This is a genomic window from Trinickia dinghuensis (assembly GCF_003367175.1).
Classification (GTDB): Bacteria; Pseudomonadota; Gammaproteobacteria; order Burkholderiales; family Burkholderiaceae; genus Trinickia; species Trinickia dinghuensis.
The window spans coordinates 228,731-285,020 of the sequence record NZ_QRGA01000007.1; the positions used below are offsets into that span (position 1 = coordinate 228,731).

General features: G+C 65.6%; 58 protein-coding genes (1 of these 58 only partly in view). 17 read left to right on the plus strand and 41 right to left on the minus strand.

Annotated elements, in window-relative coordinates; genetic code table 11:
• On the plus strand, positions 1 to 460 hold the final stretch of the coding sequence (locus tag DWV00_RS13485; protein WP_115534083.1) for an XdhC family protein. 584 nt of this gene lie to the left of the window's left edge; only the last 460 of its 1,044 coding nucleotides appear in the window; its start codon lies beyond the left edge, outside the window; the stop codon is at positions 458 to 460.
• Here DWV00_RS13485 and DWV00_RS13490 read toward each other — a convergent pair.
• From DWV00_RS13490 to fliE, 5 genes are all read right to left on the minus strand, one after another.
• The gene (locus DWV00_RS13490; protein ID WP_115534317.1) at positions 457 to 840 is read right to left on the minus strand and encodes an EscU/YscU/HrcU family type III secretion system export apparatus switch protein; all 384 of its coding nucleotides are present in this window, start codon (positions 838 to 840) and stop codon (positions 457 to 459) included. The genes DWV00_RS13485 and DWV00_RS13490 overlap by 4 nt on opposite strands.
• A complete protein-coding gene (fliK, locus tag DWV00_RS13495) occupies positions 837 to 2,441 on the minus strand; it encodes a flagellar hook-length control protein FliK (RefSeq protein ID WP_115534084.1) in 1,605 nt (534 codons plus the stop codon). The genes DWV00_RS13490 and fliK overlap by 4 nt, the downstream gene beginning before the upstream one ends.
• A gap of 85 nt (positions 2,442 to 2,526) precedes the next feature.
• Positions 2,527 to 2,856, minus strand: coding sequence for a flagellar protein FliT (locus tag DWV00_RS13500; protein ID WP_115534085.1), 330 nt, complete (start codon positions 2,854 to 2,856; stop codon positions 2,527 to 2,529).
• Positions 2,853 to 3,290 (minus strand): flagellar export chaperone FliS, encoded by a 438-nt coding sequence (gene fliS / locus DWV00_RS13505; RefSeq protein WP_115534086.1) that lies wholly within the window; start codon positions 3,288 to 3,290, stop codon positions 2,853 to 2,855. Before fliS ends, DWV00_RS13500 begins: the two co-directional genes overlap by 4 nt.
• A gap of 215 nt (positions 3,291 to 3,505) precedes the next feature.
• Entirely contained in the window at positions 3,506 to 3,847 is a 342-nt protein-coding gene (gene fliE / locus DWV00_RS13510) for a flagellar hook-basal body complex protein FliE (protein ID WP_115534087.1), read from the minus strand.
• Between the two features lie 265 nt (positions 3,848 to 4,112).
• On the opposite strand from fliE, the gene fliF reads away from it, so the two are divergent.
• From fliF to fliR, 13 genes are all read left to right on the plus strand, one after another.
• Positions 4,113 to 5,930 (plus strand): flagellar basal-body MS-ring/collar protein FliF, encoded by a 1,818-nt coding sequence (gene fliF / locus DWV00_RS13515; protein WP_115534088.1) that lies wholly within the window; start codon positions 4,113 to 4,115, stop codon positions 5,928 to 5,930.
• The gene (gene fliG / locus DWV00_RS13520) at positions 5,920 to 6,915 is read left to right on the plus strand and encodes a flagellar motor switch protein FliG (RefSeq protein ID WP_115534089.1); all 996 of its coding nucleotides are present in this window, start codon (positions 5,920 to 5,922) and stop codon (positions 6,913 to 6,915) included. Before fliF ends, fliG begins: the two co-directional genes overlap by 11 nt.
• Positions 6,908 to 7,576, plus strand: a complete 669-nt coding sequence (gene fliH / locus DWV00_RS13525; protein WP_115534090.1) for a flagellar assembly protein FliH — start codon at positions 6,908 to 6,910, stop codon at positions 7,574 to 7,576. The genes fliG and fliH overlap by 8 nt, the downstream gene beginning before the upstream one ends.
• A complete protein-coding gene (fliI, locus tag DWV00_RS13530; protein WP_115534318.1) occupies positions 7,573 to 9,306 on the plus strand; it encodes a flagellar protein export ATPase FliI in 1,734 nt (577 codons plus the stop codon). The genes fliH and fliI overlap by 4 nt, the downstream gene beginning before the upstream one ends.
• Positions 9,307 to 9,319: 13 nt before the next feature.
• Positions 9,320 to 9,772, plus strand: a complete 453-nt coding sequence (fliJ, locus tag DWV00_RS13535; RefSeq protein WP_115534091.1) for a flagellar export protein FliJ — start codon at positions 9,320 to 9,322, stop codon at positions 9,770 to 9,772.
• A 59-nt stretch (positions 9,773 to 9,831) separates the two neighbouring features.
• Complete coding sequence (locus DWV00_RS13540; protein ID WP_115534092.1) at positions 9,832 to 11,379, plus strand: flagellar hook-length control protein FliK; 1,548 nt, start codon at positions 9,832 to 9,834, stop codon at positions 11,377 to 11,379.
• A 316-nt stretch (positions 11,380 to 11,695) separates the two neighbouring features.
• Entirely contained in the window at positions 11,696 to 12,196 is a 501-nt protein-coding gene (gene fliL, locus DWV00_RS13545) for a flagellar basal body-associated protein FliL (protein WP_115534093.1), read from the plus strand.
• An 86-nt stretch (positions 12,197 to 12,282) separates the two neighbouring features.
• Positions 12,283 to 13,284 carry a flagellar motor switch protein FliM gene (fliM, locus tag DWV00_RS13550; RefSeq protein WP_115534094.1) on the plus strand — a complete coding sequence of 334 codons (1,002 nt, stop codon included), beginning with the start codon at positions 12,283 to 12,285 and terminating at the stop codon, positions 13,282 to 13,284.
• Complete coding sequence (gene fliN / locus DWV00_RS13555) at positions 13,277 to 13,768, plus strand: flagellar motor switch protein FliN (RefSeq protein WP_115534095.1); 492 nt, start codon at positions 13,277 to 13,279, stop codon at positions 13,766 to 13,768. The genes fliM and fliN overlap by 8 nt, the downstream gene beginning before the upstream one ends.
• On the plus strand, positions 13,765 to 14,349 hold the full coding sequence (gene fliO, locus DWV00_RS13560) for a flagellar biosynthetic protein FliO (RefSeq protein WP_115534096.1): 585 nt from the start codon (positions 13,765 to 13,767) through the stop codon (positions 14,347 to 14,349). The genes fliN and fliO overlap by 4 nt, the downstream gene beginning before the upstream one ends.
• Positions 14,350 to 15,129, plus strand: a complete 780-nt coding sequence (gene fliP / locus DWV00_RS13565; protein WP_115534097.1) for a flagellar type III secretion system pore protein FliP — start codon at positions 14,350 to 14,352, stop codon at positions 15,127 to 15,129.
• A 28-nt stretch (positions 15,130 to 15,157) separates the two neighbouring features.
• Positions 15,158 to 15,427: a flagellar biosynthesis protein FliQ gene (gene fliQ, locus DWV00_RS13570; protein WP_115534098.1), complete on the plus strand. Its 270-nt coding sequence runs from the start codon at positions 15,158 to 15,160 to the stop codon at positions 15,425 to 15,427.
• Positions 15,428 to 15,464: 37 nt separating this feature from the next.
• A complete protein-coding gene (gene fliR, locus DWV00_RS13575) occupies positions 15,465 to 16,247 on the plus strand; it encodes a flagellar biosynthetic protein FliR (protein ID WP_115534099.1) in 783 nt (260 codons plus the stop codon).
• Between the two features lie 211 nt (positions 16,248 to 16,458).
• Here fliR and flgL read toward each other — a convergent pair whose 3' ends face one another.
• The 12 genes from flgL to flgB all read right to left on the minus strand — a co-directional run bounded on the left by flgL (position 16,459) and on the right by flgB (position 28,750).
• Entirely contained in the window at positions 16,459 to 17,697 is a 1,239-nt protein-coding gene (gene flgL, locus DWV00_RS13580) for a flagellar hook-associated protein FlgL (RefSeq protein WP_115534319.1), read from the minus strand.
• 17 nt (positions 17,698 to 17,714) lie between these two features.
• Positions 17,715 to 19,715, minus strand: coding sequence for a flagellar hook-associated protein FlgK (flgK, locus tag DWV00_RS13585; RefSeq protein WP_115534100.1), 2,001 nt, complete (start codon positions 19,713 to 19,715; stop codon positions 17,715 to 17,717).
• A 115-nt stretch (positions 19,716 to 19,830) separates the two neighbouring features.
• A complete protein-coding gene (locus DWV00_RS13590; RefSeq protein ID WP_115534101.1) occupies positions 19,831 to 20,586 on the minus strand; it encodes a flagellar brake protein in 756 nt (251 codons plus the stop codon).
• 445 nt (positions 20,587 to 21,031) lie between these two features.
• Positions 21,032 to 22,075 (minus strand): flagellar assembly peptidoglycan hydrolase FlgJ, encoded by a 1,044-nt coding sequence (flgJ, locus tag DWV00_RS13595; RefSeq protein ID WP_115534102.1) that lies wholly within the window; start codon positions 22,073 to 22,075, stop codon positions 21,032 to 21,034.
• A 15-nt stretch (positions 22,076 to 22,090) separates the two neighbouring features.
• The gene (locus DWV00_RS13600) at positions 22,091 to 23,275 is read right to left on the minus strand and encodes a flagellar basal body P-ring protein FlgI (protein ID WP_115534320.1); all 1,185 of its coding nucleotides are present in this window, start codon (positions 23,273 to 23,275) and stop codon (positions 22,091 to 22,093) included.
• A 5-nt stretch (positions 23,276 to 23,280) separates the two neighbouring features.
• Entirely contained in the window at positions 23,281 to 24,006 is a 726-nt protein-coding gene (gene flgH, locus DWV00_RS13605) for a flagellar basal body L-ring protein FlgH (RefSeq protein WP_115534103.1), read from the minus strand.
• Positions 24,007 to 24,123: 117 nt separating this feature from the next.
• The gene (gene flgG / locus DWV00_RS13610) at positions 24,124 to 24,912 is read right to left on the minus strand and encodes a flagellar basal-body rod protein FlgG (RefSeq protein WP_115534104.1); all 789 of its coding nucleotides are present in this window, start codon (positions 24,910 to 24,912) and stop codon (positions 24,124 to 24,126) included.
• A 52-nt stretch (positions 24,913 to 24,964) separates the two neighbouring features.
• Positions 24,965 to 25,723, minus strand: coding sequence for a flagellar basal-body rod protein FlgF (gene flgF / locus DWV00_RS13615; protein ID WP_115534105.1), 759 nt, complete (start codon positions 25,721 to 25,723; stop codon positions 24,965 to 24,967).
• 29 nt (positions 25,724 to 25,752) lie between these two features.
• Positions 25,753 to 26,991, minus strand: coding sequence for a flagellar hook protein FlgE (gene flgE, locus DWV00_RS13620; protein ID WP_115534106.1), 1,239 nt, complete (start codon positions 26,989 to 26,991; stop codon positions 25,753 to 25,755).
• A gap of 34 nt (positions 26,992 to 27,025) precedes the next feature.
• The gene (locus tag DWV00_RS13625) at positions 27,026 to 27,745 is read right to left on the minus strand and encodes a flagellar hook assembly protein FlgD (protein ID WP_115534107.1); all 720 of its coding nucleotides are present in this window, start codon (positions 27,743 to 27,745) and stop codon (positions 27,026 to 27,028) included.
• Positions 27,746 to 27,756: 11 nt separating this feature from the next.
• A complete protein-coding gene (gene flgC / locus DWV00_RS13630) occupies positions 27,757 to 28,179 on the minus strand; it encodes a flagellar basal body rod protein FlgC (protein WP_115534108.1) in 423 nt (140 codons plus the stop codon).
• 67 nt (positions 28,180 to 28,246) lie between these two features.
• Positions 28,247 to 28,750, minus strand: a complete 504-nt coding sequence (flgB, locus tag DWV00_RS13635) for a flagellar basal body rod protein FlgB (protein ID WP_115534109.1) — start codon at positions 28,748 to 28,750, stop codon at positions 28,247 to 28,249.
• A 244-nt stretch (positions 28,751 to 28,994) separates the two neighbouring features.
• On the opposite strand from flgB, the gene flgA reads away from it, so the two are divergent.
• From flgA to DWV00_RS13650, 3 genes are all read left to right on the plus strand, one after another.
• Positions 28,995 to 30,224 carry a flagellar basal body P-ring formation chaperone FlgA gene (flgA, locus tag DWV00_RS13640; RefSeq protein ID WP_245964869.1) on the plus strand — a complete coding sequence of 410 codons (1,230 nt, stop codon included), beginning with the start codon at positions 28,995 to 28,997 and terminating at the stop codon, positions 30,222 to 30,224.
• Positions 30,225 to 30,422: 198 nt separating this feature from the next.
• On the plus strand, positions 30,423 to 30,755 hold the full coding sequence (flgM, locus tag DWV00_RS13645) for a flagellar biosynthesis anti-sigma factor FlgM (protein WP_115534111.1): 333 nt from the start codon (positions 30,423 to 30,425) through the stop codon (positions 30,753 to 30,755).
• An 83-nt stretch (positions 30,756 to 30,838) separates the two neighbouring features.
• Positions 30,839 to 31,279 (plus strand): flagella synthesis protein FlgN, encoded by a 441-nt coding sequence (locus DWV00_RS13650; RefSeq protein ID WP_115534321.1) that lies wholly within the window; start codon positions 30,839 to 30,841, stop codon positions 31,277 to 31,279.
• Between the two features lie 145 nt (positions 31,280 to 31,424).
• On the opposite strand, the gene DWV00_RS13655 is transcribed toward DWV00_RS13650, so the two are convergent.
• From DWV00_RS13655 to DWV00_RS33670, 24 genes are all read right to left on the minus strand, one after another.
• Positions 31,425 to 31,817: a VOC family protein gene (locus DWV00_RS13655; protein WP_115534322.1), complete on the minus strand. Its 393-nt coding sequence runs from the start codon at positions 31,815 to 31,817 to the stop codon at positions 31,425 to 31,427.
• Positions 31,818 to 32,013: 196 nt separating this feature from the next.
• Positions 32,014 to 32,742: an RNA polymerase sigma factor FliA gene (locus tag DWV00_RS13660; protein ID WP_115534112.1), complete on the minus strand. Its 729-nt coding sequence runs from the start codon at positions 32,740 to 32,742 to the stop codon at positions 32,014 to 32,016.
• A gap of 31 nt (positions 32,743 to 32,773) precedes the next feature.
• Entirely contained in the window at positions 32,774 to 33,652 is an 879-nt protein-coding gene (locus tag DWV00_RS13665; protein WP_115534113.1) for a MinD/ParA family ATP-binding protein, read from the minus strand.
• A complete protein-coding gene (gene flhF, locus DWV00_RS13670) occupies positions 33,645 to 35,486 on the minus strand; it encodes a flagellar biosynthesis GTPase FlhF (RefSeq protein WP_115534114.1) in 1,842 nt (613 codons plus the stop codon). The genes DWV00_RS13665 and flhF overlap by 8 nt, the downstream gene beginning before the upstream one ends.
• Positions 35,483 to 37,585 carry a flagellar biosynthesis protein FlhA gene (gene flhA / locus DWV00_RS13675; protein ID WP_115534115.1) on the minus strand — a complete coding sequence of 701 codons (2,103 nt, stop codon included), beginning with the start codon at positions 37,583 to 37,585 and terminating at the stop codon, positions 35,483 to 35,485. Before flhA ends, flhF begins: the two co-directional genes overlap by 4 nt.
• Positions 37,582 to 38,787 (minus strand): flagellar biosynthesis protein FlhB, encoded by a 1,206-nt coding sequence (flhB, locus tag DWV00_RS13680; protein ID WP_115534116.1) that lies wholly within the window; start codon positions 38,785 to 38,787, stop codon positions 37,582 to 37,584. Before flhB ends, flhA begins: the two co-directional genes overlap by 4 nt.
• A gap of 231 nt (positions 38,788 to 39,018) precedes the next feature.
• Positions 39,019 to 40,287, minus strand: a complete 1,269-nt coding sequence (locus DWV00_RS13685) for a DUF3443 domain-containing protein (protein ID WP_115534117.1) — start codon at positions 40,285 to 40,287, stop codon at positions 39,019 to 39,021.
• A gap of 17 nt (positions 40,288 to 40,304) precedes the next feature.
• Entirely contained in the window at positions 40,305 to 40,823 is a 519-nt protein-coding gene (locus DWV00_RS13690) for a DUF2844 domain-containing protein (protein WP_115534118.1), read from the minus strand.
• 387 nt (positions 40,824 to 41,210) lie between these two features.
• Positions 41,211 to 42,548, minus strand: a complete 1,338-nt coding sequence (locus tag DWV00_RS13695; RefSeq protein WP_115534119.1) for a DUF3443 family protein — start codon at positions 42,546 to 42,548, stop codon at positions 41,211 to 41,213.
• A 21-nt stretch (positions 42,549 to 42,569) separates the two neighbouring features.
• On the minus strand, positions 42,570 to 43,046 hold the full coding sequence (locus DWV00_RS13700) for a DUF2844 domain-containing protein (RefSeq protein ID WP_245964870.1): 477 nt from the start codon (positions 43,044 to 43,046) through the stop codon (positions 42,570 to 42,572).
• A 156-nt stretch (positions 43,047 to 43,202) separates the two neighbouring features.
• Positions 43,203 to 43,907 carry a protein phosphatase CheZ gene (gene cheZ, locus DWV00_RS13705; RefSeq protein ID WP_115534121.1) on the minus strand — a complete coding sequence of 235 codons (705 nt, stop codon included), beginning with the start codon at positions 43,905 to 43,907 and terminating at the stop codon, positions 43,203 to 43,205.
• Between the two features lies 1 nt (position 43,908).
• Entirely contained in the window at positions 43,909 to 44,304 is a 396-nt protein-coding gene (gene cheY / locus DWV00_RS13710) for a chemotaxis response regulator CheY (RefSeq protein WP_115534122.1), read from the minus strand.
• Positions 44,305 to 44,359: 55 nt separating this feature from the next.
• Positions 44,360 to 45,454 (minus strand): protein-glutamate methylesterase/protein-glutamine glutaminase, encoded by a 1,095-nt coding sequence (locus DWV00_RS13715; RefSeq protein ID WP_115534123.1) that lies wholly within the window; start codon positions 45,452 to 45,454, stop codon positions 44,360 to 44,362.
• Between the two features lie 5 nt (positions 45,455 to 45,459).
• On the minus strand, positions 45,460 to 46,233 hold the full coding sequence (gene cheD / locus DWV00_RS13720) for a chemoreceptor glutamine deamidase CheD (RefSeq protein WP_115534124.1): 774 nt from the start codon (positions 46,231 to 46,233) through the stop codon (positions 45,460 to 45,462).
• Positions 46,234 to 46,360: 127 nt separating this feature from the next.
• The gene (locus DWV00_RS13725; protein ID WP_115534125.1) at positions 46,361 to 47,359 is read right to left on the minus strand and encodes a CheR family methyltransferase; all 999 of its coding nucleotides are present in this window, start codon (positions 47,357 to 47,359) and stop codon (positions 46,361 to 46,363) included.
• A 56-nt stretch (positions 47,360 to 47,415) separates the two neighbouring features.
• On the minus strand, positions 47,416 to 49,410 hold the full coding sequence (locus DWV00_RS13730) for a methyl-accepting chemotaxis protein (protein WP_115534126.1): 1,995 nt from the start codon (positions 49,408 to 49,410) through the stop codon (positions 47,416 to 47,418).
• 49 nt (positions 49,411 to 49,459) lie between these two features.
• Positions 49,460 to 49,987 carry a chemotaxis protein CheW gene (gene cheW, locus DWV00_RS13735; protein ID WP_115534127.1) on the minus strand — a complete coding sequence of 176 codons (528 nt, stop codon included), beginning with the start codon at positions 49,985 to 49,987 and terminating at the stop codon, positions 49,460 to 49,462.
• 22 nt (positions 49,988 to 50,009) lie between these two features.
• Positions 50,010 to 52,214 (minus strand): chemotaxis protein CheA, encoded by a 2,205-nt coding sequence (gene cheA, locus DWV00_RS13740; RefSeq protein ID WP_115534128.1) that lies wholly within the window; start codon positions 52,212 to 52,214, stop codon positions 50,010 to 50,012.
• Between the two features lie 156 nt (positions 52,215 to 52,370).
• Entirely contained in the window at positions 52,371 to 52,736 is a 366-nt protein-coding gene (locus tag DWV00_RS13745; protein ID WP_115534129.1) for a response regulator, read from the minus strand.
• Positions 52,737 to 52,743: 7 nt separating this feature from the next.
• A complete protein-coding gene (gene motB / locus DWV00_RS13750; RefSeq protein ID WP_115534130.1) occupies positions 52,744 to 53,793 on the minus strand; it encodes a flagellar motor protein MotB in 1,050 nt (349 codons plus the stop codon).
• 28 nt (positions 53,794 to 53,821) lie between these two features.
• Positions 53,822 to 54,682, minus strand: a complete 861-nt coding sequence (gene motA / locus DWV00_RS13755) for a flagellar motor stator protein MotA (protein ID WP_115534131.1) — start codon at positions 54,680 to 54,682, stop codon at positions 53,822 to 53,824.
• A gap of 198 nt (positions 54,683 to 54,880) precedes the next feature.
• Positions 54,881 to 55,462 carry a flagellar transcriptional regulator FlhC gene (gene flhC, locus DWV00_RS13760; protein WP_115534132.1) on the minus strand — a complete coding sequence of 194 codons (582 nt, stop codon included), beginning with the start codon at positions 55,460 to 55,462 and terminating at the stop codon, positions 54,881 to 54,883.
• Positions 55,463 to 55,558: 96 nt separating this feature from the next.
• Positions 55,559 to 55,879: a flagellar transcriptional regulator FlhD gene (flhD, locus tag DWV00_RS13765; RefSeq protein ID WP_245964871.1), complete on the minus strand. Its 321-nt coding sequence runs from the start codon at positions 55,877 to 55,879 to the stop codon at positions 55,559 to 55,561.
• Positions 55,880 to 55,890: 11 nt separating this feature from the next.
• Positions 55,891 to 56,175, minus strand: a complete 285-nt coding sequence (locus DWV00_RS33670) for a hypothetical protein (protein WP_147297894.1) — start codon at positions 56,173 to 56,175, stop codon at positions 55,891 to 55,893.
• Between the last annotated feature and the right edge of the window lie 115 nt (positions 56,176 to 56,290).

The following is a 56,290-nucleotide window of genomic DNA, read 5'->3' on the forward strand; positions in this document are numbered from 1 at the left end:
GGAGTACACCAACGAGTGGCGTGTCCCGGGCACCGAGATCGTTCGCACGATGCCCGACGACGCCGTGCTGGAGATGAAGCTCGACCGGCGCTCGGCCGTGATCGCGCTCACACATGATCCGAAGCTCGACGATCTCGCGCTGATGGAGGCGCTCAAGACGAGCGCGTTCTATGTCGGCGCGCTCGGTTCGCGGCGCAACAACGCCGCGCGGCGCGACCGGCTGCGCGAGTTCGATCTGAGCGAAGCAGAGCTTGCGCGGCTGCATGGGCCCGTCGGCATTTACATCGGCAGCCGCACCCCGCCTGAAATCGCGATTTCGATCCTCGCCGAGGTGACGGCCGCGAAAAACGGCGTGTCGCTACCGACCATGCTGCGAGTCGAAGGGGCCAAGGCTGCGCGCGAGCAAGCCGCGTGCGGGTGTGAGGTTTTGGGGGCAGCGGCCGGGCTCGAGGCCCGCTAACGCGGCAGCAGCGGGACGTCCAAGACGGCCGGCATCACGACGTCGGCCACGGCGGTGTCCGGCGAGGCTGCGTTGGAACCCGCCGCTGCAGCATCCACCTCTTCATCCGCCACCCCGCTTTCTAGGCGATAGAGCCAAGCGAGCAACTCCGCCACCGCCTGATAAAGCTCGGGGGGAATCCGCGAATCGAGGTCGACCTGCATCAGCAGCGACACCATTTCGGGCGCCCGATGGACGTAGAGTCCGGCTTCCTGCGCACGCTGGATGATCATCTCGGCCACGAGCCCGTAGCCCTTCGCCACGACGCGCGGGGATTTGTCGCCGCTCTTCTCGTCGTAAGCCAGCGCCGCCGCACTCTTGCGCCGTTCGCGCCGGCTCATGATCCGCTCCATTCGAAGGGATCGTCGAACAAGCGGTCGATCGGCGAAGGCACGGGGCCGCGCTTGGATTGTGCCTCCGCATCGAAGGCTTGCGCGCCGAATCCGCGGGCCGGATCCAGCGGGCCGTCCCGGACTTCGACATCCGACACGTCTTGCGACTGCGCATCGCGCGCCTCGCTCTCTGCTTGCGCCTGCGCCTGGGCGGCAGCCGCCGCGCGCGCATAGGCCGAGGTCGCGGCCGAAGCGGCCGCGCCCGCCGCGGCAGGCGCCGTGCCGCCGATCTCGCGGATCTGCAGCCCGGCCAGCTCGATCCCCGCGGCCTCCAGCCGGCGTCCGAATGCCGCGCCGCCCGCGTTCAGCCGCGCGGCGCCGCCGGGGCTCGCCTGCATGCGCACCACGAGCTGCGTGCCGTTGAGCACGAGTTCGGCGTCGACGGTGCCGAGCGTCGGCAACGCCAGCGTCACCCGCGTGCGCCAGCCCTGCTGCCCATCGTCCTCGGCGTCTCCCGAACGGCCGCGCCGCTCGCGCTCCGGCTCGATCGTCCAATCGAGCTTGGCGCCCGGCCATACCTCGCCCGTCCAGCGGAACTGCTGCGTGGCCAGCACGTCGAGTTGCTGGCGCACGAGCGGGATCGTCGCGGGATGAATCGAGGCGGCGATCGACGCGCGCACGTCGGGTGAAAGGCCCGCCGTATGGCCCGCATTCGATCCGCCGAAGGCCGCATCTTCGAGCAGCGTGGTCTGTGCGCCGCGCCAGGCCGCGCCGTCGGTGGCCGCACCCGGGTAGGAAGCCGTGCCGGCGTGCATTCCCGCGCCGAACGTCGGCATCGACAGTTGCGGCGGCAGTTCATGCGGCAGCCAGCCGCCGCCCGCGGGAACCGACGCGCTGGACGCCTGCCAGCCGGGCATTCCGGCCATATCGGCACCCGCGCCCGGATTGCTCCAATCGAGGGGCAGCTGCAGCGACTCGGCCGCCAGCCGCGTTTGCGGCTCGCTCGCGATCGCTTCGGCGGGATAAGTGCCGCCGAGCCACTGCGCGAGATGCGATTCGTAAAACAATCCCGATTCGTTGACGGTCTGCTCGAGCGCCTCGGCCAGCGCTGCGACCGGCATTGCCGTGGCCGCCGCGCCGACGGCAGCGGCACTCGTCGTCGAGCCGGCTTGCGCCGAGTCCGCTTGCGCAGCCGAATCGGCCGAAGCCGAAGCCGAAGCCGAAGCCGCAGCGGCGGCCGAACCCGCGGCGGAAGCGGCGGCGCCGCCCGCACCGGCCGCGAACAGCCCACCCGCGGCTGCCGGCGTATCGATCGCGGGCGGCGCGGGCCAGATCGGCGCCTCGCCGATGACGGCGGGCGTCGCCTCGCCGCCGAAGCGCGAAATCGCGTCGAGCGTCAGGGCAACTTCGGAAAGAATGGCTTGGGCGGACGCCGGAGGCGGCGTATCGAGCAGCGCGGCCGCGGCATCGGCCGGCGCCGGCGTGTCGACGGTCAGCCCCGTCGCGCCCGATTGCGCCGGGCTCGTGCGCGAGCCCGCGCCGACGCTCTCGAGCACACTGTCGATGCGGCTGACCAGCATCGAGGCGAGGGCAGAGTCGATTCCTGTCATGCCGCGTCCTTGCGCCGTCGTTGGGACCTACACTTACTTGCGCCGCAGGCCGGGAAAATGGGTTGGGCTGAATGCGCCGCGCGCGTCAGCGCGCGCCGAACAGTTCCTTGAGCACGTGCGCGGGGCGCCGTGCCGAAAAAAACGCGGACAAGCGCGCCACGCTCGGATTGACCAGGTCGCGAATCGCGGCATCGTCGGCCAGGATCTGGCGAATCAGGTCATACTTGCGCAGCCGGTCCTGCTCGTTCAGCGACACGCTCGAATCGACTTCGCGTAAGGTGTCGACGAGCGAGCGGTACTCTTCCTGCAGCTCCATCAATTCGTTCCAGAGCGCATCTCGAGCCGCCGACAGCATCCGCGACGAAACGACGGCAATCGCTTCGTAGCGTTCAAAATAGTCTGTTTTCGAATTCATCGCTGCGCGTCCACCTGCCCCTGCTGCGCCATGATGCGCGCCGCTTCCACGCCAATACCGATCCATGCTTCCTCGAGCGTCGCGAGCAGACGGTCCACTTCGACCAGCATCTCGTCGCTTTGCGAAACGTTCGCCTCGATCAGACGGCGTGTCATGTAACTGTAAAGTGCATCGAGCCGAGCAGCGATATCGCCGCCGACTTCCTTGTTCAGCGATGCCTGCAAGCCGCTGCCGATGATCCCGAGGGCCTTGGTGATCGCCTCGCCGCGCGGGCCGATGTTGCCTTGCTGCAAATGCATGCGCGCCTGCGCGATGGCCTTGCGCGCGCCCTGATACAGCATGAGGATCAGTCGATGCGGATTTGCGCCCATCACCCCTGTCTCGACGCCGACGCGTGCATACGCACTCGCTCCAGCGTGTCCTTGGGAAAACATCGGCGCTTCTCCTTGTGATCGTGAATCTGGGTGAGTCCAACCGGCGCGGCGGCTTCTGATCAAGGCGCGGTCTACACGCCCCACCCGCCGCTGCCGAGCGCGCTTCCAATCTTCCAATCAAAGCGCGCAAGCTATAACGCGGTTATCGGATCGCCCCGGGGAAAGCTTTAGCCGTCCGAGCGACCCGGCCGCACAGGCCGGCCGGCCTGCCTGCCTCAAATCGACATCTGCATGATGTCGTTGTAGGCGGCCACCAGCTTGTTACGAACTTGTAAGCCGAACTGCAGGCCGAGATTGGCCTTCTGCATGTCCACCATCACGTCGCTGAGCGACACGTTCGGCGAACCCATCTCGAACGCCTGCGATTCGCCGACCGCCTTGTTCTGATCGTCGCTGATCTTGTCGATCGAGCTTTTCAGGGCGGTGGCGAAGCTGCCGGCCGTCGCCGCGCCCGACTGCTCGCCGAGCGAGGCGGCCTTCGACTCGCCGGCCGCTTCGGCCGCCATGGACTGCATCTGCTGCAGGGCCGAGGTGAGCGGATTGACTGGGACGGTCATCGGTTTCTCCAAAAAAAGGGGCGAGAGGCTGAGCGCCAATCCGGACACGCGGCGCACTGACCCATCACGGAGAGTGAGCATAGCAGCGGCCCTCTTCGCAAACCCGTGAAACTAGGGGGAAAACCCGGTTCTATTCGACTGATTCAGTTGCGTACCGGTATGGATAATCCCCATCGTGAAAGTGTCCCCCGCCGGTCTCGATATGTGGGCTTAGCCCCTCGGACCCGCCGCCCGGACACCCCCGCATTCCGGAGAACCCCGACGCATGGATTCGCAGGCTAACTCTTTGATCAACCCCGACGCCCGCATGGGCCTCGCCAGCGCGCAGCCCGGTGCCGCCGCGGCCGGCTCGTTGCAAGGCGGGGGCGTAGGCGCGGCGGGCGGTGCAGCCGATTTCGGCGGCTTCGCCGGCCGGCTGTCCTCCCTCTCGCAAATGCGAGGCAATCCGCGCGCGCCGCTCATCGTCGCCATGGCCGTGCTGATCGCCGTCGTCACCGCGCTCGTGCTCTGGAGCCGCACGCCGGACTATCGCGTCCTGTACAGCAGCCTGTCGGATCAGGACGGCGGCGCCATCATTGCTGCGCTGCAGCAGGCGAACGTCCCCTACAAGTTCTCGGAAGGCGGCTCCGCCATTCTCGTGCCGTCGGACCAAGTCAACGAAGTGCGCCTGAAGCTCGCCTCGCAGGGGCTGCCCAAGAGCGGCTCGGTCGGCATGGAACTGATGGACAACGAGAAATTCGGCATCAGCCAATTCGCCGAGCAGGTGAACTATCAGCGTGCGCTCGAAGGCGAACTCGAACGCACGATCGAGTCGATCTCGGTCGTGCGCCAAGCCCGCGTGCATCTGGCCATTCCGAAGCCTTCCGTATTCGTGCGCGATCGCGAAGCGCCGACGGCATCGGTGCTCGTCAATCTGTATCCGGGCCGGATGCTCGACGAGGGCCAAGTTTCGGCCATCACGCACATGGTGGCCTCGAGCGTCACCGACCTGCCCGTCAAGAACGTCACGATCGTCGACCAGGACGGCACGCTGCTCACGCAGCCCTCCTCGGGCACCGGCCTCGACGCCTCGCAGCTCAAGTACGTGCAGCAAGTCGAGCACAACACGCAGCAGCGGATCGACGCGATCCTGGCCCCGCTGTTCGGCGCCGGCAACGCGCACTCGCAGGTCAGCGCCGACATCGACTTCTCGCAATTGGAACAAACGGCCGAAACTTACGGCCCGAACGGCAGCCAGCAGCAGGCGTCGATCCGCAGCCAGCAAACGAGCGAGTCGAGCGATATGTCGCAAAGCGGCGCGGGCGGCGTGCCCGGCGCGCTGTCGAACACGCCGCCGCAGCCGGCCTCGGCGCCGATCGTCGCCGCCAGCGGCGCGGCCGCCACGGGCCCGGCGGGGACGCCGATCAGCGAGCGCAAGGACGCCACGACGAACTACGAGCTCGACAAGCGCGTGAGCCACATGGAGCAGGCCAAGGGCGGCGTGAAGCGCCTGTCGGCGGCGGTCGTCATCAACTACCAGCGCGTCGTCGACGCCAAGGGCCACGCGACGATGCAGCCGCTCACGCCCGAAAAGCTCGCGCAGATCACGCAGCTCGTGAAGGACGCGATGGGCTACGACGCCAAGCGCGGCGACACGGTCAACATCGTCAACGCGACGTTCACGACCGAAGCCGACCCGCTCGTGAACCTGCCGTGGTGGAAGCAGCCCGAGATCATCTCGCTCGCGATCCAGGCGGCGAAGTGGCTCGGCATCGGCCTCGTCGCGCTGATCCTCTATCTGACGATGGTCAAGCCCGCGATGAAGCGCGCGTTCCCGCCGCCGGTCGAAGGCCACGCGGCCGACGGCTCGGGCATGGGCGGCATGCTGGACGGCCCCGGCGAGCCCGTGCTGCTCGATGGCGGCTCGCCGTCGCCGGTCACGACCGCGATGGAGCTCGACAACGACATGGAGCAAAACCTGCTTGCGTTCGAGAGCGAGAAGCACAAGTTCGAACGGAACCTCGATTACGCGCGGACCATCGCGCGCAAGGATCCGAAGATCGTAGCGACGGTTGTCAAGAATTGGGTGTCCGATGAGCGCTGAAGGGGTCACGAAGAGCGCGCTTCTGCTGATGTCGATCGGCGAGGAAGAAGCCGCTGAAGTATTCAAGTTTCTCGCGCCGCGCGAGGTGCAGAAGATCGGCGCCGCCATGGCCGCGCTCAAGAACGTGACGCGCGAGGAAGTCGAGAACGTCCTGCAGGACTTCGTCAAGGAAGCCGAGCAGCATACGGCGATGTCGCTCGATTCGAACGACTACATCCGTTCGGTGCTGACGAAGGCGCTCGGCGAAGACAAGGCCGGCGTGCTGATCGACCGGATTCTGCAAGGCAGCGACACGAGCGGCATCGAAGGGCTCAAGTGGATGGACTCGCCCGCCGTGGCCGAGCTCATCAAGAACGAGCACCCGCAGATCATCGCGACGATTCTCGTGCACTTGGACCGCGACCAGGCCTCGGAAATCGCTGCCTGCTTCACGGACCGGCTGCGCAACGACGTGCTGCTGCGCATCGCCACGCTCGACGGGATTCAGCCGGCCGCGCTGCGCGAACTCGACGACGTCTTGACTAGCCTGCTCTCGGGCAGCGACAACCTCAAGCGCAGCCCGATGGGCGGCATCCGCACCGCGGCCGAAATCCTGAACTTCATGCCGACCATGCACGAGGAGTCGATTCTCGAGAACGTGCGCCAGTACGACGCCGACCTCGCGCAGAAGATCATCGACCAGATGTTCGTGTTCGAGAACCTGCTCGACCTCGAAGACCGGGCGATCCAGCTGCTGCTCAAGGAAGTGGAGTCCGAAGCGCTCATCATCTCGCTCAAGGGCGCCCCGCCCGCGCTGCGTCAGAAGTTCCTCTCGAACATGTCGCAGCGCGCGGCCGAACTGCTCGCCGAAGATCTCGACGCACGCGGTCCGGTGCGGGTCTCGGAAGTGGAAACGCAACAGCGCCGCATCCTGCAGATCGTGCGCAACCTGGCCGAGAGCGGCCAAATCGTAATCGGTGGAAAGGCGGAAGATGCCTATGTCTGATTCAGGCCGCTCGGACAAGAAGCCCGTCTCAGCGTACCAGCGCTGGGAGATGGCTTCGTTCGACCCGCCTCCCCCTCCCGATCCCGTCCGCGAGAACAAGCTCGCGCATGAGATCCAGCGTATTCGCGCGGCCGCTCACCAGCAGGGGCTCGCCTCGGGTCACGTCGCCGGTCAGGCGATCGGCTATCAAGCCGGCTTCGACCAGGGCCATGCCCAAGGGCTGGAAAAAGGCCGCCAGGAAGCGCACGCCGAAGCCGCGCGGCTCGCCGGCCTCGCCGATGCGTTCAAGGCCGCCCTCGACGGCGCCCAGACGGAAATGTCGGAGTCGCTCGTCGCGCTGGCGATCGACATCGCCCATCAGGTCGTGCGCCAGCATGTGACGCACGATCCGGCCGCCGTCATCGCCGCCGCCCGCGAAGTGCTCGCGGCCGAGCCGGCACTGGTCGGCTCGCCGCAGCTGATCGTCAATCCGGCCGATCTGCCGATCGTCGAAGCCTATTTGAAGGACGAACTCGACACGCTCGGCTGGAACGTGCGGACCGACGTGGCCGTCGAGCGCGGCGGCTGCCGCGCGCAGGCCGCCACCGGCGAAATCGACGCCACCATCGGCACGCGCTGGCATCGCGTCGCAGCCGCCCTCGGCAAGGTAAGCCAATGGTGAACGAAACCACCGTCGCCTCGCTGCGCGCAAGCGGGTTGTCGCCGCTCGAGGTCGAACTGGCGCTCGCGTCGTTCAGCCCCGAAGCCATGCCCGACGCACGCCGCGCGCTCGATCCGGATGGGAACGAAGCGAAGCCGGCCTTCGACGAGATCGACCCGCAAGACCAGCGGGCCGCGATCGACGCCATCGACGCGATCGCCAAGGCAGCGGCGGGCGAGACGGCACCGGCACAAGCACAGGCGACCGCTCCCGCTCAACGGGAGTCCGGTCCTCATGCAACGCCGGCCCCCCATGCGCCCGCCAGCGCCTCGCGCGCGGCCGCGCCGCACCCGGTTTTCACGCCCGATCCCGCGCTAGCGAACAACGCGCACCTGGCCGCTTGGCGCACGCGCCTGAACGGCCTGCGCGAACGCAGCGCGCTCGCGCGGCCGCTGTCGGCCTGCGGGCGCCTCACGCGCGCGGCGGGACTCGTGCTCGAGGCGATCGGCATGCGCATGGCGGTGGGCGCCGAATGCCTGATCGAAATGCCGCCCGGCAGCACGCTGCCGATGGCCGAGGCCGAAGTGGTCGGCTTCGCCGGCGATCGCCTGTTTCTGATGCCGACGACCGAAGTCGCCGGCCTGTTGCCCGGCGCGCGCGTCTATCCGCGCGAGGCCGCCCCGCTCGCCGATCCGCTCGCGGGCGCCAAGCGCCTGCCGGTCGGCTGGGGCATGCTCGGGCGCGTCGTCGATTCGTCGGGCCGCCCGCTGGACGGCCTCGGGCCGCTCGCGACCAACGTCGATGCGCCGCTCACGGCCCCGTCGATCAACCCGCTCAAGCGCGAGCCGATCCACAAGGTGCTCGACGTCGGCGTGCGCGCGATCAACGCGCTGCTCACGGTCGGGCGCGGCCAGCGCATGGGGCTCTTCGCGGGCTCCGGCGTCGGTAAATCGGTGCTGCTCGGCACGATGGCGCGCTACACGAGCGCCGAAGTCATCGTGATCGGGCTCATCGGCGAACGCGGCCGCGAAGTGAAGGAATTCATCGAGCAGATCCTCGGCGAGGACGGGCTCGCCCGCTCCGTCGTCGTGGCGGCGCCGGCCGACGTCTCCCCGCTCATGCGGATGCAGGGCGCCACCTACGCCACCTCGCTCGCCGAATACTTCCGCGACCAGGGCAAGCACGTGCTGCTGCTCATGGATTCGCTGACGCGCTACGCGATGGCGCAGCGCGAGATCGCACTCGCCATCGGCGAGCCGCCGGCGACGAAAGGCTATCCGCCGTCCGTCTTCGCCAAGCTGCCGGCGCTCGTCGAGCGCACGGGCAACGGCCCGGCCGGCGGCGGCTCGATCACGGCGTTCTATACCGTGCTGACCGAAGGCGACGATCAGCAAGACCCTATCGCCGACTCGGCGCGCGCGATTCTCGACGGCCATATCGTGCTGTCGCGAGCGCTCGCCGAAGCCGGCCACTATCCGGCGATCGACATCGAAGCCTCGATCAGCCGGGCGATGACGGCGCTCATCGACGAGAAACATCTGGACCGCGTGCGGATCTTCAAGCAGATGTTGTCCCGTTATCAGCGTAATCGCGACTTGATCAACGTCGGGGCCTATTCGAGCGGACGCGATGCGCTGCTCGACCGGGCAATCGCGCTGTATCCGCGCATCGAAGCATTTCTGCAACAGGGCTTTCGCGAATGTGCACCGTTCGAACCAAGCCTCACTATGCTTGACGCGCTGTTCCAATGAGGAGTCCTAAGCGATGGCGAAGCACTTTCCGATCAAAACGCTGATCGACCTCGCGCAGAACGACGTCGACGCGGCGGCCAAGCAGCTCGGCCGCGTGCAGCGCGAACGCGCCGACGTCGAGGCGCAACTCGATGCGCTGATCCGCTATCGCGACGAGTATCACGCGAACTTCTCGGCTTCGGCCCAGGCCGGCATGCCCGCCGGCAGCTGGCGCAATTTTCAGGCGTTCATCGATACGCTCGACGCGGCGATCGAACAACAGCGGCGCCTGCTCGTGGCAGCCACCTCGCGCGTCGAGGCGGCCAAGCCCGAGTGGCAGCGTCAAAAGCAGAAGCTGGGCTCGTACGAAGTCCTGCAAGCGCGCGGCGACGCGGCCGAGGCACGCCTCGCCGCACGACGCGAGCAGCGCGACGCCGACGAGCACGCCGCCAAGATGCTGCGCATGCGGCACGAAAACTTGAACTGAACCGGAATCGAATCGGCCGGCGCAACAACGCCGCCGCCGACTATACGAAAGGCATAGCCATGTCGCCCATTTCCATCCTCGGGTCCCTCTCCGGCACGCCGGGCGTCTCGCCCGGCAGCAACGGCTCGGGCTCGAACACGCAGGCCGCGACGCCGTTCTCGCAGACGCTCCAGCAAAGCGTGAACGCCCAGCAGCAGGCCGCGCAATCGGCGCAATCGAGCGCCAACGCATCGTCCTCGAACGCCGCGCAAAACACCGGCGCGCCGCAGCAATCGGCGTCGAACGGAGCCAATGCCGCGAACGGCGGCCAGGCGTCGAACGGATCGACGTCGGCCTCGAACTCGTCCAGCACCAGCACCAGTACCAGCACTAGCACCAGCGCAAACGCGACGAGCGGTGGCGGCACCGCCTCCTCGCAAGCGAGTACGGGCGCGAAGCACACCGGCTCGTCCTCGAGCACGCAACAGCAGCAGCAAGCGAACCAAGCTCAAAGCGTGGCCGCCAATGCCGCCAACGCAGCGGCACAAGCGCAAGCCGCCGCCCAAGCCGCGGCACAGCAGGCGCTGGCCGCCGCGAACGGTGCGACGGCAGGCGGCACAACCGTCGCCGGCGACGCGACGAGCACGGACGGCACGGCCGCCGGCGCCGCAGGCAAATCGAAAGACTCGACCGAGCCGAAGACCGTGCGCGCCGCACTCGAGGCCGCATTGGCCGCGCAGATGGGCATGCAAGGCGCCGCGGCGAGCGCGGCCGGTGCGACCTCGGGCGCGCAGGTGCTCGGCAATTCCGGGACGACGCAAAGCTCGGGCGCCCTCGGCAACGGCATGGGCTCGCTGCCTTTGAGCTCGAAAGTCGTCGGCACGCTCACGGGCGACGGCAAGAACGCCAACGCTCAGGCGATCTCCAATGCAGCCGAGCAGGCCGCGAAGGCAGCGCCGGACGCCACGGCCTCGTCCGGCAGCGCGGCGGTCGCCACGGCACAGGCCCTGGCGGGCGGCGGCGATGCCACGGCGGCGATCGCCACGCTGAAAGACAACGCGGAAGCCGCGCGCGCGGCACTGGCCGCCACCCAGGCCGCCTCGGCATCGGGCGCGGCCAGCGCGACCGCCCAGGCGGCGGCAGCCACCCCGAACGCGGCCGCGGCCGCCGTCGCGGCTTCGCTCGCTCCGGAGGTCGGCACGCCCGATTGGGAAGACGCGCTGAGCCAAAAGGTCGTCTTCATGTCGAACGCGCATCAGCAAAGCGCCGAGTTGACGCTCAATCCGCCCGATCTCGGCCCGCTGCAAGTCGTCCTCCAAGTGGCCGACAACCACGCCCATGCGCTGTTCGTCTCGCAGCATCAGCAGGTGCGCGAAGCGGTCGAGGCCGCGCTGCCCACGCTGCGCGATGCGCTGCAAGCCGGCGGCCTCGGGCTCGGCAGCGCGAGCGTCAGCGACGGCTTCGCGCGCCAGGCGAGCCAGCAGCAAGCGGGCAATCAAAGCAGCGGCAGCGGCAGCGGCCGGCGCGGCAGCAACGGTTCGGGCGGCGGCAGCGCCGACGATGCCGTGGTCTCCGCCGCGACGATCGGCACGCGCCGCACGGTCGGCCTCGTCGATACCTTCGCCTGAACCCGGCGCAAGCCCACGCGCGCGTGGGTCCGCCCGGCACTCGCCGGGCAGCCGGCGCTAGCGTGCGCAAGCCCTACGATCCGGGCCCGGCGGGATAGTCCGCGGACCCTAGGACTATTTTGCGTCGCCTTTCCGTGGCCTTCACGCCGCCTTTACACCGGCTCTACCCCCCTTTGCGACCCCATTTACCGCTCGCGGTCCGGGCGCCATTGCCTTAAACGCACGAGATGGCGTCGAATGTCCCTTCTTTTCGGCTTATCGCTCGAGCCCGCAATAGCCAACAATTCACCCTACCGAATTAACGCAAAGCATTGTCATGGCAACCACGACCGCAGCTCAGCAGACCGTCGACGCTCCCAAGAAGAAGGGAAAACTCAAGCGCATCGTGCTGATCGTTTTGATCGCGCTGATCGCCGCGGGCGGCGCCGCGGGCGGCATGTACTTCTTCCTGATCAAGCACGGGATGGGCAACGGCAAGCCGGCTCCGCCGCCGCCCCCGCCGCCGCCGGTGTTCTTCGCGCTCGACCCGATGACGGTCAATCTGCTGTCCGACGACGGCCAGCACTATCTGCGCGTCGGCCTGTCGCTGAAGCTCGCCGACGGCAAGATCCAGGAAGCGCTGCAGCAGCACATGCCGGAAATTCGCAGCCGCATCCTGCTCGATCTGTCGAACAAGCATCCCGAGGATCTCGAGACGCTCGACGGCAAGCGCGCGCTGTCCAAGGAATTGAAGGCGTTGATCGAAAAGCCGACGGACGCAAGCGAGCCGCCGGTGCACGTCGAAGAAGTGCTCTTCACGGAATTCGTGGTCCAGTAGTGCGCGGCGCGCCCGGTGCTTCGTGACCGGGCCGAGCTGCCACTTCAGGCGTTCTCATCAACCGCAATACAGGGACGAGCAAAGCGATGGGCCACGAAGAGTTCATGTCCCAAGAGGAAGTCGATGCACTCCTCAAGGGCGTAACCGGCGATACCGATACCGACACCGACCACGGTGACAAGGCAAGCGTTCGCCCGTACAACATCGCGACGCAAGAGCGGATCGTTCGCGGCCGGATGCCCGGCCTCGAAATCATCAACGAGCGCTTCGCGCGCCTCTTGCGTCTCGGTATATTCAATTTCATGCGCCGCACCGCCGAAATTTCGGTCGGTCCGGTCAAAGTGCTCAAGTACAGCGAGTTCACGCGCAATCTGCCGATTCCGACGAACTTGAACCTCGTGCACGTCAAGCCGCTGCGCGGCACGTCGCTGTTCGTGTTCGATCCGAACCTCGTTTTCTTCGTCGTCGATAATCTGTTCGGCGGCGACGGGCGTTTCCATACGCGCGTCGAAGGGCGCGACTTCACGGCCACCGAGCAGCGGATCATCTCCAAGCTGCTGAACCTCGTGTTCGATCACTACACGACGGCCTGGAAGAGCGTGCGGCCGCTGCAGTTCGAGTTCATGCGCTCGGAGATGCACACGCAGTTCGCCAACGTCGCCACGCCGAACGAAATCGTCATCGTCACGCAGTTCTCGATCGAGTTCGGCCCGACCGGCGGCACGCTGCACATCTGCATGCCGTATTCGATGATCGAACCGATCCGCGACGTGCTGACCTCGCCGATCCAAGGCGAGGCGCTCGAAGTCGACCGCCGCTGGGTCCGCGTGCTCTCGAGGCAGGTGCAGGCGGCGGAGGTCGAGCTGACGGCCGATCTGGCGCAAATCCCGGTCACGTTCGAAGACATCCTGAACATGCGCGCGGGCGACGTGCTGCCGATCAACATTCCCGAGAACATCGTCGCCAAGGTCGACGGCGTGCCCGTCATGGAATGCGGCTACGGAATTTTCAATGGTCAATATGCGTTGCGCGTGCAAAAAATGATCAGCGCAGCGGAAAACACGATTAAGGAATCGGATTATGAGTGACCTGAACGCTACGCCGGGCGAAGGCTCGGCTCAAGTCGACGCGCAAATGGCCGCCATGGCCGCCGAGGCTGGAAAAAGCAGCGCTCCCTCCCCCGTCGACGACGAAACGAGCCTCGACGATTGGGCCGCCGCCCTCGCCGAGCAAAACACGAACCCGGCACCCGCGCCCGCCGCGGCCGGCGTGTTCCAGCCGCTGTCGAAGGTCGAGCCCACCTCGACACGCAACGACATCGATATGATTCTGGACATTCCGGTCCAGATGACGGTCGAGCTCGGGCGCACGAAAATTGCGATCCGCAATTTGTTGCAACTTGCGCAAGGTTCCGTCGTCGAACTCGACGGGATGGCCGGCGAGCCGATGGACGTGCTCGTGAACGGCTGTTTGATTGCCCAAGGCGAAGTCGTGGTGGTCAACGACAAGTTCGGCATCCGGTTGACCGACATCATCACGCCGGCCGAACGCATTCGAAAATTAAATCGATGAAATCACGCTTGCACCGTACGCCGGCCCGCCGGCGCGTGGCAGCAACTCTCGCGGCGGCACTGGCCGCCGCCATCGCATCGGCGGCACTCGCGCCCGCGGCAGCGGCCGCCGATATCAACGCAATCAACAACGCCGCGAAAATCGCCTCGAGCGTGGGCGCCGGCACGGCCGTGCCGTCGATCGGCGTGGGCGCCGTGCTGCAAACGCTCGTCGGCCTGGCCGTCGTCGTCGCGCTCGTGTTCGCCTGCGCCTGGCTCGCCCGGCGCCTGGGCCTGCAGCCCTCGGCCCGCGGCCAGCTCATACGCACCGTCGGCGGCGTTTCGCTCGGCGGTAAGGAGCGCGTGGCCGTCCTCGAAATCGGCGATACCTGGCTCGTCGTCGGCGCGTCCCCCGGCAGCGTGCGGCTGCTGCATACGATGCCGGCACCGGAATCCGGCACGCCCGGCGCATCCGGCATGCCCGGCGATGAGGCCGAATCAGGCGCGGGCCCCCTGCCCGGCACGTTCGGCTCGCGCTTTCGCGCGGCGCTCGGCAGCGAGGCGAAGAAGCGGTTCTCCCGGCCTTCGGGCGGAGGCAAGTAAATGTCGTCCAGGTCCATCGTGCGGCTCGCGCGCGCCGCGGCGCCCGCACTGCCCTTTTTGATTTTCACGCTGCTGCCCACGCTCTCGCATGCGCAGACGGCGCCGGCCGGGCTGCCGGCCTTCACGACGAGCGCCGGCCCGGGCGGCGGCACGACCTACTCGCTGAGCGTGCAGACGATGCTGCTGCTCACGATGCTGTCGTTCCTGCCCGCGATGGTGCTGATGATGACGAGCTTCACGCGCATCATCATCGTGCTGTCGCTGCTGCGCCAGGCGCTGGGCACCACGACGACGCCGCCGAATCAGGTGCTCGTCGGGCTGGCGCTATTCTTGACGCTGTTCGTGATGTCGCCCGTCATCAACAAGGCCTACACCGACGGCTACAAGCCGTTCGCCGACGGCACGATCCCGATGGAAACCGCCGTGACGCGCGGCGTGGCGCCGTTCAAGACGTTCATGCTGAAACAGACGCGCGAATCCGATCTCGCCCTCTTCGCGAAGATCTCGCACTCGCCGCCGCTGCAGGGGCCTGAAGACGTCCCGCTCTCGCTGCTCGTGCCCGCATTCGTCACCAGCGAGCTGAAAACCGCCTTTCAGATCGGTTTCACGATCTTCATTCCGTTCCTGATCATCGACATGGTCGTTGCCAGCGTGCTGATGTCGATGGGGATGATGATGGTGTCGCCCGTCACCATTTCACTGCCCTTCAAGCTCATGCTGTTCGTGCTCGTGGACGGCTGGCAGCTCTTGATCGGCTCGCTGGCGCAGAGCTTCTCCTGAGCCAAGCTAACGAGGACTCGCTCCCATCATGACGCCCGAATCCGTCCTGACGCTCGCGCACCGCGCGATGTACGTCGCCCTGCTGCTCACGGCGCCGCCGCTGATCGTCTCGCTGGTCGTGGGCTTGCTCGTGAGCTTCTTCCAGGCCGCCACGCAGATCAACGAAGCGACGCTGTCGTTCATTCCGAAGCTGATGGCCGTGATGATCACGCTCGTGATTGCGGGACCGTGGATGATGTCGATCATCCTCGATTACATGCGGCAGATGCTCACCAGCATTCCCTCGTTCGCGGGATAGCGGGTAGCGCAGCCGCGCACGGAGCCTCGATCGAACGATGTTCACCGTCACCTACGCGCAGCTGAACGTCTGGCTCACGGCGTTCCTCTGGCCGTTCACGCGCATCGCCGCCCTCATCGCGACGGCGCCGGTGCTCGGCCATACGTCGATTCCCGCACGCGTGAAGATCGGCCTGGCTGCGTTCATCGCGCTCACCGTCGCGCCGGCGCTTCCGGCGATGCCGCAGGCGACGGTATTTTCCGCGAACGGCGTCTGGATCATGATCACGCAGTTCTTGATCGGCGCGGCGCTCGGCTTCACGATGCAGCTCGTGTTCACCGCCGTCGAAATGGCCGGGATGGTCATCGGCCTGCAGATGGGGCTCGGCTTCGCGACGTTCTTCGATCCGAGCTCGAACGCGTCGTCGCAAGTCATCTCGAGCTTTCTGAACATGATCGCGACGCTGGCGTTCCTGGCCTATAACGGTCACCTGCAGGTCATGGCCGCGTTGATCGAATCGTTCCAATCCGTGCCGATCACATCGGCCATCGTCGGGCCGCCGGGGCTGAACACGCTCGTGCAATGGGGCGGCGCGATCTTCACGGCCGGTCTTTTGCTGTCGCTGCCTGTCGTGATCGCCCTGCTCGTCGCGAACCTCTCGCTCGGCATTCTCAATCGCGCCGCACCGCAAATCGGCGTGTTCCAAATCGGCTTTTCAGTCACGCTGCTGGTCGGCATGCTGCTCTTGATGCTGATGCTGCCGAACATGATTCCGTTCTTCGCGCACCTCGTCGAGACCGGCATCGACCAGATGGGGCGGGTCGCTGCGGCGCTGCATTAGCCGTACCGCCAGCGCCCGAGCATTCCGGGCTCCCGCTCCGCTTAGCCCCTCCACGCCGTCCGGGTTTCCCCGCATTTCCACCGCTCGGATAAAAAAATGGCCGAAGTCCCGAGGAGAGGGGGCTTCGGCCTATCGCACGCCCTTGCGGGCGTGGGGCTTCGTCAACTGTTGCTATCGCTGCTGTTGCTATCGTTGCTGTTGCTCTTGCGGCTCAGCTGCCGAGGTACTGGAAGAGCGACATGCCCTGCATCTTCACGAACGTCTGCTGAGCAGCCTGCAGCGCGTTCTGCGTCTCTTCGAATTTGCTGATCGCCGAGACCATGTCTACACCGGTGAGGTTCGACAGATCGCTCTGCGTTTGCAGCGAGTTCGTCTGCGTCGTCGTTTGCAGCGCTTGCAGTTCCTGCTCGCGGCCGCCCACGGAGGCCTGAACGACCGTCACGTTCGTCAGCGAGTTTTGGAAACGCGTCGTGCCCGTCGTCAACGCGTTCTCGAGCGACGCGGTGGCCGTCGGATTGTTCTGCGCCGGCTGCTGCAATGCCGAGATGATCGAATCGAGTGTCTGGAACACGCTGGTGTTGCCCGGTGCCGTCGAGGGCGTCGCCGTGAACGTGTCGCCCGGAGCGGGCGCGCCCTTGATCTGCACCTGCATGCCGGCGCCGAGCGAGATCGGCGTGTTCGCGCTGAACGCGGTGGCGGCCGTCGTCGTCGGCGGGACCGCCGTATTGTCGGTCACGGTGTAGGTGGGCGCGGCGGACGTGCCGCCGAACGTGATCGTGTAGCTGTCGCCGTTCGTCGCCACGGCCGGATTCGTGATCGACGGAGCCGAGATCGTGCCCGTGCCTGTGTTCGAGGCCCCGCTGGCCGCGACCGGCGAGGTGCCCGTAGCCGGCACGCTCAGGAAGACGCTCGAGCCGCTGTCGTTCGTCGCGATCTGGCGCGTGTCGGCGACCTGCGATTCCCGAATGCCGTTGTCGCCTTGATAGTTCACGCCGCCGGCCGGGTTGTTCGTGAACGGCGGCGTCGTCGCTTGGAAGCCCGAGAACAGATAGTTGCCGGCGCCGTCGCTCGTGTTCGCGAGATTCATGAGCTGGCTGCGATAGCCTTCGAGCGCCTGAGCGATCGACGCGCGGTCGGAGTCGTTCAACGTGCCGTCGCCGGCGCGCGTGATCTCCGACGTGATCGCCTGCATCGTGCTCGTGACGCTCGACAGCGTCTTGTCTTCGAGCTGCAGCGACGAAAGCGCGCTGTTCTGGTTCGTCTGGTACTGCGTGTAGGTGGCGGACACCATCGTCAGCTGAACGGCTTGCGCGGCGCCCAGCGGATTGTCGGCCGGCGTGGTGAGTGCCGTGCCGCTGGAGAGCTGCTGGTAGTACGTCCCCAGCTGGGCCTCCTGGTTATCCATCGTCTGGATGTTCTGGTTATAGAACTGCGAAGTCGAGATGCGCATCATCGCTCGTCACCACCTTATTGGAAGATGCCCATCAGGGTCGAGAACATCGTTTCGGCCGTCTGGATGACCTTACTGTTCGCCTGATAAGCCTGCTGATATTGCAACAAGTTCGACGCTTCTTCGTCGAGGTTCACGCCGGACACGGCCTGCTGCGCCGACGTGATCTGCGTCACGAGCGCCGATTGCGACGTGCTGGCCGCGTTGAGCTGGCTCGCGGCATTGCCGATGTTGTTGACGTAGGAAGCGTAGGAGGCCGTCAACGTCGACGTCCCGCCGTTCAGCGCCGCGGTCGACACGAGCTGGGACATGGCCAATGCGTTGCGGCCGTCGAACGTGCCCGTGTTCGGGCCGATCGTGAACGTGTCGCCGTTGGCGGGGGTGCCGGTGAGCGACACCGTCACGCCGTTCGTGATGCCGGCCGGCGGAGGCGACGTCGTGCTGTTGATCGTCATCGTCGCACCTTGCGACGGATTGTACGGCACCGTCGTCGTCGCCGAAGTGATCGGAATCGTGGTCGGCGGCGTGCCGGCCACCGTGACCGTCGTGCCGACTTGGAAGCCGCTCAGCGTTTTCGTCGACGCGTTGTAGGTCAGCGTCGTTGTGCCGGAAACCTGATAGCCCGCCGCCACCGTGCCTTGCGTGATCGAGCCCGAGCCCGTGTTCGAGCTCGACGCCGAAGCGAGGACCGGCCCCGATGACGCGATCGCGGAGGTGTTCGACGTAGCCAGCGCAAACGAATCGAGCGCGCCGCGCGTCGGTTGAATCGTGAACGAATCGCCCGATGCCATCGCACCCGAGGTGATGTTCAGCACCAGGCCGCCCATCGACGTCGAGCCGTTCGGCGGCGTGGTCGAGGTGCCGACGACGGTGGACGTCGTCGTGTCGGTCAGCGTGTAGGTGCCGCCCGAAAACGAGAGCGCATAGTCGTCGCTCGTCGGCTGCGAGCTGTTCGCGAAGCTGACCGACAGCGCCGCGTTGCCCGTATTGGCGAGGTTCGAGTAGACGGTCGGGGAGCCGACCGTGAACAAGTTGCCGCCCTTGTTGCCGTTCAGATCGAGGCCCAGCGCGTTTTGCGCGTTCACTTGCGAGGCGAAGCTCGACGCGATCGCGCCCAGTTGCGACTCGGCCGGGTCGAGCGTCTGCGTGCGGAACTGCAGCAGCCCGCCGATCGTCCCGCCCGACACGGCCGAGGACGGCAGATATTCGACGGGCGGCGTCGGCGTCGCGCCCTTGAGCCCCGTGTAGGTCACGGAAAGCTCGCTCGGGTCGCTCTGCGACGTGGCGGTGCCGAGCTGGAAGTTGTTGTTGCCGACCACGAGCGGCTGCCCGTTGCCGATGAACACGCTGTAGCCGCTCGAATTTTGCACGACGGAGACGCCGACGAGCTGCGACAGGCTGGCCACCGCTTGGTCGCGCTGATCGAGCAGCTGGTTCGGCGGCTGGCCCTGCGAAGATGCGGCGGCGATCTGGTTGTTCAAGCTCGCGATCTGCGACGAGTACGTATTGATCGAGGCGACGGCCGTCTGCAACTGCTGATTCACGCTCGTGCGCAGCTGATCGTATTGCGCGCCGGCGGCATTCAGCTGCGAAGCCAACGTTTGCGCATCGCTGATGGCCGTTTGGCGCATTGCCGTGCTGTTCGGCGTGTTCGCGACGTCCTGCATCCCGGTGAAGTACGACGTGATCGCCGCGGAGATGCCGGCCGTCGGGCTGCCGACGAGATTGCTCAGTTGCGACGCCATCGCGTAGTTGGCCGACAGGGCGCTGCTCGTCGACGTCGCGGTGTTCAGCTGCGTGCTCAGGTACTGGCTGTAGTTGCGCTGAACCGTGACCGTATCGACGCCGCCGCCGAGATAACCCGAACCGGTGTATTGGCCGCTGGCCTCCGCATAAACGGGGTTCTCGACCGTATAGCCGGGCGTCGAAGCGTTGCTGATGTTCTGGCTGGTCGTCTGCAAGCCCCATTGGGCTGCATTGAGCCCGGACAAGCCGACGTTGAAAATATCGTTGGACATGCGTCTTCCTGAAGGGCAGACGCCAAAGGGCTGTCGGCCGCGTTGAGGGAACACATGTATAACGGCCGCGCGCGAGGAAATTTAAGGGGGCCGCACGCGCTGGCCCCCAATTTTTTTACGCTTTGACGAGCGAGCGCCGGCGCATTTCGAGTTGGGTGATCAGGCGCTGCAGCGTGTTCTCGGCGCTGCCGGGCAGCGCGACGAAGCGCATGCCGAGCTGGAAGCGGCGGCCGCCGTTCGGCAGGTCGGTCGCCCGCATCGAGACGAGCTCGAGATCGAGCGACAGCATGCCATGGCCGTTCAGGTGCACTTCGACGTCGGGCAGCATCGCGCCCATCGGCAATTCGGCGACGCGCTCGTCCGTCGTGCGCAGCCCGATCCCGCCCAGCGAAATGTCGTGCACCTCGAAGCGGAACGTATCGCCCTCGGGCAACCGGCCGCGACAGAAGTACGGATCGAGCACGGGCGCATCGACGCGGAAGTATTCGCGGCGCTGCACGTAGAACAACACTTCGGGGAACGGCGCTTCGAACGCGGGCAGCCCTTCGAACTTCGTTTCCAGCGGGGTGACGGTGGAAAACTCGACGCGCACGCCGTCGGGCGACGCGCGGAACGTACAGCTCGGCGAGGCCAGCATGCCTTTGTTCTGCTCGGGCAGCGCGCCCCAGTCGAAGGAAAAGGTGCGGCCGCGAACGTCGACGTCGAGGATCTTCGTGACGAGCTGCCCGCCCTTGTACTGAACGGTCAGAAAATCGCCGCGATTGGCCAAATTGCGGAGTTGAACGCCGATTTCGAGCGGATTTCGCCGGCCGAAATCATGATCGTTCTCGGCTGTATCCTCCGTCGGGCCATTCGACTGATTGGTATCCATGGGCTCGGTATACAAACTTGCGCGGCGCACGACCTCTCGCCGACGCCATAGCTTTCGGTTGCCTTACGGCGAACCGAACAGGGTCTCGTCTGAATTAGCGGCATCGGACGTGCAAAGTTTAGAGGTATTCTCGAAATATTTTTTTAGTTTTCGAGCAAACATTCGGCTTTTCCGGCTTATGCCGGCATCCGCCGTTCGCTACCTCGTTGCCGATGATCGGCGCCATTATGGTGCGTCCGACACGGCTCTGTCCATCGCGGTGTGCAGGAAGCGGCTTGGCCGGCAGCCTTTCGGCTGCCGGCCTCGATGCCGTCTTTTCGCTGCTTGGCCCCGTCGCGCTCGAAAGCGCTCCCCGTGAAATATTCTCGATACCGGTATAAACACCGGTCAAATCCAGGCAAAACTCAGTAAATCTCGGCCCAGTTTCAGTTCTAGCGTAGCTGCTTCAAACCATGTGCTTCATGATCGAAATCAATTTCTTCGCATAGTGCGGGTCCGTCGCGTATCCGGCCTTTTGCATGCCGTGCGCGAAGCTGACCGCATCGTGCGACGTCGACAGCACCGACGCGTAGCGCGGATTGTCGCGCAGCATGCTCGCGTAGTCCGTCATCGCATCGGCGTACGAACCGTACGCGCGGAATTTCTGGACGACCCGGTGCGCCTTGCCGTTCACGTATTCGGTCGTGACCGCCGCCACCGTCTTGCCGGTCCAGTCCGGCGTCGCCTTGATGCCGAACACGTTGTGACTCGGCGAGCCGTCGGCATTCTTGATCTCGCCCTTGCCCCAGCCCGATTCGAGCGCGGCCTGGCCGACGATGAAGCGCGCCGGGATGCCCGTCGCCGCGCTCGCGGCCTGCGCCGGCGCCGCCAGCTTGTCGACGAACGCATCGACCTTCGCCGATTCGCCGTTGCCGCGCAGCGGCGGCGTCAGCGCGCTTTGCGCCGAGTAGCCCTTGCCGTCCGCCAGCGAACCGTTCGACTGCGCGTTCGAGTAAGCACGCGCCAGTGCACTCAGCATCGCGGCACTGCCCGGGTCGCTCGCTCCGCCACCGCCGAGCATGCCGCCGATGCCATTGCCGCCGGCGATCATGCCTGCCGCACCCGCGCCGCCTGCACCGCCCGCGCCGCCGGCCTCGGTTTCGCCCAGGTTGCGCGACAGCTGCGTGATGAGCTGGTTGGCCAGCCCGACCCCCTTCGACGAAAGCTGCTGCGAGAGCTGCTGGTCGAGCATCGAGGTGTACTGCGCGCTCTCGTGCGAATCGAGGATGCCGTCTTGCGGCGTGGCCTCGCGCATGCTCTTGAGCATCATCTGCATGAACACGGCATCGAACTGGTGGGCGGTGGATTTCAGCGCCTGCTTCGGATCGGCACCCGCTTGGGCGCGCAGCGCGTCGAAACCTTGCACGTCGAGCGCGAAGCGCTGCGAGATGTCCGTGCCGGTGCCGGTGCCGCTGTCGACTTTGCCGGAGTAGGTGGTGTTCGGATTCATCGCCGCGCCTTTTTCTTAGATGATCTCAAGATCCGCGCGCAACGCGCCCGCGGCTTTCATGGCTTGCAGGATCGACATCAGATCGGCCGGGGTCGCGCCGAGCGCGTTGAGCGCCTTCACCACTTCGGCCAGATTCGCGCCTGCCGTCACGAGCTTGAGCGAACCGTTGTCCTGCTTCAGCTGAATCTGCGATTGCCGCGTCGCGACCGTCGTACCGTTCGAGAACGCGCCGGGCTGGCTCACGGCCGTCTGCGTGTTGACGACGACCGACAGATTGCCGTGCGCGACCGCGCAGCTTTGCAGCGTCACCATCTGGTTCATGACGATCGAACCCGTGCGCGAGTTCAGGATGACCTTCGCGGCCGCCTGAGCCGGGCGCACGTCGAGGTTCTCGAGCTGCGCCATGAACGCAACCTGCTGGCTCGGATCGATCGGGGCGCGCAGCTGAATCGTGCGTCCGTCGAGCGGCGTCGCCGTGCCTTCGCCGAATGCGTTGTTGACCGCCGCCACGATGCGCTGCGTCGTGTCGTAGTCCATGTCGTTCAGCTCCATCTGCATCGTGCCGCCCGCTTGCGCGACTTGCGTCGGCACCGCGCGCTCCACGATCGCGCCGGACGGAATGCGGCCGGCCGCGAGCGAATTGACCTGCACTTTGCTGCCGTTGGCGCTCGCGCCCGCGCCGCCCACGGCGACGTTGCCCTGAGCCAGCGCATAGACTTGCCCGTCGGCGCCCTTGAGCGGCGTGAGCAGCAGCGTGCCGCCGCGCAGGCTCTTGGCGTTGCCGAGCGACGAAACCGTGATGTCGATCGCCTCGCCCGGCCGCTCGAACGGCGGCAGCGTCGCCGTCACCATGACGGCCGCCACGTTCTTGAGCTGCATGTTCGACGACGATCCACCGCCCGACTGGCCGTTGTTCAGCGAAATGCCGAGGTTGGCCAGCATGTTCGTGAGCGTCTGCGTCGTGAACGGCGTTTGCGTCGTCTGGTCGCCCGTGCCGTCGAGACCGACGACGAGGCCATAGCCGATCAGCGGGTTGTCGCGCACGCCTTGGATCTGCACGAGATCCTTCAGGCGCTCGGCGTGAGCCGTGCCGGCGCAGGCCAGCATGACGGGCAAGCCGACGAGCGCGAGAGCCAGCGAACGGCGCACGCCGCGCAAAGCGCGTTGGATCCGTGGGATGCGTTGGAGGGAAGCACTCATCGCGATCACCATGGCGCTATGTTGAGGAAGAACCGCTGGAGCCATCCCATCGTTTCCGCTTCGTTGATGTAGCCCTTGGCCGAGTACTCGATGCGTGCGTCCGCCACCTGCGTCGACAGCACCGTGTTCTCGCCCGAGACCGTGTTCGGATTGACCACGCCCGAGAAACGCACGAATTCGTTGCCCTGGTTGATCAGCATCTGCTTCTCGCCGCTCACGACGAGATTGCCGTTGGGCAGCACGTTCGTGACCGTCACCGTGATCGTGCCGCTGAACGTGTTCGATGCGTTCGCGCCGCCCGAGCCGCTGAACGAGTTCGCGCCCGTTGCGTTCAAGTTGACGTGATTGAACAAGGCCGAGAGGAAGCCCGCCGTCGGCACCGAGATGCTCGAGCTGCCGTTGCGGCCGGCGTTGGCCCCGGAGGATTTCGTCGCGTTGATGTTCTCTTGGATGACGATCGTGAGAATGTCGCCGACGTTGCGCGGACGCTGATCCTCGAACAGCGGATGGCCCGCATAGCCCGGATTGTAGATCGAGCCCGGCGGCTGCAGTTGCGGCGGCACCGGCGGCGTGGCCGTCATCGGCTGCTGCGTGATCGGCTGGCGGTGTTCGATCTGCGCGCAACCGGCGAAAGGGCCCACGACCGCCACGGCGAGAACACTCGCATAGGTCAGCGTAGCTGCCGCGCGCAACCCGCGCACGCGAAAGGGGATTCGGCTCGTCTGCAACATCTTCGTCTACCGCCTGCTATTCAAAATCCTACTGTCCTCAAGAAAACGCCGGGCCGCCCCAAGTTTTCTTGACCCCCTCGGGGGGCCTGTCGCGCAGCGACAGGTCTGGGGGCACTATTAAACCGACATCTGGCTCAAGGTTTGCAACATCTGGTCCGAAGTCTGGACCGCCTTGCTGTTGATTTCGTACGCGCGCTGCGTCTCGATCATGTTGACCAGCTCTTGCACGACGTTCACGTTCGACGCTTCGACATAGCCCTGGTTGAGCGTGCCGGCGCCGTTCAGGCCCGGCGTCGTCACGTTCGGCGTGCCCGACGAAGTCGTTTCCTGCAGCAGGTTCTCGCCCTTCGACTCGAGGCCGGCCGGGTTGATGAACGTCGCGAGCTGGATCGTGCCGATCGTCTGGTTGTTGGTCGAATTCGGCACCGTGATGCTGACGGTACCGTCGCTGCCGATCGTGAGCGAGGTCGCGTTCTGCGGCACCGTGATCTGCGGCATGACAGGATAGCCGCTCGAGGTCACGAGCTGGCCTTGCGCGTTCGTCTGGAACGAGCCGTCGCGCGTGTAGGCCGTCGAGCCGTCGGGCATCTGCACTTGGAAGAAGCCGTTGCCGTTGATGGCGACGTCCTTCGAGTTGCCGGTCTGCTGCAAGTTGCCTTGCGTGTACAGACGCTCGGTCGCGACCTGCTGCACGCCCGTGCCGACCTGCAGGCCGGACGGAAGCTCCGTTTGCTGCGTCGAGTTCGCGCCGGGCTGACGCAGCGTTTGATAGATGAGATCCTGGAACACCGCGCGCGAGCCCTTGAAGCCGTTCGTGCTGACGTTGGCGAGGTTGTTCGAGATGACGTCCATCTGCGACTGCTGCGCGTTCATGCCGGTAGCGGCGATGTAAAGCGAGCGATTCATGGTAAATCTCCTGGTACTTGCAATCCGGGGCTAGGTTTTTGCCTAGAACCGGTCAGGTGAACGACAGCAGCTGGTTGGCGGTCTGGTCGTTCTGGTCCGCCGCCTGCAGCATCTTCGTTTGCATCTGGAACTGGCGCGCGTTCGTGATCATCGAGACCATCGCCGCGACGGGATTCACGTTGCTGCCTTCGAGCGCACCCTGCGCGACGGTGACGGTCGGATCGGCGTCGGCCGGCTGGCCGTCGGTGGTCCGAAAGAGTCCGTCGTCGCCGCGCGTCATCGTGGCCGGGTCCGGGTTGACGAGCTTGAGCTGGTCGAGCACGACGATCTGCGAAGGCTGATCGCCCGCGCCGAGCGCCGATACGGTGCCGTCCTTGCCGATCGTGACCGTCGCGCCGGGCGGCACCGAAATCGGGCCGCCGGTGCCGAGCACGGGCAGGTTCGAGGCCGTCACGAGCTGGCCGTTTTCGTCGGTGTGCAAATTGCCGGCACGCGTGTAGGCTTCGTCGCCGTCCGCCGTCTGCACGGACAGCCAACCGGGACCGGTGATCGCCACGTCGAGCGGGTTGCCCGTCTGCGAGACCGCGCCCGGCGCAAAGTCCGATCCGGGCGTTGCCGTCAGCGCGAACGTGCGCGTCGTGTCGTTGTTCACCGTCGTGCCGTCGCCGAAGCTGAGCGGCGCGTCGCGGAAGTTCGCGAGCTGCGCGCGAAAGCCCGTCGTCGACGCGTTCGCCAGGTTGTTGGCCACGACGGCCTGCTGCTCGAGCGACTCGGAGGCACCCGTCATCGCGGTGTAGATCAGTCGGTCCATGTCTCGCCTTGCCCTCTTGCTTGCCGCGCTTACAGGTTGATCAGCGTTTCGTCGACGGTCTGCTGCGTCTTGATCGTCTGGGCGTTCGCCTGGTAGTTGCGCTGCGCCGTGATCAGATCGACGAGCTGGCTCGTCAGATCGACGTTCGAGTTTTCGACCGCGCCGCCCGTCAGCGTGCCGTGGTTCGTGCTGCCCGGCGCCGAGATCTGCGGCACGCCCGAAGCCGAGGTTTCGGAGTACTCGTTGCCGCCGAGGTCCTGCAGGCCGTTCGGGTTGTTGAAGTTCGCGAGCACGATCTGGCCGAGCGCTTGCGTCTTGCCGTTCGAATACGTGCCCGAAATCGTGCCGTCCGCGCCGATCGAGAAGTTCGACAGTTCGCCCGTGGGGTAGCCGTCTTGGTTCAGGTTGTTCACGCCGTCCGCGCCGCCGTACTGCGTCGTGCCGTTCATGTTCAGCGTGAGCGTTTGCGGGCTACCGCTGCCGTCGCTGTTGGGCACCTGGAACGCAAGCTCGCCCGTGGTCGGCGTCGTCGCGGGCGCCGTGGCCGTCGTCGAGCTCAGCGCGCCAGCCGTGCTGAAGCCGACCGTGCCGACTTGGCTGATCGTGCCCGAGGCCGGACCGGCATAGACGTTCCACGAGTTCGCGGCCGTCTTCACGAAGTACATGTTGATCTGCTGCGAACCGCCGAGCGAGTCGTAGGTCTGGATCGAGGTCGAGTAGTTGTACGTCTGCGAGTTCGTCGACGAGAACGGCGTAACGGTCGGCGTCGTGTCCTGCGAATTCAGGTTCAGCTGCGCCGTGATGCTCTGCGTCGCGACCGGTGCGATGTTCGTCGTCGGGACCTGGATCGGCACCGTTTGCGCCGAGTTGATCACGCCGTTTGCGTTCGCCGCGTAGCCCATCAGCTGCAGGCCCTGCGCGTTCGTGATGAAGCCGTTCTTGTCCAGTTGGAACACGCCGTTGCGCGAATACGTCAGCGCGCCGTTGTTCGACATCTGATAGAAGCCCGTGCCGTTGATCGCGACGTTCAGCGCTTGGCCGGTCGTCGTGAACGTGCCTTGCGTGAAGTCTTGCTGCACGCCGGCGAGCTGCGTGCCGATACCGATCTGATTGTTCACCGACGTCGCGATCGTGTTCGCGTACAAGTCGGCGAACTGCGCCGTGCTTTGCTTGAAGCCGTCCGTGTTCGCGTTCGCAATGTTGTTGCCGATGACGTCGAGATCGTTCGACGACGCGGACAAGCCGCTCAAGCCTTGTTGGTAGCCCATTTAGCGGTCTCCCTTCGATTCAATTCGTTGGTTGTTACAGAATGGCGGACACGCTGGACATGCCGACCGTGCTGCCGTTGTTGAGCAAGAGCCCGGTGCTGCCGTCGCTTTGCTGAACGACGCTTTCCACTTGGGCGCCGGAGAGCGTCGTGACGGACGCCGTCGCACCGGTGCTGCTCGTGGCGGTCGCGGAGATAGAGTAGGTGCCGTCCGCCAGCGTGTTGCCCGACGAGTCGGTGGGCTTCCACGAAACCGGAACCGTGCCGGCGGACTGCGCGCCGAGGTCGACCGTGTTGACGATGTTGCCCGACTTGTCCTTGATCGTGACCTTCACATCCGAGACGGCCGACGACAGCGTCACGCCGAAGCCGGATGAGGCGCCGCTCGCCACCGTTGTCGTCGAGCCCGGAACGAGCACGTTCTGGCCGATCAGCAGCGACGCCTGCGAGTTCGTGCCGGCCGAGAGCTGGGAGGCCAGCGAGGTCAGCGTCGTATTTAGTTGGCTGATGCCCGTCACCGTGTTGATCTGGGCCAGCTGCGCCGTCATTTGCGAGCTGTCCATCGGGTTGGTCGGGTCTTGGTTCTGCAGCTGCGCCACCAGCAGCTGCAGGAAGGTTTGCTGCAGCGAGCTGCCGGACGTGGAACTCGTCGACGACGAGCTGCTCGAGCTGGACGACGACGTGCCGTTGACCGCGTTGAGCAAGTTCTGCGAAACGGTGCCGCCGCCGTCGATCGTGGTATTGGATGAAGTCACAAAGTTTCTCCTCAGGTGCCGATCGTCAGGGTCTTCAGCATCAGGTTCTTGGCGGTGTTCAAGGTCTCGACGTTGGCCTGGTACGAGCGCGAGGCCGAGATCATGTTCACCATTTCCTGCACCGGATCGACGTTCGGCATCGTGACGTAGCCGTTCGAATCCGCCGCGGGGTTGGTCGGGTCATAAGTGGTTTTCATCGGCGTCGGATCGTCGATCACGTTCGTGACCTGCACGCCGCCGACTTGCTGGCCGCTCGCCGTTTCCGCGCCGCCGATCGGCTTGACCCCAAACACGACTTGCTTGGCGCGGTACGGCTGACCGTCGGGGCCCGTCGTGCTGTCCGCGTTCGCGAGATTCGACGCGGTGACGTTGAGCCGCTCGGATTCGGCGGACAGCGCCGAACCCGCGACGGTGAAGATGTTCATCAATGCCATGGCTCAGGTGCCTCTTTCGATTGACGCTTGGATGATTCGTAAACTCGTAAAACCGGTGAGCGACGGCTTAGCCGCCCGAGGTGATCGCCGAAAGCAATTGCTTCATCTGGTTCGTGACCTCGGTCATGCCCGATTCGTAATGCAGCGTGTTGTCGGCGAATTGGACGCGTTCCGAGTCGAGATCGACGGTGTTGCCGTCAAGCGACGGCTGCGTCGGGATCCGGTAGGCCAGCGTGCCGTAGTCCTGGGTTTCGCCGCCGGTCGGCGTCAACTGCAGGCGGCCCGTCATATGGCCGGATTCCGTCGAGGCCATCGTCATGCCGGTCGTGACACCGGCCGGCTGGGCCATCGGCAGCTGCGCCGCACCCGAGCTGGCCACCGCGCTCGTGCTCTGCGCGGCGCCGCTGCGCTTCAGCGCGACGGCGAGCGACGAGCCGAAGTTCACATCGCGCGCTTTGTAGCCGGGCGTGTCGGCGTTGGCGATATTCGACGACAGCAGCTCCTGCCGATAAGCGCGCACATCGAGCGCCTCACGGCCGAAGGCGAATTCGGCATCGAGTTTGTCCAGCATCGGTGTTACTCCGTCACTCAATCGTCTCAAGCGTCGGCCGCTTGGGTAGCCGCTTCTCGGCCTCACCCTGGTTCGGGACAAGGTGCGCCGCGAAGGCTTTTTTGCATGACGTGCATCTTAGGGTCGGCTGGCAAGAGCCAATCGGACGAATAACCGGGGAAGCCGCCCTCTATTCAACGTTTGCGTGCCTCGCGCGAGCCCTAGAATTCGGTTCGTCGTCCTGATCGTCTCAATGGAGAAACCGATGTCCGTGTCCGCCGCTTCCGATCCCGCGCGCCGCAAGGCTTTGCGCGCCCTCGGCCGGCGGCATGTGCGCGTCGTGCGCGCCGCGGCCGGCTTACTGTTGGCTTGCACGCTGCTGCCGTTTGGCGCGGCCCACGCTCAAACGGTGGGCGCGAACGGGCAGATCTATATTCCCGGCCCGGGCGAGGCGCACGCCGCCCAGCCCGCGAGCACGATGATCACGATCCCCGGCCGCGGCGAATCGCAAGCGGCCGCGGATGCCGGCGCTTCGTCGTCGAACGGCATGATCGTCATTCCCGGGCCCGGCGAGACTCGAGCGGGCGCGGGTGCCGCCGCCGTCGCTCATACCGCCTATACGACTTACGCACCGCAGGCGCCCCGCCCTTCTATCGCCACGGAAGCGGCAGCCAGCCGCACCATGCCCGTCGTCGTCACGGCGCCGCAGCGCGTGGTTCGCGCCGCGCCGCCGATCGCCGCCGAACAGCCGGCGAACGGCCGCTTCAACGTCGCCTCGGTCAATGTGCCGTCACACCCGGCGGTGCAAGCCGCGCAAATGCCGGCACCGGCGGCCGCCGCTGCGCTGGCCCCGGCTTCGAACGCGCCGGCCGGCGACGAGGACGGCGAGACGATCCGCAACGCGGCGCTCGCCTATCTGCAGCAGCAGACGCTCGGCTTGCCGGGCAAGATCAAGATCACGGTCGCGCCGACCTTCCCGCGCGGCCTCGCCACCTGCACGACGCTCGAGCCGTTCATGCCGACGGGCGCCCGGCTTTGGGGTATGACCACGGTCGGCGTGCGCTGCGCCGGCGCCAAGCCGTGGACGCTCTATCTGCGGGCGCGCGTCGCCATCGATTCGACCTATTACTTGGCCGCCCGCCAAATCGAGCCCGGCACAATGTTGACGGCGCAGGATCTGCTGGCCCGCGACGGCGATTTGTCGAATCTGCCGCGCGCGATCATCACCGATCCGTCGCAGGCGGTCGGCTCGACGGCGCTGGTCCGAATCAGCGCCGGAATGCCGCTGCGCCAGGATCTGCTCAAAAGCGCGAGCGCCGTCACGATCGGCCAGACGGTGCGCGTCGTCGCGCAGGGCCAAGGTTTCCAAATTTCGTCCGAGGGCAGCGTCATGAACAATGCGTCGCCGGGACAGCAGGTGCGGGTCAAGATGGCCGGGGGTCAGATCATCTCGGGCATTGTCGTCGATGGAGCGACGGTGCAGGTTCAGATGTAACGGCCTGTAAAGTTTTGTAACGTCAGAGGTCATGCCCGAATTGGGTGAATTGGGCTGAGAGGGCCGGTGCGTGGAGGCGCGGGCTGTTTCGACCCCAAATCGCCGGGCGGCGTCGACTGGTGGTCTTCCTGATTGCGCTAAAGTTTCGTGGAGTGTCGCCGTTATCACACTCAAATCGAAATTGTTCGGGAAGCCATCGTGAAAGTCGATTCCACCTCCACTTCAAGCCTGTCGTCGCCCAAGGGCGGCGTGCAGGGTACCCGTCAGGGCAGCAGCCAAGCCACGGCCGGCGCCGTGTCTGCAAATGTCAGCGCGGCACCGGCTCAGAGCGCCGATGTCAACCTGTCGGGGCTGTCTTCGCAACTGCGCTCGCTCGCTGCATCGGGCGAGGCCGACATCGACGTCTCGCACGTCGAGTCGATCAAGCAGGCGATCGCCGACGGCACGCTGACCATGGATCCGGGCAAGATTGCCGATGGCATTCTCGCAACGGCTCGCGATCTGTTGAAGAGTCCGGCGACGGGCGGCTGAGCGGCGTTATCCGCTTGGCTAGTGCGCGCCTCGTCGGCTTTGTTTGAGCGCGCGCACGCGCAATCTAAGTTTTGGCGGATGAAATGAGAGACGCCCTGCTGGCCACCGTGACCGAAGAACACGCAACGCTCGAAGCGTTTGCGTCGCTGTTGATGTACGAGGAAAAAGCGCTCGCGGCCGTATCGCCGCTGGAGACGCTGCCCGGCATCGTCGAGAAGAAGACCGAGCTGACGGACAAGCTCGCGTCGCTCGAGAAGACGCGCGACAGCCAGTTGCGCCAGATGGGGATGCCTGCCGGCTGGAAGGGCATGGAACTCGCCATCGCCGACGATGCGCGTCTGGCCAAGCAATGGCAGATGCTGCAAGCCGTCGTGCAGCGCGCTCGCCGCGCGAACGCCACGAACGGCCTGATGATCCGCATCCGGATGAATTACAACCAGAGCGCGCTTGCGATCCTGCGCGGCGCCACTTCGCGCAATGCGGCCAGCGTGTATGGGCCGGATGGGCGGATGGCGGCGGTTTAAGCCGTTCTGACCGAGGATCGGGGGACGATTCCCCCCGTCCTCCGACCTTTCCTGGGGCTCTCCCCTTCGCTCCAGACGCTCTCTGTCGTTCGACACGTTATCTGCGCTTGCAGATCGCTCTACCCGATGCAGGCAGCGTCAACGCCTACCGCCCCTCGCTGCCCGCGAAATTGAGTTCGACGCCGTTGCCGGCCGGATCGCGGAAGAACAGCTGCCAAAGATCGAGCAGCGGCACTTGAGCGCGCCGAAAATCGATCCCACGTTCCCTCAGATGCGCCTCGAAGCCCGCCAAATCGAAGCTCTCGAACGCCACGTGATCGAACGTGCCGTTCGCGAGCGGCACGCGCCGCTCGTGCGGACGCGCTTCGGACAGATGCAATACCGCCCGCTCGCCCGCATACAGCCAATAGCCGAAGTTATCGAACGGCGGGCGCTCGCCCGCGCGCAGGCCCACCACGTCGACGTAAAAGTCGCGCAGGATATCGAGCGTCGCCCGATCGGCACGTAGGTTGTAATGGGAAAAGCCTGTGACAGGCATGGGATGCTCCCGCAACGGCGCCGCCCAGAAGTGGAATACGGCAGCAATGCAGGAGATCTTAACGCGAGGCTCGATCGGACGTGCGCGATAGGGATCATCGCAGCGGGTCGATCGCTTCAAAGCCACACGTGCGCAGCCGGCGTGCGAGGATGCCGCGGCTGCTTCGCTCCCCGAATCGGATCGGGGAAATTTCAAATCATTCGACGCTGGCCCACGCCATTTCGCGCAGCTTCGCGCGCAGGCGGGCAACCGCTTGACTATGCAGCTGGCAAACGCGCGATTCGCTCACTTCCATCACCGCACCGATCTCGCGCAGATTCATCCCGCGCTCGTAGTACAGCGACATCAACAGCTTCTCGCGCTCCGGCAGCTTCTCGATCGCTTCCACCAGCGCCCCACGCAGGCTCTCGTCGAGCAGCGCCGAGAGCGGATCCGCGTGATCGACACAGTAGCGGTCGAGGAACGGTTCGTCGTCGGCCGAGCGGTCGAAATCTTCGTAATAGATGAGCTGACTGCCATGCAGATCCTGCAGCATCGACTGGTAGTTATCCAGCGGCATCTGCAGATGATCGGCCACCTCGGTTTCGCTCGCCGAGCGGCCGAGCCTCTGCTCGACCTGGTGCACGGCCGATTCCACTTCGCGGGACGTCTTGCGCAAGCTGCGCGGCAACCAGTCGTTGTTGCGCAGCTCGTCGAGCATCGCACCGCGAATACGCTGGCTCGCGTACGTTTCGAACTGCGCGCCCTGGTCTTCCTTGTAGCGGCTCGCCGCGTCGAGCAGGCCGATCATGCCGGCCTGAATCAGGTCGTCCAGATCGACGCTCGCCGGCATCTTCGCCACGAGTTGCAAACCAAGCCTGCGCACGAGCGGCGCGTATTGCGTCAATACATCCGTCTGGGACATTTTCCCTTGAGCGTTGTACATCGAGGGCCCCCTTCTCCTTGTCCCTAACGTTTCAAGCGTGTTGGCGCACAGCCGTACCGGTGTCGGCGATCGCCGACGCCGGCATCGCCGAGCGCACCGTAACCTCTGGCCGCGGCGAACACATCGCCGGGCGCATCGGCCAATACAGCATTTCCGCGGCAACGTGCCGAAAGTCCCGCGCCGACGGCGCCGACGGGAACGCGTCGACGACGCACCGCCCCAATTCCAGCGACCGCTCCATCAGCGGATCGGCCGCCACACATCCCGCATCCTCGATCGACACGGTCAGATACCGCGCGGCAACCTCGGCGAGGTTGTCGAACGCTGTCTGCGCATCGGCGTGGCTCGATACATGATTGACGAGCACGCGAAACTGCGCGATCGCATGTTCGAAGTGCAAGCGCTTCATGCAGGCATACGCCTCGGTGATCGCGCTGGCCGCCACGCGCGTGACGATCAACACGTCGTGCGCCTGCGCCGCGAGCGACGAGAGCGCACCCTGGCGATCGAGCCGCGCATCCACGAGCACGACGTCGGCCGGTCCCGCGAGCAGCACGCCGAGCTGTGCCGCGCTATAACCGGCGCAGTTCTCGCGCGATGCCGCCAGCACCGAAAATCCCAATTCGTGACGAGCGCATGCCTGCTCGAGCGCGATCTCGCCGTCCAGCACGGCACGCAGCAAGCCCGCGCCGCGCAAGCCGCCCAGCATCGCCGAGACGGAGTTCACGCCGAGGCGCTCGTCGATGACGAGCACATCCTTACCGAGCGCGGCAAGCCCCGCCGCCAGATTCACGATCGTCGACGTGCAGCCGACGCCCATTGGGCCACCCGTGACCGCCACGACGCGCGAACCGCTCTTCGCCAGCAGCCGGCGCAGCCCTTCTGCCTGATCGGTGACTTGTTTAGCCAAAGCGAACCTCGTGCAGTTCGGCGCTCGACCGGCTCGACAAAGCCGAGAGCAACGCGGGAATCTCGTCGTCGTGCGGCACGAACGGCGAACCGTCGCGCGGAATGCAGAACGCGCTCTTGATCAGGAATTTCTTCGCCGCGACGTACAGGTTCTCGGGCACCTTCTGGCCCGTCGACACATAGTGCACGGGCAGCTTGTAGCGGATGACCGTATCGAGCACGCCGCCGAGGTTCGTCGCCTCGTCGAGCTTGGTCAGGATGCAGCCGGCCAGCTCGGGCTGTCCCGGCGCGCTGCGATAGGCCTGCACGACTTCGTTGAGCGTGTCGCCGTGGCTCGTTGCGTTCAGCAGCAGCAGCCGTTGAACCGGCAGCCCCGCGCCGCAGAGCATCGCGATCTGGTCCGACACCGTGCGGTCGCGCTGGCTCATGCCGATCGTGTCGATCAGCACGATGTGCTTGTTGCGGAGCTCGGCAAGGGCGAGCTGCAGATCGGCCGCGTCCTTCACGGCATGCACGGACACGCCCAGAATCTTGCCGAAGATGCGCAGCTGCTCATGGCCGCCGATCCTGTAGCTGTCGGTCGTCAGCAGCGCCACCTTGCTCGCGCCGAAGCGCATGACGCAGCGCGCGGCGAGCTTGGCCGTGGTCGTCGTCTTGCCGACGCCGGTCGGGCCCATCAGCGCGAACACGCCGCCGCGCTCCATCAGCGCGTCTTCGTTCTCCAGCACGGGCAGATTCGAGGCGAGCACCTGGTTCACCCACTCCATCCCCGCGTCGAAGTTCTCGACGTCCGGCATGTGCTCGACGACCATCCGCACGAGCTGCGCGGAGAAGCCCGCCGAGAACAGCGCCTTCGTCACTTCGCCGTTCACGGGGCTGCGGCGTTGACGATCGCCCCATGCGAGGCCGGCGAACTGCTCTTCCATCATGCCGCGCATCGAGGACAGCTCGCTCATCACTTTCTGATTGACGATCTCTTCCACGCGCGCGCGCACGGCTTCGGCCATCGCTTCGGTGTCTTGTTCGTCGAGTCCTTCGAAAACCGGCTTCACCACACGCGGCGGCGCCGCGCGGCGCGCCGCGACACGCGCGGCTTCGTGCGCCCAGTCGGGCAGCTGCGACGAGGCGAGTTCCTCGTCGGACAGCACGCGGCCCGGTGCGCCGAGGCCCTTGGCCGCCGCGGCGGACGGCGTCATCGTATGGGCGCGCGACGTATGCGCCGCACGTTCGTTTTGAGCGGCGATGCGGCGCGCATGGTCGATCAGCCAGGGATTCGACTCGGCCATCGTCTGCGGCGCTTCGGCATCGCCCGAGTTCAAGGTCGAACCGCCGTTCGAAGCCGCGTGCGCGGCCGGAGCGTTCGGCGCGGCCGTGCGAGCGGCGAAGCTCGCACGCTCGTTCATGCGCGGCGCGGCGATCGACGCGGCGTCGGACAGCGACGAACGGCCTTCGTCGGCCGCCTTGGCGCCCACTTCGGGGCTCGCGCCGAATACCGCCGAAAACACGTCCGGCATGCCGTTCGCGTAGGGATTGGACGGCATCGCGCCCAGAGCCGGGCTCGCGAGCGAGCCGGCCGGCTGCATGCCGGTCGAGTTCGACCCGGCAGCGTAGGGATTGGCCGTCGGCGCGGGCAGGCCCGGGGGCATGCCATGCGAGGAGGCTTCGCCCGCATTGGGGGCGATCCGCGCGAAATCCGTATCGGCGAGCGCTACGATCTCGACCGTGCCGTCGTCATTGGTCCGATTCGACAAGACGACTGCGTCCGCACCGAGGGCTTCGCGTACGAGACGAAGCGCGTCACGGCTCGTCGCGCCGATGAATTTACGAATGTTCAAGCTTGACCCCCAATGAGGTTAACGACTTTGATCGTGCGGGTCTCGGGCACTTCGGCATACGAGAGCACTTTCAATTGAGGCAGGCTGCGGCGCAGGAATCGAGCGAGCATCGCGCGAAGCGCGTGCTGCACGAGCAGCACCGGAGGCAGCCCGGCATGTTGTTGACGGTTGATCGCCTTTTGCGTCGCCGTCAGAAGCGTGTGCGCGAGGCCGGGCTCGAGCCCAGGGTTCGCACCCGTCGAGAGCGCTTGCGAGAGCACGCGCTCGAGGTTCGAATCGAGTCCCATGACCTGCATGTCGTTCGCGCCCGGATACCACTGCTGCGTGATCGCGCGGCCCAGCGCCAGACGAACGCAGGCGGTCAGATCGTGCGCGTCGGTCAGCTTGGGCGCATGTTCCGAGAGCGCTTCGAGGATCGTGCGCATGTCGCGGATCGGCACGCCTTCCTCGAGCAGGTTTTGCAGGACCTTTTGCAGCGCCGTGAGCGACAGGGTCTTCGGCACGAGGTCTTCGACAAGCGTGGGCGCATCCTTGCCGGTGCGCGTGATGAGCGATTGCACTTCCTGGCGGCCGAGCAGTTCGGCCGCATGCTGCACGACGAGGTGGTTCAGGTGCGTGGCGACGACCGTGCTCGCATCGACGACGGTGTAGCCGTACACCTGGGCTTGCTCGCGCAAGTTCGTGTCGATCCAGATCGCGGGCAGGCCGAAGGCCGGGTCTTGCGTCGGCTGGCCCGGCAGCGCGGCCGAGACCTGGCCCGGGTTGATCGCGAGCCACTGGCCCGGATAAGCCTCGCCCACGCCCACTTCGACGCCCTTGAGCGCGATGCGGTAACCGTTCGGACGCAGCTCAAGGTTGTCGCGGATGTGGATCACGGGCGGCAGGAAACCGATTTCTTGCGCGAACTTCTTGCGGATGCTCTTGATGCGCTTGAGCAGCTCGCCGTCGGTGTTCTTGTCGACCAGCGGAATCAGGCGGTAGCCCACTTCGAGGCCGAGCGTGTCGATGAGCGTGACGTCGTCCCAGCTCGCTTCGTTGTTCTCCGCGGGCGCCATGACGGCGGGTGCGACGTCGACGAGCGAGGCCCCGGTCTTGGCGGCTTCGGCGCGCTTTTTCATCGTGCGGCCGAGCTGGAGCGCACCGCCGCCGAGCAGCAGGAACGCGAAGTGCGGCATGTTCGGGATCAGGCCGAGCATGACGATGATCGTGCCCGTGATGATCAGCACCCGCGGGTTCGTGAACAGCTGCCCCGTAAGTTGCGTGCCGATGTCTTCGTCGGTGGCGACACGCGAGACGATCACGCCGGCCGCCGTCGAGATGACGAGCGACGGAATCTGCGCGACGAGGCCATCGCCGATCGTCAGCAGCGTATAGGTCTTGCCGGCCGAGGCGAAGTCCATGCCGTGCTGCACGACGCCGACGATGAGGCCGCCGAGCACGTTGACGACCATGATGATGAGGCCCGCGATCGCATCGCCGCGCACGAACTTCGACGCACCGTCCATCGCGCCGTAGAACTCGGCTTCCTGCGCCACGGACTGGCGGCGCTTGCGCGCGCCGTCTTCGTTGATGAGGCCCGCGTTCAAGTCGGCGTCGATCGCCATCTGCTTGCCGGGCATCGCGTCCAAGGTGAAGCGGGCGGCCACTTCGGCGATACGGCCCGCACCCTTGGTGATCACCATGAAGTTGATGACCATGAGGATGACGAACACCACGATACCGACGGCGAAATTGCCGCCGACCAGGAAGTGGCCGAACGATTCGATGACCTGACCGGCCGCGCCCGGGCCCGTATGGCCTTCGAGCAGCACCACGCGGGTCGAGGCCACGTTCAGCGACAGACGCAGCAGCGTCGAGAACAGCAGCACCGCCGGGAACGCCGCGAAATCGAGCGGCTTTTGCGTGTACATGCTGACGAGCAGCACCATCACCGACAGCGCGATGTTGAACGTGAACAGCAGATCGAGCAGAAACGGCGGCAACGGCAGAATCATCATGCCGAGGATCATGCAGATCAGGATCGGACCCGCGAGTGCGCGCAGGTTCGTGCCGCTCAGCATCTGCCCCTTACCGAAGAGGGTTCCGACGCGTGCGTTCATGCCGATGCTCCTTCATTCGCGTCGCCGAGCGCTTCGTCGGCTTCTTCCTGTTCGTCGGCCTCGGAAATCGGGCCCTTCGTGTCCATGTCGGCCGGCACGTCGATCTCGGTCGGTGCGGCCGGCACGTCGCCGCCTTCCGCGCGGAACTTGCGCAGCTGGTACACCCAGGCGAGCACTTCGGCCACGGCGTTGTAGAGCGTGCCCGGGATTTCCCGGTTCAGCTCGACGTTGTGATAGAGCGCGCGGGCGAGCGGCGGCGCTTCGAGGATCGCGACGTTGTTCTCGTTCGCGATTTCGCGGATGCGGGCCGCGACGAGGTTCACGCCCTTGGCCACCACCTTCGGGGCGCGCATGTCGCCGTCCGAGTATTGGAGCGCGACCGCGTAGTGCGTCGGGTTCGTCACGACGACGTCGGCCTGGGGCACCGCGGCCATCATGCGGCGGCGCGCGATGGCGCGCTGCTGCTGGCGAATCTTGCCCTTCACGTGCGGATCGCCTTCGTTCTCGCGGTGTTCGCGCTTTACTTCTTCCTTCGTCATCCGCAGCTTCTTGTGGAATTGCCAAAGTTGGTAGGGGACGTCGAACGCCGCGATCACGAACATGCCGGCCACCGTCGTCGCACAGCAGGCCGCGACGATCGACATGCCGTGGCCGAGCGCCATGTGCAGCGGCTCGGTCGCGAGCCCGAGAATTTGGTCCTTGCGGTGCCAGACGGCCGCGCCGCCGATGCCGCCGACGACGAGCGTCTTGAGCAGCGACATCCCGAGCTGGATCACGCCGTTGACCGAGAAGATGCGGCCCACGCCGGCCACCGGATTGAGGCGCTCCGGCTTGAACTGAAACACGTTCGGCGAAAGCAGCCAGCCGCCGAGCGCCATCGGGGCGATCAGCGCGGCCAGGCCCGTCAGGGCGAGGATCGGCACGACCGCCATCAAGCCTTCCCGGCCGGCGTTGCCGGCGCCGATCAGCATGCGGTTCGTGTCGACGAGCGTTGCATGGTTGAACATGAACGCACCGCGCATCAGATGCTGCAAATGCATGCCGATCGGACCCGACAGCCCCCAGACGCCGAAGAAGCCCGCGCCCAGCAACGCGAACGTCGCCAGTTCCCGCGAGCGCGCGACCTGCCCTTCCGAGCGCGCCTTTTCCAGGCGCCTGGGGGTCGCTGCTTCGGTTTTGTCGAGGTCGCTGTCCTCAGCCACAGGGAATTTCTCCGCAAGAAATACGGCGACATGCCGTTATCCAGTGAGAGCGATTATTCCCGGACGAGTCAATCGATGATCGGCGGATAAGGCGGGGGAAACGGGTGCATTTCGAGTGATCGGCACCCGGCCCCGCTCGCGTGCGCGGGCGCGCCGCGATCGGACGCGCCGCCGGAGGGAGAAGAAAAAGGACGATCCAGCCCCGAAATTACCGGGGCCGGATTCTATGCATCAGAAAGCGACAAAGGGGCCGGCGCCGCCCGAAGCAGTCTGGTCGAAGCCGTAGTAGACGTTCTGGCCATAGAAGAACGGCATCCCGATGTCGACGAACGTGTTGGCGCCGCCGAGACTGCCGGCCAGATCGTCGAGCCCGAAATTGCCGTTGGCAAGCAGTTGGCCGGCGTTGCCGACCGCCATCGACAGCACCAATCCCGACGGGGCCCCCTGCGAAGCCGCGTTATAGCTCGAGACGGCCACCGGGCGGGTGACGGTCGACGGCGGACAGTAGAACGACGAGGCATTTCCCGCGCAGTTCGCCAGCGTGCTGTCGGCGAAGAAATAGGCGTTCGAGCCCGAATCGAAGAAAGCCGTGATCGAACTGCCGGCGAAGGTCGCGTTGACGTCGCCGAATGGATTCGTCGTCAGCTTGGTCACGTTGCCCGGCAACGCGTTGTCCGATTGCGTCCCGATCCCGAACGTCAGTGTCCCATTGACGGTGGACTGCCCGCTCGGGCCGATGCCGGGCATCGAGAGCATGACGCCGTTGTTGTCGCCTGCGAACTTCGAGACCGGATTGGCGACCTGCTGCGCGACCGGCAGAACCGATTGCACGCAGTTCGTGTTGCCCGGACACGCGTAGTAGTTGCTGTTGCCGGCGGGCGGATTCGCGCATAGCGTGCCGCAGTCGTTCGGCGCGACGCCGATCCCGAGGATCCCGTTGGCGCTGAGATCCGCCGGTGTCAGCTCGAGCGAACCCGTCGAGCATGCACCGGTTGCGACCGCGCTCTGCGGCATGTCGCCGATGATCTGTATCGGCAGGCTTGCGGCCGTTTCTCCGCCGATCTTGACGTCCGCGGTACGAACCGAGCCCCAGGTATAGCCGTCGGCGAAGGCCGTGCATTCGGCGATCGAGGCGCCGGCCACCGTTTGCCGCGGCAACGCGCCCAATACCTGGCTCATGGCCGAACTGGCGAGCCGCAACCCGAACGATTCGGTATCGACTTGCACGTTGGGGATGGTTTGGCATGTGCTCGTACCGGGCGCGCAAACCGTCACGCTGACGGTCGGAATGTTCGCGACGTTTTCCACGCCCGGACCCACCGTCACGGCAACCTGATTCGCCGCGACCGAACCGCCGCCGCCCGTGCCCCCGCCGCTGCCGGACCCGGCGCCGCCGCCCCCTCCACCGCCCCCACCGCCGCAGGCGGCGACGAGCACCGCCGCGCAAGCGATACCGAACGCACCGAACGCCCGAACGAGTCTGCTGTGAGTACGCAACATGGTTCTCCCTCGCTCGGTTATTTGATGTCGGCGCCGGTCATACCGGCGGGCAATGCGCTAGGGAGCCACGCCTGGCCGAAGAACGAGCCCATATGGCCGCCGGAATGCACGACGAGGGTCGACTGCTCGACGGCGACCGGCCCTCGGCCGCGGCGCGCCGCATGCAGCGCCTGGACGCCGCTTGCGTACTGCGGGAAATAGTTACCGAGCAAGGTCTGCAAATCGGGCATGCGTGGGCCGTTCCACGCGATGCCGAAGACGGTGCCGTCCGCGCCGACGTATTCGCGCACGTTCGTGCCGCTCGAAAAGACCGTCGAGTGGACCGAGTACTGAGGGGCCGCCACGGTGCCGGACGTCGCCGCGCTCGTTGCCGCGGATGCCACGCGGGCGGTCGGCGAAACGATGGTGGTGGTCGCATCGGAGGGCGTGGGCATGGGAGCCCCGCCCAAGGCGGCGCGGGCGGGCGACGCAACGGCCGCGAGCGCGCACGCAACGAGCGCCGCGGGGGCCGCAGCGCGTAAAGGACAATTCCACATCGGATCGGTCCTCCCTGGTTGGATCCTCGAACGCGTGTGGCCGTGGCCGGCGTGCGGGCAATGCCGCAGGCTTCGATGTTGTCTTCTCAATCTAGTACATGGGGACGCGGACGGAGAAGTGCTTGCGTTGTGCAAGGCATATGCCGGACGAATACCTACGATTTGCTGTAGGCGCCAAGCGGAGCAAGGAAGGCGCGTCGTGGGCACCTGTCGCTTCAGGCTTTCAGCGTTGCGACGGAACAGAGGAGCGGGGAAGGAAAGCGAAGATGGCGATGCGTCGGCGACGCGACGCGGACGACCTTCGAACGGTCAGCGCATCGCGTCGCCAGTCATCCGCGAGCGCCGGCCAGGCCGCGCGCGGACGTAGAGCAAATACGAATCGACGGTTTAAAACGCGATGTACGCCGACGAAGCGGTGCCGGGATTGCCGTCGGCGTTCGGATCGTAGTTCAGATACACCGTGCGTCCGTAGAAGAACGGGAAGCCGAAATCGAAGCTCGTCCCCGACGATGTTCCGCCTAGGTTGCTGTAGGCCATGCCGCCATCGGCAATCAGGGTTTCCGCGTTGGCAATGCTAAGCGCAATCGAAGCGTTGGCTCCGTTGAACCCCGTCACGGAAGGCGTCACTGTCGTGGCGGGCACAGGACAGTAGAAACCGAAGGCGCGCAGGCACTGTGCCATGAAGTTATCGGGGAAGAACAGCCCGTTCGAGCCCGTATCGAAAAATGCCCCCGACACAGCCGTACCGGTCAGCGATGCGCTCATCACATTCCCGTAATGGTCGGTAGTGAGCTGCTGAACGCCTGAACTCGGCAGCACGTTGTTCGATTCCGTACCGATGCCGAACGTCAAGAACCCGGTCGCGCTGGTCGATCCGGTCGACGTGACGGCCGGCATGTTCAAGATCACACCGTTGTTGTCGCTTGCGAACAGCCGGATCGGGTTGGTCACTTGCTGCGGCTCCAGCACGGCTTGGTCCGTGCAGTTCGCCGAGTTCCCCGTCCCCGTGCATCCGTAATAGACACCGTTCGGAACACCGACGGCAGCGCAGCCGGAGCCGCAATCGTACTTCGCCGTACCGATGCCGAGAATGCCGTGTGCGGCGATCGCCGACGACGTATCGTTGAGCGTACCGACTGCGCAGTTGTTGCTGGACCCGCCGGCAGCCGATTGAGGCAGGTCGCCGATCACCTGAATGGGAACGCTCGATGCGGTTTCGCCGCCGATCGTCACGTCGGCCGTGCGAACCGTTCCCCACGAATTGCCGTCGGCGAAGCCGGCGCAGTCGGCAACCGTCTTGCCGCCGACCGTCTCGACCGGCAATCCGTTGGCCATCGTGGTGTTCAGCGCGTCCTGCGTAAGCCGCAAGCCCCACGATCCGGTATCGAGCTGAATGTTGTTGATCGTCTGGCAGGTGCTCGTGCCGTGGATGCAGACCGTCACGCTGACCGTCGGGATGTTCGGCGAGCCTTTGACGCCCGTCGCCACGACGACGGCGGTTTGATTGCCCGCCAGCGAAGCGGGCAGGCTCGATACGGGAACGCCCGCGGCGAGGGTCGTGCCGCCGGTACTTCCCGTGCTGCCGGTACTGCCGGTACTGCCTGTGCTGCTCGCCGACGAGCTGCTCGATCCGCCACCGCCGCCGCAACCCGCGACGAGTGCGACGGCCGCGGCCAGACCGAGGGCGCCGAGCATTCGGGCCAGCTTGCTATCGATACGCAACATGGTTTTCCTCGTTCTCGTTCGTTATTGGATGTCGTCGGCGGTCACGCCGATCGGCAACGATTGAGGCAGGTAGGCCTGCCCCGAGAACGCACCCATGTGGCCGCCCGAATGGACGACTAGCCCCGGCAGCTCGACATTGAGCGGGCCGCGGCCCGGGGCGGCCGCGCGCTGCGCGACACGCGCGCTGTCGTATTGCGTGAAGTACGTGCCGAGCAGCACGGACAGATTCGGCATGAACGGGCCGTTCCAAGCAATGCCGAACACGGCTCCGGCCGCAGAGACGTACTCGCGCACGACGGTGCCGTTGGCGTAGGTCGTCTGCGTCACCGTGAACGAGGTGGCGCCGGCTACGCCCGACGCTGCGTGGACGACGGCGTTGCCGGGACTCGAGACGGCCCCGGCAGGCGGCGGCGTAGGCACGCCGCCGAGCGCGGCAACGGCAGGCACGGCCATGGCCAGCGCGCCACAAGTCAGTGCCGCGCTAAGCGCGGCACGCATGATCCGATTCGACATCTAGAAAGAACCCCATTTTGATTAGTTTTATCGCGTCCCTCGACGCGGGCCCTACATACGAAGAAAGGCCGCTCGCACGAGGCGGGCCGCCTTTCTCGGCACTACAACTACGGTGAAACGCTGAAACGATACGGAAAGCCGTCAGAAACCCAGACTTGCGAGCAGATCGTCTACATCCGCCTGATCCTGCACCACGTCGGTGCGCCCTTCCGGGTTGATCTGCGGCCCGTTGAGCAAGTGCTCGGGCGTCGCCGTCACAGCCGGATCGGCCGCGAGCGCCGCCGCCGTCTGCGCGAACTGCTCGCGCCGCTCGGGGGCGATGTTCTCGATCAGCACGCCGAGCAGCTGCTGCTCTATGACATACACGACGTCCATGACCTTCTTGATGACCTGCCCGGTCAGATCCTGGAAGTCCTGCGCCATCATGATGTCGAGCAGCTTCTGGTTCGTGACCGCCGTCGCGTCCGGCACGCTCGCCAGGAAGGCGCGCGTGTCGCCCATCAGCGTGCGAACCTCTTCGCGCTCGATCGGCGCCGCGAACCAGCGCTCCCAGCGGCTGTCGAGTTCCGCCGCATCGGCTTGCAGCTGTTCCTGCAGCGGCTTGGCGATATCGATCGCCGTCAGCACGCGCTCGGCCGCCTGCTCGGTCATGTTCGCGACGTACTTGAGGCGGTCGCGCGCGTCGGGCACCGCCTCGGCGGCCAGCTCGACGTGCTTGTCCAGACCGAGCTCGCGCATGGAATCGCGCAGCGTCTTCGTCAATTGACCGATGCGCGCGAGAATGCGGTCGGTCGTCAGATCGGGGCCGTCAGCGCCGTCCGAATGCGTATTGGTGACCTGATCCACTTCAGCTCCCCGTCTTGGCCATCTTCTCGAGAATCTTCGTGAGCTTTTCGTCGAGCGTGGCGGCGGTAAACGGCTTCACCACGTAGCCGCTCGCGCCGGCCTGCGCCGCCGCGATGATGTTCTCTTTCTTCGACTCGGCCGTGACCATCAGCACCGGCAAATGCGTGAGCGCCGCGTCGGCGCGGATGCGCTTGAGCATCTCCAGGCCGTCCATGTTCGGCATGTTCCAGTCGGAGATCACGAAGTCGAACCCGCCGCCTTGCAGGCGCGATAGGCCCGCCGCGCCGTCTTCGGCTTCGTCGACGTTCGCGTAGCCGAGCTCCTTCAACAGGTTGCGGACGATCCGGCGCATCGTCGGAAAGTCGTCCACCACCAAGATTTTCATGCTTTTGTCCATCTTTCTTCCCTTTAACCCTAATTTGGTCCGCGCACGTATCCGGATTGTCGTCCGGTCATACGCGCTGCACTCGATCGCCCATCGCCGCCAGCCTTGCCATCACTTTGCGGCTCATTTCCGATAAAGGCGCGACCTCGTCGGCGCCGCCGAGCGCGATGGCCTCGCGCGGCATGCCGAAAACGACGCAGCTCGCCTCATCCTGCGCGAGAGTGTATGCGCCTGCATTTCTCATGTCTAACAGTCCCGCCGCGCCGTCCCGGCCCATGCCCGTCAGAATCACCCCGACTGCGTTCTTGCCGGCGTGCTGGGCGGCCGAGCGGAACAGCACGTCGACCGAAGGCCGGTGCCGGTTCACGGGCGGATCGTCCGACAGATGCGCGATGTAGTTCGCACCGCTACGCGCTAGCAATAGATGTGCGTGGCCCGGCGCGATGTAGGCATGGCCCGGCAGCACGCGCTCGCCGTGCTCGGCTTCCTTGACGGTGATCCGGCACAGGCCGTTCAGGCGCTGCGCGAACGACTTGGTGAAGCCCGGCGGCATATGTTGCGCAATCATGACAGCCGGCGCATCGGGCGGCAGCGGCACGAGCACTTCGCGGATCGCTTCGGTGCCGCCCGTCGACGCGCCGACGATGATCAGCTTTTCCGTACTGACGAGCGGGTTGTTGAACAGCGGCGCATGCACGGCAGCCGCCGGGGCACCGGCGGCGCCCGCGGCCGGCGCCGGGGCGGCCGCCCGAGCCCGCACGCGGGCGCGGGCGGCGGCGCGGATCTTGTCGGCCAGCTTCTCGGCGTAGTCGAGCATGCCCTCGCGGATACCGACCTTCGGCTTCGTGACGAAATCGACGGCGCCCAGTTCCAGCGCGCGCAGCGTGATTTCCGAGCCGCGCTCGGTCAGCGACGACACCATCACGACCGGCATCGGGCGCAGGCGCATCAGCTTCTCGAGGAAGTCGAGCCCGTCCATGCGCGGCATTTCGACGTCGAGCGTCAGTACGTCGGGGTTATGCTGCTTGATCAGCTCGCGTGCGACGAGCGGGTCCGGCGCCGTCGCGCAGACCGCCATGTCGGGCTGCCCATTGATGATTTCCGTCATCAGGCTGCGGATCAGCGCCGAATCGTCGACACACAATACTTTGATTTTCTGCACAGAAACTACGCCTCCTCTACTGTCTTGGCGTTGTTGGACTGACTCACGCCGCGTGCGCTTGCCCCGAACAATTCGACGCGCGGTTTCGCCGCCGGCGCACCGAACAACTCGATGCGCGGCTTTTGCGCGGCCGCTTGTGTTTGACCACCCGCAGCGAACAATTCGACGTGGCCGCGCTCGCGTGCGGCGCGGGCGTGACGGGCCGCTCTCGCTTCGGCGACTTGCTTGGCGAGTTCTTGTTCGCGCTCGGCCACGGTCGGTTCTTGCTGCAAACGCAGCTTCTTGACCATCGCCTGGCCCGTATCGGGCATGAACGCAACCTTGCGCGGATGCGAGCCTTGCAAATCCTCGGCGACGATACGGATCTTTTCGAGCCCCAGATAGCGGCGGACGAATTCGGAATTGCGATCGCCGATGTTGATCGTCGTCATCCCGGCAAGCACAGCCGCGCCGCCGAATACCTTGGCTTCGAAGCGCTCGCGGCGGCCGCCCATCTTGATCAACTCGTTGATGAGCACTTCCATCGCGTAGGCGCCGTAGCGCATCGAATCGGACGTGGCCTGCGCCGGCTGGTCGCCGTCGTCGGGGAGCATGAAGTGATTCATGCCGCCGATGCCAGCCGTCCGGTCGTGAATGCACGCCGCCACGCACGAGCCGAGCACGGTGACGAGCACCATGTCCTCGCGCGTCGTATAGAACTCGTTCGGCAACAGCTTCACGCCGCGGCGGCCGAAGTGGTTGTCGAAGTATAAATTCGTCGCGATAGGTAAGGCGCTCATACTGCCTCCCGCCGGGCCGCCCCAAGGGAGGCAGACGCCCCCTCGGGGGGAGCTTTGCACGGGACCGGAGTAAGCGCTGAAGCGCCAACTCCGCTCGACGGCGAACAAATGCGAGCGTGGGGGCTCATCATATCGTGGCCTCCTGGCGAGCGGGTGCACCGGCGCCGGACGAGCGTGAGGCGCCGTGGATACGGCCGCCGGCCTGCGCGTCGCGCGTCAGCTCATACACGGTCTGCCCGCGCAGACGGAATTCCTGCGTGACGTAGGTGAAGTTCTCCGAATGGCCCGCGAACAGCAGCCCGCCCGGCTTCACGAGCGGCGCGAAACGCGAGAGCACTTGCGACTGCGTCGGCTTGTCGAAGTAGATCATCACATTGCGACAAAAGATCGCGTCGAACGGCTGACGCAGTCCATAGTCGGCATCGGTCAAATTCAACTGCGCGAAGCGGATCATCGAGCGCAGCTCGGGGCGCACCTTCACGAGACCGGCGTGCGGCCCCGTTCCTTTCAGGAAGAAGCGCTTCAACCGCTCGGGACTCAGCGCCTTGACCTGATCGAACGAGTAGACGCCCGCCTCGCCTTTGGCGAGCACTTGCGTATCGAGATCGGTCGCGAGAATCGTCGTTTGGCGCGCCTGCGATTCGCCGAGCGCCTCGACCAGCGTCATCGCGATCGTGTACGGCTCTTCACCCGTGGACGCGGCCGAACACCAGATCGACACCGGTGCCTGGCGGCGCTTCACGAATTCGGCGAGGATCGGGAAGTGATGCGATTCACGGAAAAATGCGGTGAGGTTCGTCGTCAGCGCGTTCGTGAAAGCTTCCCACTCCTCGGCGCTGTTCTCCGATTCGAGCAGGTCGAGATAGCGGCGGAAGCTGTCGAGCCCGCGCGCGCGCAGGCGCCGCGCGAGGCGGCTGTAAGCCATGTCGCGCTTGTGCTCGGACAGCGAAATGCCGGCGCGCCGATGAATGAGCTCACGGATGCGGGCGAAATCCGCGGACGTGAACTCGAAATCGCGCTCGGCAAAGCCGGAGCGATCGGCGAGGCCGGGCCGGTCGTCGGCGCGATCGCCGAGGCCGCCGGGCTCGGCCCGTTCGGACCGAAAAAATGCGCGCGCTGTCGTCATGGTGCTTCTCTCACTGCCCTTCCAGCTGACGGTGCGCGTTCGACACGCGCCGCCGGTTAAAACGTTTCCCAGTCGTCGTCCGACTTGCTGCTCGATGCCGCGACGGCCGGTGCCGGGGTCGTGCTCTTGGCCGCGAACGAGGTGCTTCTCGCGGCCGGGGCGCTGCTCTTCACGCTAGAGGCGGAAGCGGCGGACGCAGCCGACGCGCTAGGCGCAGCTTGAACGGCCGGCGCGCTCTTCACGCTAGACGCGGGTGCAGCCTGAGCGGCGGTAGCGGCCGGCTCGGACGATGTGCTCTGCGTGGCCGCGGCGGTTTGCGAGGCGGCCGCTTGACGCGCGAGTCGCGGCGCGGCGGCGTGTGCCGCGCGCGGTGCCGGGCTCGTTGCCTTCGCCGCCTTCGTCGTATGCACGGCGCTCTTGTGCACCGGCGCGGCGCTCTTGTGCGCAGCCGCCGGCTTCGCCGCGGGACGCGCGAGCGAGGCACCGGACGAGTACGCGCCGTCGATACGCCATTGGCCGACGACCGTCTTCAATTGGCGCGTCTGCTCTTCGAGCGATGCCGCGGCAGCGGCCGCCTGCTCGACGAGCGCCGCGTTTTGCTGCGTCACGTCGTCCATCTGCGTCAGCGCGCGATTCACACCTTCGATGCCCGTCGACTGCTCTTCCGAGGCCGCGCTGATCTCACCCATGATGTCGGTCACGCGGCGCACGGCTTGAACGATTTCGTCCATCGTCGTGCCGGCGCGGCCGACGAGTTCCGAACCGCTCGCCACCTTGTCGGCCGAATCGCCGATCAATCCCTTGATTTCCTTGGCCGCCGCGGCGCTGCGTTGGGCCAAGCTACGCACCTCGCCGGCAACCACCGCGAAGCCGCGGCCCTGCTCGCCCGCGCGCGCCGCCTCGACGGCCGCGTTCAGTGCCAGGATGTTGGTCTGGAACGCGATGCCTTCGATCACACCGATGATGTCGACGACCTTGTTCGAGCTCGTCGCGATGTCCTGCATCGTCGTGACGACTTGGCTCACCACGTCGCCGCCGCGCACGGCGATGTCCGACGCGTTGATCGCGAGCTGGCTCGCCTGGCGCGCGTTTTCGGTGTTCTGGCGCACGGTGCCCGTGAGCTGCCCCATGCTCGTCGCCGTTTGCTGCAGCGAAGCGGCTTGCTCTTCGGTGCGCTGCGACAGATCGGTGTTGCCGATCGAGATTTCGCGGGCGCCGACGTCGATCGATTCGGTGCCGTTGTGCACGGCCTTGACCATCGACGTCATGGCCTGCTGCATGCGCATCATGCCGGCGTAGAGGCGGCCGATCTCGTTCGTGCCCTGCGCGTTCATCGTGCGCGTCAGATCGCCGTCGGCGATGCGCTCGAACTGCGTGATCGCATCGTTGATCGGTTGCACGATGAGGCCGCGCAGCGCAAAGCGGATGAACACGACCATCACGATTGCCAGCAGCGTCACGGCGACGATCAGCGAGCTCATCAGCGTGATGTTCGCCGCCGATTCGGTGCGCTGCGACTCGGCATGCTCCTGACGCGCCTTGAGCACTTTCGCCGCCGCATTGTCGAACGCGACGAACATCGGGCTGATCTTCGTATCGGCGATGGCGTGATAGGCGGCCAGATCGCCCGCTTCCGCGGCCGTGAATTCGGGCTCGACACCGTCGTGCAGGAGCGTTTCGTGACGGCTATTGAGTTCGTCGACGAGGGCCGGGTCGATGCCTTCGCGCGGCGTGCTCGAGAACGACTGCCACGCCTGATTGGAGATGGCCAGCAGTTCCTGTGCACGGCTCAGCACCTTCTTCGCTTCGTCGGCGTTGTTCGCCTCCGAGAGCGCGCGGAAGCGATCGAGCGCGATGCGCGATCGCAACAGGTAGCTGCTCGCATCGTCGAGCGAGTGGATCGTCGGCAAGTCGCCGTGCGCGAGCGTATCGAGCGAGTGGTTCGCGCTCGAAAGCGCGGTGAGCCCGAGCACGCCGACCGCGATGGTCAGCGTCACGAGCACGGCTCCGATGGCCGTCAACGTCGTGCGGATCGACCAATTCTGCAGCATCGTAAATCTCCGGTTTAAAGCGCTCAGGGCACTAGCGTGTTGCTTACTGTTACTGCGCGAACGTTTCGATCAGCGCCATTTCCTTGCTGACCATCAGTTTTTCGATGTCCATCAGGATCAGCATGCGGCCTTCCACGGTACCGAGACCCGTCAGGTATTCGGCGGTCAGCGTCGCGCCGAATTCGGGCGCGGGCATGATCTGGTCGGCCGTCAGCGTCAGCACGTCCGACACGCCGTCCACCACCATGCCGACGACGCGATGCGCGACGTTCAGGATGATGACGACGGTTTGGTGGTCGTACTCCACGCGGCCCAAGTGGAACTTGATCCGCATGTCGACGATCGGGACGATGATGCCGCGCAGGTTGATGACGCCCTTGATGAATTCAGGCGCGTTGGCGATGCGCGTCACGCTGTCGTAGCCGCGAATTTCCTGCACCTTCAGGATGTCGATGCCGTACTCTTCCGCACCGAGCGTGAAGATCAGGAATTCTTGGCCGGCCGCGTCGGCTTGCAGCGCATCGCGACGGCCTGCGACGGTCAAGCCGTTCGCGTTGTGAGTTTGGACTTCTGCCACGTTAGCCCCCAGCGGTTGGGAATTACGAAAAGTTCATTGCGCCGTGCGACGCACGGCTTTCACGGTTCAGCGCCGCCACGTCGACGATCAGCGCGACGCTGCCGTCGCCGAGAATCGTCGCCGCGGAGATCCCGCGCACCTTGCGGTAGTTCGTTTCGAGGTTCTTCACGACCACCTGCTGCTGGCCGACGAGTTCGTCGATCAGCATCGCGAAGCGGCGGCCCTCGGTCTGCATGATCGTGACGATGCCTTGGGTCGGCTCCGTGCGCGCGCCCTCGACCACGAACACTTCGTGCAGCGCGACGAGCGGCAGGTATTCCCCGCGCACGCGCACCACACGCTCGCCGTTGGCCACCGTGTAGATGTCCGAGGCCACGGGCTGCAGCGATTCCATGACGAAGTTCAGCGGCAAGATGAAGATTTCGTTGCCGACCTTCACCGACATGCCGTCGAGAATCGCCAGCGTGAGCGGCAGGATGATGCGCGTCGTCGTGCCCTTGCCCGCGTGCGAGGTGATCTCGACGTGGCCGCCCATCGATTGGATGTTGCGCTTGACGACGTCCATGCCCACGCCGCGGCCCGACACGTCCGTCACCTGCTCCGCCGTCGAGAAGCCCGGCATGAAGATGAGGTTCCAGACTTCCTCGTCGGACATCGACTCGCTCACCTGCATGCCTTGCTTCATGGCCTTGGCGAGAATCTTGTCGCGCCGCAGGCCCGCGCCGTCGTCGGACACTTCGATCACGATGTTGCCGCCGTGGTGAGCGGCCGACAGCACGAGCTGGCCCGCGCCGTCCTTGCCCGCCGCGCGCCGCGCCTCGACCGTTTCGATGCCGTGGTCGAGACTGTTGCGCACGAGGTGCGTCAGCGGATCGATGATCCGCTCGATCAGACTCTTGTCGAGCTCGGTCGCCTGACCGAAGGTGACAAGCTCCACTTCCTTGCCGAGCTTCGCCGCGAGATCGCGCACGAGGCGCGGGAAGCGGCTGAAGACGTAATCCATCGGCATCATGCGGATCGACATCACGGTTTCTTGCAGATCGCGCGCGTTGCGCTCGAGCTGCGCCATCCCGTTGAACAGCCGATCGTGCAGTGCCGGGTCGAACGTGCTCGTCGTTTCCGCGAGCATCGCCTGCGTGATGACGAGTTCGCCGACGAGGTTGATCAGCTGATCGACCTTTTCGACGCCCACGCGAATCGAGCTGCCTTCGGCGCCGGCCGCCGCGGCGGCCGGACGGGCCTTCTTGTCCTCGCCGCCGGATGCCGAAGCCGATGCGCTCGGCGCGACGCTCTTGGCCGGCTCGGCCTTCGGCTCGTACGCGGGCGCCGGAGCCGCCGCCGGTGCGCTTGCCGCCGGTGCGGCCGGCGCGCTGGCCGGAGCGGCCATGCTCGGCTCGCTCTCGGCAGCGGACGGTTCCTCGCCCGCTTCCGCGGGCGCGGTGCCGCGGCCGATCGCGATCTGACTTTCGTCGATCACGAAGCAGCACACGGCGGTAATGTCGTCGGACGGCACGTCGGTCTCTAGATAGACGACCAAGTCGCCGCCGCTCTTCACCTGTCCGACGATGTTGCCCAGGTTCCCCAATTCTTCGATCAGGAGTTCCTGGTCCTTCTCCCCCACCCCCCGTAGCGTAACTTTCAGGTGAGGCCCTGCATTGTTCGATTCGCCTTGCGCGGCACCGGCCGAGCCCGATGCGCCGGCCGTGCCGTGCGTGGCCTCGACGGCCTGCTCGACCACGTGCTCGGGTGCGCCGCCCGTCGTCTCGCTCGCCGCCGGCACGCTTGGCGCGGCCGCGGGTTCGACGGCCGGAGCCGTCTCGGCCGCGGGGGCGCCGTTGCCCTCGACGTGCAGCCGCTCGAGCTTCGCGCAGATCGCGGCCGCCGCGGCGGCATCGGGTTCCGCGCTCGAGCGGTACGCGGCAAGCTGGTCGGCCAGCACGTCCTTCGTTTCGAGGAACGTGTCGATCATGTCCTTGCGCAGCTTCAACTCGTTGTTGCGCGCCCGGTCGAGCAGCGATTCGAGGATGTGCGTCGTTTCAGTCAGCGCCGTGAAGCCGAATGTGGCCGCCCCGCCCTTGATCGAGTGAGCCGCGCGGAAAATGGCCGCGAGATCTTCCGGATCGGGCGTGCCGACGTCCAAGTTCAGCAGCAGCTGCTCCATTTGCGCGAGCAGCTCGTCCGCTTCGTCGAAGAACGTCTGGTAAAACTGGGTAATGTCGAGTGTCATGCTTCAATCACCGCTAAGAGTCGTGCTTCGCAGGTAGCGCGTTGTCTATCCGTTTCCATGCGCGCGCGGTGCGCCGCATATGTCCTAACCGTTCAACCGTTGCCGGTCCGTGTCTCTATCTCTATTTCGCGTCGAGCCCGCGTCTTCGCTCCCGCCTCACGCATTGAGCGCGTCGACGAGCTCGGTCAACGTATCGGGATCGAGCGGCTTCTCGATCCAGCCCGTCGCCCCGGCGGCGCGAGCCGCGTCCTTGAACGCGACGCCGTCCTCCGTCGTCAGCACGAAAATCGGCGTGACCGCGTAAGCCGGCTGCGAACGCAGCGCCGCGATGACGTCGAGCCCGCTGCGCTTGGGCATGTACTGATCCGTCAGCACGAGATCGAAGGGGTGCGCCAATGCGCTCTCCAACCCTTCGTCCCCGTCGGCCGCCACGGTCACCTCGTAGCCGGCCGTGCGCAGGGTCGCCGCGAGGATTTCACGCATCGCGGCCGAATCGTCGATCGCCAAAATGTTTCTGATCATGAATGCCTCACTTCGCTACACCCGCGACACCAGCCACCGGCGGGGCCACCGCCACCGACGGCGTAGGCGGGGGCGTAACCGTCTCCTTCGCCGCGCCCGGCGCGATCTTGCCGACGATCGGCGTCGCGCTCGCCGCGTTGTCCGACAGCGTCGTCGTCGTCGAGTCATCATGCATCAAGGCGTCCTCGGACTTTTTGTTGAGAACGATGATGCTTATGCGTCTATTCTCCGGATCGAGCGGATCGGCCTTGTCCAGGTTCTGCGTCGAGGCGAGCCCCAGTACTCGCATCACCTTGCCGTCGTCCATCCCGCCGGCGATCAGCTCGCGCCGCGACGCATTCGCCCGGTCGGCCGACAACTCCCAATTGCTGTAACCTTTGCCGCCGCCCGCATAGGGCACGGCGTCCGTATGTCCCTGCACGACGATGCGGTTCGGCACGTCGTTCAGCGTCTGGCCGATCGCGCGCAGAATGTCGCGCATGTACGGCTCGACGTTGTCGCTGGCGGTGGCGAACATCGGGCGCTTTTGCGTATCGACGATTTCGATGCGCAGCCCCTGCAGCGTCGAATCGATTCGGATCTGCTGCTTGTACTGACGCAGCACCGGGTTCGCCTCGATCGCGGCCATCAGCTTGACCTGCAGATCGTGCAAGCGCGCCTGCTCGCGGCGCTCGAGCGCCCCCTTGAGCTGGTCCAGCGCCTGATCGTCGGCCTTGACCGCCGTGTGCGTCGCCATCGACGTCGTCCCGTCCGAGCGGCGCGTGATACCGTCCTGGTCGGTCGAGATGTCGCGGCCGCCGCCGTCGATGATGCTCGACTCCTGGGCGCTGCGCTGTCCGCCGCCGAGCAGCGCCGCCCGGAGCGGCTGGTTGAAGTATTCGGCGATGCCCTTCAGCTGCACGGGCGTCACGGCGCTGAGCAGCCACATCAGCAGGAAGAACGCCATCATCGCGGTCATGAAGTCCGCATAGGCGAGCTTCCACGCACCGCCGTGGTGCCCCTTCTTGGAGGGCGCCACGCGCTTGACGATGATCGCCCGGTCCTTGCCTTTGGTCATGACGCGCTGTCCTGGTTGGCTCGGCCGCTTATTTCGCCTTCACGCGGCGCACGTGCTCTTCGAGCTCGGCGAACGACGGACGCTCGGGCGAGAACAGCACCTTGCGGCCGAACTCCACGGCGATCGCCGGCGCATAGCCGTTCAGGCTCGCGAGAATCGTGACCTTGATGCACTGGAACATCTTCGTCGATTCCGCCACGCGCTGTTCCGCCAGGCTCGCGAGCGGCCCGATCAGGCCGTACGAAAGCAAGATGCCGAGGAACGTGCCGACGAGCGCCTGCGCGATCATCGCGCCGAGCACCGCGGGCGGCTTGTCCGCCGACGCCATCGTGTGGACCACGCCCATCACGGCGGCGACGATCCCGAACGCGGGCATCGCGTCGCCGACGCGGCTCAGCGCGTGCGCCGGGCCCTCGCCCTCGGCGTGGTGCGTCTCGATCTCCTCGTCCATGAGGCTTTCGATCTCGAACGCGTTCATGTTCCCGCCCACCATGAGCCGCAGGTAGTCGGTCAGAAACTCGACGGTATGGTGATCGGCGAGGATCTTCGGATATTGGGTGAAAATCGGGCTCTTCTCGGGATCGTCGATGTCGGCTTCGAGCGTGAGCGTGCCTTCCTTGCGCGCCTTTGCAAGCAAAACGTAAAGTAGTGCCATCAGCTCCATGTACACGTCCTTCGTGTACTTCGAGCCCTTGAAGAGCGTGGGCAGGAGTCTGATCGTCGCTTTGATCGTGTTGAGGCCGTTTCCGAGAATGAACGCACCCAGGCCGGCGCCGGCAATCATGAGCCCTTCCTCGGGCTGCACTAGCGCGCCTAGATGGCCGCCCGCGAGCGCATAGCCGCCGAAGACGGACAATACGGTTACGAGTGTTCCAACGAAAATCAGCACTGCCGGATCCTCACAAAAGCAACGGGGAGACCGTCGTTAATCTGGTTTACGGCAGGCGTGCCGAAAACTTTGGGGGGAAAAGGGGGGCGATGACGCCGTGTAAACCAGGACGGCGAAAGGGGCGAATGGGGCACGCGCGGCGGGGGCCGGCAGGCCCGTTCTCGGGCTGCCCGAGGGGCCTCATGCCTGGCCGGCCGGCTAGGCCGCCAGTTCGGCGATGTCGGGTACCGCGCCCGCCGAGCCTTGCCCGGCCTTGGCCGCCGCGGATTTCTTGGTTTTGCCGGCGCGCGACGGCGGCTGGCAAAGCCCGCAGACGAAGGCGTGCTGCGGATCGTGGGCATGCGCGACGAACTGCCCGCCGCAGCGCGTGCAGGACGTGAGCTGCAGCATCCCCGATTCGAAGAAGCGCACTAACGTCCAGGCGCGGGTCAGGCTCAGCATGGCCTCGTCGCCGTGCAGCAGCGTGTGCTCGAGGTACAGGCGATAGCTCTTCACGATCGACTGGATGCTTTCGCAGCCGCCGTGCTCCGCCATGAACCGGTAGATATTGTAAAAAAGCGACGAATGGATGTTCGGCTGCCAGGTCATGAACCAGTCCGTCGAGAACGGCAGCATGCCCTTCGGCGGCGACACACCTTTCAATTCCTTGTACAGCTTGATGAGCCGGTCGCGCGACAAGCTCGTTTCCGCTTCGAGCAATTGCAGACGTGCGCCTAATTCAATCAGCTCGATCGCCAGGGTGATTTCCTTGACTTCGAGCACGACGCTCTTGGTTGCCATATCGGCCGTGTGCCCCGCTTAACAGATACCGAGTCCATGGCCGCGCTCGCTCCCGAGCCGGCTGATGCGCGCAAGCGTCGTCACGTCGTCAGTCGATTAGTTGACCGATTCGACCGGTTGGCTCGCCATCAGGATGGCGCTATGCGCACCGGCGAGCGACGCGGACTTGCCCTTGTCGGCCAGCGATGAAAGGACGGCGTGGTCGTCGAAGCGGAAACGGCACAACAGCTGGCTGGACGCGGCCAGCTTCACGGTCTGGGCAAACGAAAGGTTCGCCAGTACATCGGCCAGCTGATCGCCGATGCCCATGCGGAACATGCCCATGGCCTTGTCTTCCCGCAACAAACGCTGCGCAAGCAACAGATACGACAGATTGACTTCTTTGATCTCGCTGAGCATTTCGCTTGTGGCGCTCATGATTCCCCCGGTCAATCGAAAGTGTCGACCGGAGCGCGCTTGCGCGCGTTCGCCCCGATCCCAATACCAAAGCTCAGTGGTTTCGGAAACGTTTGCCCGGCCGCGCGCTTCACCGACGCACGATCCTGCCCGTTCCTGGTCTCCGGCAAATTGTGTCGAATTGTAAAAAGGGTGGAAATAGGAAGAGCACCGGCGAGCGATGCCGGAAAAATGGCCGAAAAGTCTGTAGGAATTTTTCTGACATTGAGCGCCCGCGCGGGTTTGCGGGGCGCGATGCAGTTCGTCGGGTCAGGCACGAAAAAAGCTACTCGAGGCGGCGGCATCCGGACGCGAAGCGCGTTCAAATTATAGGAAGCCGGGTCATCATCCCGCAACAAATGCCGACTACCGAAAATCGCAGGGTGCTTTTTT

Coding starts and splice junctions, on each gene's coding strand:
- DWV00_RS13490 (WP_115534317.1), bottom strand. CDS start 840: ATGAGCCGGCGCGAACGGCGCAAGAGTGCGGCGGCGCTGGCTTACGAC.
- fliK (WP_115534084.1), bottom strand. CDS start 2,441: ATGACAGGAATCGACTCTGCCCTCGCCTCGATGCTGGTCAGCCGCATC.
- DWV00_RS13500 (WP_115534085.1), bottom strand. CDS start 2,856: ATGAATTCGAAAACAGACTATTTTGAACGCTACGAAGCGATTGCCGTC.
- fliS (WP_115534086.1), bottom strand. CDS start 3,290: ATGTTTTCCCAAGGACACGCTGGAGCGAGTGCGTATGCACGCGTCGGC.
- fliE (WP_115534087.1), bottom strand. CDS start 3,847: ATGACCGTCCCAGTCAATCCGCTCACCTCGGCCCTGCAGCAGATGCAG.
- fliF (WP_115534088.1), top strand. CDS start 4,113: ATGGATTCGCAGGCTAACTCTTTGATCAACCCCGACGCCCGCATGGGC.
- fliG (WP_115534089.1), top strand. CDS start 5,920: ATGAGCGCTGAAGGGGTCACGAAGAGCGCGCTTCTGCTGATGTCGATC.
- fliH (WP_115534090.1), top strand. CDS start 6,908: ATGTCTGATTCAGGCCGCTCGGACAAGAAGCCCGTCTCAGCGTACCAG.
- fliJ (WP_115534091.1), top strand. CDS start 9,320: ATGGCGAAGCACTTTCCGATCAAAACGCTGATCGACCTCGCGCAGAAC.
- DWV00_RS13540 (WP_115534092.1), top strand. CDS start 9,832: ATGTCGCCCATTTCCATCCTCGGGTCCCTCTCCGGCACGCCGGGCGTC.
- fliL (WP_115534093.1), top strand. CDS start 11,696: ATGGCAACCACGACCGCAGCTCAGCAGACCGTCGACGCTCCCAAGAAG.
- fliM (WP_115534094.1), top strand. CDS start 12,283: ATGGGCCACGAAGAGTTCATGTCCCAAGAGGAAGTCGATGCACTCCTC.
- fliN (WP_115534095.1), top strand. CDS start 13,277: ATGAGTGACCTGAACGCTACGCCGGGCGAAGGCTCGGCTCAAGTCGAC.
- fliO (WP_115534096.1), top strand. CDS start 13,765: ATGAAATCACGCTTGCACCGTACGCCGGCCCGCCGGCGCGTGGCAGCA.
- fliP (WP_115534097.1), top strand. CDS start 14,350: ATGTCGTCCAGGTCCATCGTGCGGCTCGCGCGCGCCGCGGCGCCCGCA.
- fliQ (WP_115534098.1), top strand. CDS start 15,158: ATGACGCCCGAATCCGTCCTGACGCTCGCGCACCGCGCGATGTACGTC.
- fliR (WP_115534099.1), top strand. CDS start 15,465: ATGTTCACCGTCACCTACGCGCAGCTGAACGTCTGGCTCACGGCGTTC.
- flgL (WP_115534319.1), bottom strand. CDS start 17,697: ATGCGCATCTCGACTTCGCAGTTCTATAACCAGAACATCCAGACGATG.
- flgK (WP_115534100.1), bottom strand. CDS start 19,715: ATGTCCAACGATATTTTCAACGTCGGCTTGTCCGGGCTCAATGCAGCC.
- DWV00_RS13590 (WP_115534101.1), bottom strand. CDS start 20,586: ATGGATACCAATCAGTCGAATGGCCCGACGGAGGATACAGCCGAGAAC.
- flgJ (WP_115534102.1), bottom strand. CDS start 22,075: ATGAATCCGAACACCACCTACTCCGGCAAAGTCGACAGCGGCACCGGC.
- DWV00_RS13600 (WP_115534320.1), bottom strand. CDS start 23,275: ATGAGTGCTTCCCTCCAACGCATCCCACGGATCCAACGCGCTTTGCGC.
- flgH (WP_115534103.1), bottom strand. CDS start 24,006: ATGTTGCAGACGAGCCGAATCCCCTTTCGCGTGCGCGGGTTGCGCGCG.
- flgG (WP_115534104.1), bottom strand. CDS start 24,912: ATGAATCGCTCGCTTTACATCGCCGCTACCGGCATGAACGCGCAGCAG.
- flgF (WP_115534105.1), bottom strand. CDS start 25,723: ATGGACCGACTGATCTACACCGCGATGACGGGTGCCTCCGAGTCGCTC.
- flgE (WP_115534106.1), bottom strand. CDS start 26,991: ATGGGCTACCAACAAGGCTTGAGCGGCTTGTCCGCGTCGTCGAACGAT.
- flgC (WP_115534108.1), bottom strand. CDS start 28,179: ATGGCATTGATGAACATCTTCACCGTCGCGGGTTCGGCGCTGTCCGCC.
- flgB (WP_115534109.1), bottom strand. CDS start 28,750: ATGCTGGACAAACTCGATGCCGAATTCGCCTTCGGCCGTGAGGCGCTC.
- flgA (WP_245964869.1), top strand. CDS start 28,995: ATGTCCGTGTCCGCCGCTTCCGATCCCGCGCGCCGCAAGGCTTTGCGC.
- DWV00_RS13650 (WP_115534321.1), top strand. CDS start 30,839: ATGAGAGACGCCCTGCTGGCCACCGTGACCGAAGAACACGCAACGCTC.
- DWV00_RS13655 (WP_115534322.1), bottom strand. CDS start 31,817: ATGCCTGTCACAGGCTTTTCCCATTACAACCTACGTGCCGATCGGGCG.
- DWV00_RS13660 (WP_115534112.1), bottom strand. CDS start 32,742: ATGTACAACGCTCAAGGGAAAATGTCCCAGACGGATGTATTGACGCAA.
- flhA (WP_115534115.1), bottom strand. CDS start 37,585: ATGAACGCACGCGTCGGAACCCTCTTCGGTAAGGGGCAGATGCTGAGC.
- DWV00_RS13685 (WP_115534117.1), bottom strand. CDS start 40,287: ATGTTGCGTACTCACAGCAGACTCGTTCGGGCGTTCGGTGCGTTCGGT.
- DWV00_RS13690 (WP_115534118.1), bottom strand. CDS start 40,823: ATGTGGAATTGTCCTTTACGCGCTGCGGCCCCCGCGGCGCTCGTTGCG.
- DWV00_RS13695 (WP_115534119.1), bottom strand. CDS start 42,548: ATGTTGCGTATCGATAGCAAGCTGGCCCGAATGCTCGGCGCCCTCGGT.
- DWV00_RS13700 (WP_245964870.1), bottom strand. CDS start 43,046: ATGCGTGCCGCGCTTAGCGCGGCACTGACTTGTGGCGCGCTGGCCATG.
- cheY (WP_115534122.1), bottom strand. CDS start 44,304: ATGGACAAAAGCATGAAAATCTTGGTGGTGGACGACTTTCCGACGATG.
- cheD (WP_115534124.1), bottom strand. CDS start 46,233: ATGAGCGCCTTACCTATCGCGACGAATTTATACTTCGACAACCACTTC.
- DWV00_RS13725 (WP_115534125.1), bottom strand. CDS start 47,359: ATGACGACAGCGCGCGCATTTTTTCGGTCCGAACGGGCCGAGCCCGGC.
- DWV00_RS13730 (WP_115534126.1), bottom strand. CDS start 49,410: ATGCTGCAGAATTGGTCGATCCGCACGACGTTGACGGCCATCGGAGCC.
- cheA (WP_115534128.1), bottom strand. CDS start 52,214: ATGACACTCGACATTACCCAGTTTTACCAGACGTTCTTCGACGAAGCG.
- DWV00_RS13745 (WP_115534129.1), bottom strand. CDS start 52,736: ATGATCAGAAACATTTTGGCGATCGACGATTCGGCCGCGATGCGTGAA.
- motB (WP_115534130.1), bottom strand. CDS start 53,793: ATGACCAAAGGCAAGGACCGGGCGATCATCGTCAAGCGCGTGGCGCCC.
- flhC (WP_115534132.1), bottom strand. CDS start 55,462: ATGGCAACCAAGAGCGTCGTGCTCGAAGTCAAGGAAATCACCCTGGCG.
- flhD (WP_245964871.1), bottom strand. CDS start 55,879: ATGAGCGCCACAAGCGAAATGCTCAGCGAGATCAAAGAAGTCAATCTG.